Annotated in this window: 47 protein-coding genes and 1 pseudogene; 14 read left to right on the top strand and 34 right to left on the bottom strand. The window is 72.8% G+C overall.

The window, feature by feature from the left end:
* The first annotated feature begins 225 nt into the window (after positions 1-225).
* Together AB0F01_RS16440 and AB0F01_RS16435 are read left to right on the top strand one after the other, a co-directional pair.
* Positions 226-1,746 carry a xylan 1,4-beta-xylosidase gene (locus AB0F01_RS16440; protein WP_362095387.1) on the top strand — a complete coding sequence of 507 codons (1,521 nt, stop codon included), beginning with the start codon at positions 226-228 and terminating at the stop codon, positions 1,744-1,746.
* A 22-nt stretch (positions 1,747-1,768) separates the two neighbouring features.
* Positions 1,769-2,662 (top strand): fructosamine kinase family protein, encoded by an 894-nt coding sequence (locus tag AB0F01_RS16435; RefSeq protein WP_362095384.1) that lies wholly within the window; start codon positions 1,769-1,771, stop codon positions 2,660-2,662.
* 216 nt (positions 2,663-2,878) lie between these two features.
* On the opposite strand, the gene AB0F01_RS16430 is transcribed toward AB0F01_RS16435, so the two are convergent.
* The 3 genes and pseudogenes from AB0F01_RS16430 to AB0F01_RS16420 all read right to left on the bottom strand — a co-directional run.
* Positions 2,879-3,721, bottom strand: a complete 843-nt coding sequence (locus AB0F01_RS16430; RefSeq protein ID WP_362095381.1) for an alpha/beta hydrolase — start codon at positions 3,719-3,721, stop codon at positions 2,879-2,881.
* Between the two features lie 99 nt (positions 3,722-3,820).
* Complete coding sequence (locus AB0F01_RS16425) at positions 3,821-5,110, bottom strand: glutaminase (protein WP_362095378.1); 1,290 nt, start codon at positions 5,108-5,110, stop codon at positions 3,821-3,823.
* 163 nt (positions 5,111-5,273) lie between these two features.
* Positions 5,274-5,363, bottom strand: a pseudogene (locus AB0F01_RS16420) (MarR family transcriptional regulator); the annotation flags it as partial.
* Between the two features lie 564 nt (positions 5,364-5,927).
* Between AB0F01_RS16420 and AB0F01_RS16415 the strand changes: the two are divergent.
* The gene (locus AB0F01_RS16415; protein WP_362095375.1) at positions 5,928-7,445 is read left to right on the top strand and encodes a catalase; all 1,518 of its coding nucleotides are present in this window, start codon (positions 5,928-5,930) and stop codon (positions 7,443-7,445) included.
* 225 nt (positions 7,446-7,670) lie between these two features.
* On the opposite strand, the gene AB0F01_RS16410 is transcribed toward AB0F01_RS16415, so the two are convergent.
* The 6 genes from AB0F01_RS16410 to AB0F01_RS16385 form a co-directional block, all read right to left on the bottom strand.
* Positions 7,671-8,513: a class II fructose-bisphosphate aldolase gene (locus AB0F01_RS16410; RefSeq protein WP_362095372.1), complete on the bottom strand. Its 843-nt coding sequence runs from the start codon at positions 8,511-8,513 to the stop codon at positions 7,671-7,673.
* Complete coding sequence (locus AB0F01_RS16405; RefSeq protein WP_362095370.1) at positions 8,494-9,426, bottom strand: 1-phosphofructokinase family hexose kinase; 933 nt, start codon at positions 9,424-9,426, stop codon at positions 8,494-8,496. Before AB0F01_RS16405 ends, AB0F01_RS16410 begins: the two co-directional genes overlap by 20 nt.
* 222 nt (positions 9,427-9,648) lie before the next feature.
* Entirely contained in the window at positions 9,649-10,596 is a 948-nt protein-coding gene (locus AB0F01_RS16400) for a sugar isomerase (RefSeq protein ID WP_362095368.1), read from the bottom strand.
* A 69-nt stretch (positions 10,597-10,665) separates the two neighbouring features.
* Positions 10,666-11,574 (bottom strand): carbohydrate ABC transporter permease, encoded by a 909-nt coding sequence (locus AB0F01_RS16395; RefSeq protein WP_362095366.1) that lies wholly within the window; start codon positions 11,572-11,574, stop codon positions 10,666-10,668.
* Positions 11,574-12,509: a sugar ABC transporter permease gene (locus tag AB0F01_RS16390; RefSeq protein ID WP_362095363.1), complete on the bottom strand. Its 936-nt coding sequence runs from the start codon at positions 12,507-12,509 to the stop codon at positions 11,574-11,576. The genes AB0F01_RS16395 and AB0F01_RS16390 overlap by 1 nt, the downstream gene beginning before the upstream one ends.
* Positions 12,510-12,542: 33 nt before the next feature.
* Entirely contained in the window at positions 12,543-13,811 is a 1,269-nt protein-coding gene (locus AB0F01_RS16385) for an extracellular solute-binding protein (RefSeq protein ID WP_362095360.1), read from the bottom strand.
* Positions 13,812-14,098: 287 nt separating this feature from the next.
* Here AB0F01_RS16385 and AB0F01_RS16380 point away from each other — a divergent pair, with 287 nt between their 5' ends.
* On the top strand, positions 14,099-14,908 hold the full coding sequence (locus AB0F01_RS16380) for a DeoR/GlpR family DNA-binding transcription regulator (RefSeq protein ID WP_362095357.1): 810 nt from the start codon (positions 14,099-14,101) through the stop codon (positions 14,906-14,908).
* A gap of 178 nt (positions 14,909-15,086) precedes the next feature.
* On the opposite strand, the gene AB0F01_RS16375 is transcribed toward AB0F01_RS16380, so the two are convergent.
* The 20 genes from AB0F01_RS16375 to AB0F01_RS16280 form a co-directional block, all read right to left on the bottom strand.
* Entirely contained in the window at positions 15,087-16,130 is a 1,044-nt protein-coding gene (locus AB0F01_RS16375) for an amidohydrolase family protein (RefSeq protein WP_362095355.1), read from the bottom strand.
* A gap of 224 nt (positions 16,131-16,354) precedes the next feature.
* Positions 16,355-16,864: an ArsR family transcriptional regulator gene (locus tag AB0F01_RS16370; RefSeq protein WP_164333805.1), complete on the bottom strand. Its 510-nt coding sequence runs from the start codon at positions 16,862-16,864 to the stop codon at positions 16,355-16,357.
* 15 nt (positions 16,865-16,879) lie between these two features.
* Entirely contained in the window at positions 16,880-17,719 is an 840-nt protein-coding gene (locus tag AB0F01_RS16365) for an alpha/beta hydrolase (RefSeq protein ID WP_362095352.1), read from the bottom strand.
* A gap of 185 nt (positions 17,720-17,904) precedes the next feature.
* Entirely contained in the window at positions 17,905-18,798 is an 894-nt protein-coding gene (locus AB0F01_RS16360; protein ID WP_362095349.1) for an enoyl-CoA hydratase-related protein, read from the bottom strand.
* Positions 18,795-20,462, bottom strand: a complete 1,668-nt coding sequence (locus tag AB0F01_RS16355; protein WP_362095346.1) for an ATP-dependent acyl-CoA ligase — start codon at positions 20,460-20,462, stop codon at positions 18,795-18,797. The genes AB0F01_RS16360 and AB0F01_RS16355 overlap by 4 nt, the downstream gene beginning before the upstream one ends.
* Entirely contained in the window at positions 20,459-22,195 is a 1,737-nt protein-coding gene (locus AB0F01_RS16350; protein ID WP_362095343.1) for a CocE/NonD family hydrolase, read from the bottom strand. The genes AB0F01_RS16355 and AB0F01_RS16350 overlap by 4 nt, the downstream gene beginning before the upstream one ends.
* Positions 22,195-23,010, bottom strand: a complete 816-nt coding sequence (locus tag AB0F01_RS16345; protein WP_360598058.1) for an SDR family oxidoreductase — start codon at positions 23,008-23,010, stop codon at positions 22,195-22,197. The genes AB0F01_RS16350 and AB0F01_RS16345 overlap by 1 nt, the downstream gene beginning before the upstream one ends.
* Entirely contained in the window at positions 23,007-24,617 is a 1,611-nt protein-coding gene (locus tag AB0F01_RS16340) for an SDR family oxidoreductase (protein WP_362095340.1), read from the bottom strand. Before AB0F01_RS16340 ends, AB0F01_RS16345 begins: the two co-directional genes overlap by 4 nt.
* On the bottom strand, positions 24,614-25,894 hold the full coding sequence (locus AB0F01_RS16335) for a beta-ketoacyl synthase (protein ID WP_362095337.1): 1,281 nt from the start codon (positions 25,892-25,894) through the stop codon (positions 24,614-24,616). The genes AB0F01_RS16340 and AB0F01_RS16335 overlap by 4 nt, the downstream gene beginning before the upstream one ends.
* Positions 25,884-27,272, bottom strand: coding sequence for a beta-ketoacyl synthase N-terminal-like domain-containing protein (locus tag AB0F01_RS16330; RefSeq protein WP_362095334.1), 1,389 nt, complete (start codon positions 27,270-27,272; stop codon positions 25,884-25,886). The genes AB0F01_RS16335 and AB0F01_RS16330 overlap by 11 nt, the downstream gene beginning before the upstream one ends.
* On the bottom strand, positions 27,269-28,093 hold the full coding sequence (locus tag AB0F01_RS16325) for an SDR family NAD(P)-dependent oxidoreductase (protein WP_164333308.1): 825 nt from the start codon (positions 28,091-28,093) through the stop codon (positions 27,269-27,271). Before AB0F01_RS16325 ends, AB0F01_RS16330 begins: the two co-directional genes overlap by 4 nt.
* Positions 28,090-29,001 (bottom strand): SDR family oxidoreductase, encoded by a 912-nt coding sequence (locus AB0F01_RS16320; RefSeq protein WP_362095331.1) that lies wholly within the window; start codon positions 28,999-29,001, stop codon positions 28,090-28,092. Before AB0F01_RS16320 ends, AB0F01_RS16325 begins: the two co-directional genes overlap by 4 nt.
* Positions 28,994-29,962, bottom strand: coding sequence for a ketoacyl-ACP synthase III (locus tag AB0F01_RS16315; protein WP_362095328.1), 969 nt, complete (start codon positions 29,960-29,962; stop codon positions 28,994-28,996). Before AB0F01_RS16315 ends, AB0F01_RS16320 begins: the two co-directional genes overlap by 8 nt.
* A gap of 65 nt (positions 29,963-30,027) precedes the next feature.
* Positions 30,028-31,071 carry a ketoacyl-ACP synthase III gene (locus AB0F01_RS16310; RefSeq protein WP_362095326.1) on the bottom strand — a complete coding sequence of 348 codons (1,044 nt, stop codon included), beginning with the start codon at positions 31,069-31,071 and terminating at the stop codon, positions 30,028-30,030.
* Positions 31,068-32,855: a CoA-transferase gene (locus AB0F01_RS16305; RefSeq protein ID WP_362095323.1), complete on the bottom strand. Its 1,788-nt coding sequence runs from the start codon at positions 32,853-32,855 to the stop codon at positions 31,068-31,070. Before AB0F01_RS16305 ends, AB0F01_RS16310 begins: the two co-directional genes overlap by 4 nt.
* A complete protein-coding gene (locus AB0F01_RS16300; protein ID WP_362095320.1) occupies positions 32,852-34,144 on the bottom strand; it encodes a beta-ketoacyl-[acyl-carrier-protein] synthase family protein in 1,293 nt (430 codons plus the stop codon). Before AB0F01_RS16300 ends, AB0F01_RS16305 begins: the two co-directional genes overlap by 4 nt.
* Before the next feature lie 200 nt (positions 34,145-34,344).
* On the bottom strand, positions 34,345-35,151 hold the full coding sequence (locus AB0F01_RS16295; RefSeq protein WP_362095317.1) for an ABC transporter permease: 807 nt from the start codon (positions 35,149-35,151) through the stop codon (positions 34,345-34,347).
* Between the two features lie 70 nt (positions 35,152-35,221).
* A complete protein-coding gene (locus tag AB0F01_RS16290) occupies positions 35,222-36,178 on the bottom strand; it encodes an ABC transporter ATP-binding protein (protein WP_362095314.1) in 957 nt (318 codons plus the stop codon).
* 223 nt (positions 36,179-36,401) lie between these two features.
* Complete coding sequence (locus AB0F01_RS16285; RefSeq protein ID WP_362095311.1) at positions 36,402-37,193, bottom strand: enoyl-CoA hydratase/isomerase family protein; 792 nt, start codon at positions 37,191-37,193, stop codon at positions 36,402-36,404.
* Positions 37,190-37,804, bottom strand: a complete 615-nt coding sequence (locus tag AB0F01_RS16280) for a response regulator transcription factor (protein ID WP_205077754.1) — start codon at positions 37,802-37,804, stop codon at positions 37,190-37,192. The genes AB0F01_RS16285 and AB0F01_RS16280 overlap by 4 nt, the downstream gene beginning before the upstream one ends.
* Positions 37,805-39,682: 1,878 nt before the next feature.
* Here AB0F01_RS16280 and AB0F01_RS16275 point away from each other — a divergent pair.
* Positions 39,683-42,052, top strand: a complete 2,370-nt coding sequence (locus AB0F01_RS16275) for a BTAD domain-containing putative transcriptional regulator (RefSeq protein ID WP_362095308.1) — start codon at positions 39,683-39,685, stop codon at positions 42,050-42,052.
* Between the two features lie 262 nt (positions 42,053-42,314).
* Here AB0F01_RS16275 and AB0F01_RS16270 read toward each other — a convergent pair whose 3' ends face one another.
* Positions 42,315-43,529: a cytochrome P450 gene (locus tag AB0F01_RS16270; protein WP_362095305.1), complete on the bottom strand. Its 1,215-nt coding sequence runs from the start codon at positions 43,527-43,529 to the stop codon at positions 42,315-42,317.
* Between the two features lie 202 nt (positions 43,530-43,731).
* On the opposite strand from AB0F01_RS16270, the gene AB0F01_RS16265 reads away from it, so the two are divergent.
* Positions 43,732-44,946 carry a cytochrome P450 gene (locus AB0F01_RS16265; RefSeq protein WP_362096010.1) on the top strand — a complete coding sequence of 405 codons (1,215 nt, stop codon included), beginning with the start codon at positions 43,732-43,734 and terminating at the stop codon, positions 44,944-44,946.
* Here the strand turns inward: AB0F01_RS16265 and AB0F01_RS16260 are convergent.
* Complete coding sequence (locus tag AB0F01_RS16260; protein WP_362095303.1) at positions 44,901-45,656, bottom strand: 4'-phosphopantetheinyl transferase superfamily protein; 756 nt, start codon at positions 45,654-45,656, stop codon at positions 44,901-44,903. The genes AB0F01_RS16265 and AB0F01_RS16260 overlap by 46 nt on opposite strands.
* Positions 45,657-45,706: 50 nt before the next feature.
* Complete coding sequence (locus AB0F01_RS16255; protein WP_362095300.1) at positions 45,707-47,389, bottom strand: AMP-binding protein; 1,683 nt, start codon at positions 47,387-47,389, stop codon at positions 45,707-45,709.
* Between the two features lie 73 nt (positions 47,390-47,462).
* On the opposite strand from AB0F01_RS16255, the gene AB0F01_RS16250 reads away from it, so the two are divergent.
* From AB0F01_RS16250 to AB0F01_RS16220, 7 genes are read left to right on the top strand one after another with little or no spacing between them, the layout of a single operon-like run.
* Positions 47,463-49,130 carry an AMP-binding protein gene (locus AB0F01_RS16250; protein ID WP_362095297.1) on the top strand — a complete coding sequence of 556 codons (1,668 nt, stop codon included), beginning with the start codon at positions 47,463-47,465 and terminating at the stop codon, positions 49,128-49,130.
* A 48-nt stretch (positions 49,131-49,178) separates the two neighbouring features.
* A complete protein-coding gene (locus AB0F01_RS16245) occupies positions 49,179-49,448 on the top strand; it encodes a hypothetical protein (RefSeq protein ID WP_362095294.1) in 270 nt (89 codons plus the stop codon).
* 52 nt (positions 49,449-49,500) lie between these two features.
* A complete protein-coding gene (locus AB0F01_RS16240) occupies positions 49,501-50,436 on the top strand; it encodes an ATP-binding cassette domain-containing protein (RefSeq protein WP_362095291.1) in 936 nt (311 codons plus the stop codon).
* Positions 50,433-51,248: an ABC transporter permease gene (locus tag AB0F01_RS16235; RefSeq protein WP_362095288.1), complete on the top strand. Its 816-nt coding sequence runs from the start codon at positions 50,433-50,435 to the stop codon at positions 51,246-51,248. Before AB0F01_RS16240 ends, AB0F01_RS16235 begins: the two co-directional genes overlap by 4 nt.
* Positions 51,245-52,075 carry an ABC transporter permease gene (locus AB0F01_RS16230; RefSeq protein ID WP_362095285.1) on the top strand — a complete coding sequence of 277 codons (831 nt, stop codon included), beginning with the start codon at positions 51,245-51,247 and terminating at the stop codon, positions 52,073-52,075. Before AB0F01_RS16235 ends, AB0F01_RS16230 begins: the two co-directional genes overlap by 4 nt.
* A 1-nt stretch (position 52,076) precedes the next feature.
* Positions 52,077-53,441, top strand: a complete 1,365-nt coding sequence (locus AB0F01_RS16225) for an FAD-dependent oxidoreductase (RefSeq protein ID WP_362095282.1) — start codon at positions 52,077-52,079, stop codon at positions 53,439-53,441.
* 21 nt (positions 53,442-53,462) lie between these two features.
* Positions 53,463-54,347 (top strand): alpha/beta hydrolase, encoded by an 885-nt coding sequence (locus AB0F01_RS16220; protein WP_362095279.1) that lies wholly within the window; start codon positions 53,463-53,465, stop codon positions 54,345-54,347.
* Positions 54,348-54,407: 60 nt separating this feature from the next.
* Here the strand turns inward: AB0F01_RS16220 and AB0F01_RS16215 are convergent, their stop codons facing one another.
* Positions 54,408-55,583 (bottom strand): methyltransferase domain-containing protein, encoded by a 1,176-nt coding sequence (locus AB0F01_RS16215; protein ID WP_362095276.1) that lies wholly within the window; start codon positions 55,581-55,583, stop codon positions 54,408-54,410.
* A 5-nt stretch (positions 55,584-55,588) separates the two neighbouring features.
* Positions 55,589-55,939: a VOC family protein gene (locus AB0F01_RS16210; protein ID WP_362095274.1), complete on the bottom strand. Its 351-nt coding sequence runs from the start codon at positions 55,937-55,939 to the stop codon at positions 55,589-55,591.
* A 160-nt stretch (positions 55,940-56,099) separates the two neighbouring features.
* On the opposite strand from AB0F01_RS16210, the gene AB0F01_RS16205 reads away from it, so the two are divergent.
* On the top strand, positions 56,100-57,479 hold the full coding sequence (locus tag AB0F01_RS16205) for an FAD-binding oxidoreductase (protein WP_362095272.1): 1,380 nt from the start codon (positions 56,100-56,102) through the stop codon (positions 57,477-57,479).
* Positions 57,480-57,671 lie beyond the last annotated feature (192 nt).

Genomic DNA, 57,671 nt, shown 5'->3' with positions numbered 1-57,671 from the left:
GACGGACAGGCGGGGTGACAAGGTCGTACGCACACCGCCGCGCCCACCCCGGCCGCGCGGGCGCCGTACGCCCGACCGGCAGGCCGCGCGGGCGTCTTGACACCGTTTTCGGCGTCTCCCTACGGTGCGCAGCACGCCGAGCGAGAGCCGGGCCGGCCCACCCGCCGCCCGCCCCCCGGCGTTCCCCGCCCGTTCCCCGTTCCCCACCGCAGCGAAGGAACCCCCATGCGGATCGCCGTCCCCCGGCAGCCGACAACCCGGCTCTCCGACGCCTGGCGCCACTGCGTCGGCACCGGCCGGTTCGACCTCGCGCTGCGGCGCGACCACCACGCGTCGCTCGCCCTCGTCCAGCGCGAGATCGGCTTCCGCCACATCCGCGGCCACGGCCTGCTCAGCGACGGGGCGGGCGTGCACCAGCCCTACGAACACGCCGGCGAGCGGCACGTGCGCCACGCCTTCACCTACGTCGACCAGGTCATCGACACCTACCTGGAACTGGGCATCGCGCCCTTCCTCGAACTCGGCTTCATGCCCTCACAGCTCGCCTCCGGCGACGCCACCGTCTTCTGGTGGAAGGGCAACATCACCCCACCCCGCGACGAGAGGGAATGGGCGGCCCTCGTCCGCGCCGTCGTCGGGCACCTCGTCGACCGCTACGGCATCGACCAGGTGCGCCGCTGGCCGATCGAGGTGTGGAACGAACCCAACCTGGAGGCGTTCTGGTCCGCCGGCCAGGACGCCTACCACCGCCTCTACGAGGTCACCGCCCTGGCCGTCAAGGAGGTCGACGCCGAACTCCAGGTCGGCGGCCCCTCACTGGCGCCGGGCTACCAGGACGAGTGGATCCGGCGCTTCGCGGAATTCGTCGACACCCGCGGCCTGCCGATCGACTTCGTCAGCCGCCACGCCTACTCCTCCGGCCCCGTCCAGCCCGTGCCGTTCGGCGCCCACCAGACCCTCATGCCGGCGTCCGCCCTGCTGGAACAGTTCGGCGCCCCCCGGCGGCAGCTGGCGGGCACCGGTCTCGCCGGACTGCCGCTGCACATCACCGAGTTCAACTCCTCCTACCGCCCGGACAACCCCGTCCACGACACCGCGTTCCACGCCGCCTACCTCGCCCCCGTCCTGGCGAACGGCGGCGACCTCGCGGACTCGTTCGCCTACTGGACGTTCTGCGACGTGTTCGAGGAGGTGGGCGTCCCCACCACCCCGTTCCACGGCGGCTTCGGCCTGCTGGCCCACCGTCAGATCAAGAAGCCCACCTACCACCTGTACACCTTCATGGCCGCGATGGGGGAGCGGATCCTCGCCCGGGGCGAGGACCACCTGGTGACCCGCCACGACGACGGACGCGTGACCGTCCTGGCCTGGGCACCGGCGGACCCCGGCGGCGGCGAACCCGTCGACGGCCACACCGTCCGGCTGTCCCTGCCCCTCGGCACCCCGGACACGCGGGGCTCCGCCTTCGCCCTGCGCCGCTCCGTGAGCGAGGACGCCGGCAACCCCTGGGCCGCCTGGCGCGAGATGGGCCGGCCGCTCGCCCCCGACCACCGCCGGCTGGACGCCCTGCGCGAGGCCGCCGAACCCGCCCGCTCCCACCGGAGCGTGCCCGTCACCGGCGGGCGCGCCGACGTGGACCTCGTCCTGGCCCGCCACGAGGTGACACTGCTGGAACTCACCCCCGTCGTCGACGAGACACCGCCGTGGTGGAGCGACGACCGGCTGCTCGGACTGGGGGACGCGTGACATCCCGAAGAGGAGCACAGCCGTGACCGGAACGCCGTCCTTCCTGCTCGACCGCCTCCTCGAACGTCTCCGCACGGCCGGACCGGCCGACGTCGTCGCCGTCGAACCGGTCACCGGGGGCCTCGCCGCCACCGCGGGCCTCGCACACGTCGGCGACGGCACGACGGTGTTCGTCAAAGCCTTCGACGAGCCGCCGTCGGACGACGTCTTCGCCGCGGAGGCCGAAGGGCTCACCGTGCTGCGCGAGGCGGGCGGCATCACCACGCCCCGGATCGTCCACGCGGACCGCGACCTGCTCGTCCTGTCCGTGCTGAGCCCCCGACGGGACACCGCGGCCTTCTGGGAGCAGCTCGCGCACGCCCTCGCCCACCTGCACACCACCACCCGGCACCCCCGGTTCGGCTGGCACCGGGACAACTGGCTGGGCCGCCGCCGGCAGGTCAACACCTGGACCGACGACGGGTTCGAGTTCTTCGCCCGCCACCGTCTGCTGCGCTGGCTCGACGAGCCACGCGTCCGCGAGACGCTCGACGCCGCCGACCGGGCGGCCCTGGAACGGCTGTGCGACCGGCTGCCCGAGCTGCTGCCCGCCCGGCCCGCCTGCCTGACGCACGGCGACCTCTGGACGCAGAACGTCATGGCCGGGCCCGACGGGCGTCCCGCGCTCATCGACCCGGCCGTGTCGTACACGTGGGCCGAGACCGACCTCGCCCACCTGTGGACGACGGCGCCACCGCCCGAGGCACAGGCGTTCTTCGGCCTGTACGCCGAACTGACCGGGCTCGACGATGACTGGCGCACCCGGATGCCCCTCCTCCAGCTCCGTCAACACCTCGCCGTCATCGCCCAGTTCGACCCCGACTGGGGCGCCGCCGACCACGTCCGCGCCACCCTCGCCCCGTTCCGCCGGCCCTGAACCTCCGCCCCGAAGCCCCGCGGCCCGTAGCGGAACCGGCCACCACCGCCACCGCCACCGCCCCACGCACCCTCTCCCGGCGCCGGCCGCGGGCGCGGTGGCGCGCCCCTTCGCCGGTGCTTACGAAGGGACGCGCTTCCGCCGGTGGGACGCCGTCCGGGACGGCTCAGGCCGACCCGTGACGCGGGTGGCGCGGGTGCCGCACGCGATCCACCGTCACTTCGCGAGGAAGTCGCGCAGTGCGGCGTTGACCTCGTCCGCGTGGGTCCAGAGCAGGCCGTGCGGCGCCCCCTCGATCTCGACGTAGTCGGCCTCCGGGACGGCCCGGTGGAACCGGCGTCCGGTGACGTCGACCGGGAGGATGTTGTCCTTGGTGCCGTGCAGGATCAGCACCGGCCTGCCGCTCGCGCGGACCGCCTCGACATCGGCGCGGAAGTCCTCGATCCAGGCCGGCACCACGGCGTACGCGGCGACCGGCGCACTGCGGACCGCGACGTTCCAGCCACCGGAGACGGCCTCCTCGCTGATCCGTGTGCCGAGGTTCTCGTCGAGGTTGTAGAAGTTCGAGAAGAACTGCGTGAACCAGGCGTACCGGTCCCCCTTCGCGGACGCGACGATGTCGTCGAAGACCTCCTGCGGGACGCCGTCCGGGTTGTCGTCGCGGGCGACGAGGAACGGTTCGAGGGAGGCGAGGAACGCCAGTTTGGCGACCCGCTCGTGCCCGTGGCGGCTCACGTAGCGGGCGAGTTCCCCGGTGCCCATCGAGAAGCCGACGAGGACGACGTCCCGCAGGTCGAGCGTTTCGAGGACGGTGTTCAGGTCGTCGGCGAAGGTGTCGTAGTCGTAACCGGAGTTCACCTTCGACGACTGGCCGAAGCCCCGGCGGTCGTAGGTGATCACCCGGTGGCCCCGCGCGAGCAACTCGCGCGTCTGCCGTTCCCAGCTGTGCCCGTTCAACGGGTATCCGTGGATCAGGACGACCGGCTGCCCGGACCCGTGATCCTCGTAGTAGAGCTCGACCGGAGTGCTGTTCTCCTGGCCGACGGTGATGAATCCCATGGTGTCTGCTCCCTTCCGGGGCCGGCCCTGTGACGTCCGGCCTCCGTTCGTGTGCGCCCGGCCGTGTGGACCGCTGAGCAGCGCGTATGCCCTGGGGTGTCAGGGCGCGACCGGCGGTACGACGGCGTGATCGGCACCGGTCACGACGGTGACGCGGCCTCCGTCGCCGGGATCGGGGTCGGGCATGATCGTGTCGGGGTCGACGAGGAAGACCTCGTGACCGTCCAGCGTCAGCCGGCGCACGACCTCCAGCAGCATGCGCCGTGCCACGTCGTCGAGGGAGTGGACCCGGCTCAGGTCGAAAGCCACCCTGGATTCCGGAAAGGGAGCGTCCACGCACTCCCGGAGGACCTTCTCGGCACCCGCGAATCCGATACCCCCCTGCAGTTGCAGCACGCGGAGGGCGTTCGGTCCGGCGCCGACGACGTGGTGGGACCGCACGGTCGCACGCGCCGGGGCGGACACGTCCATCACGTGCATGCCCATGTCCGAGGAGAAGCGTTCGAACAACGACACCCCGCGCACGCTGTTCCCGTGGGAGTCCAGTCGCGGCGAGAACGTGGCGATGCCGACCTGCCCGGGAAGCGCGCCGATGAGGCCCCCCGCCACGCCGCTCTTCGCCGGGATGCCGACCTGCGTCGCCCAGTCACCGGCGGCGTCGTACATTCCGCAGCTGAACATGACGCTCAGCACCTGACGCACCACCGGTTCCGGCACCACCTGCTCACCGGAGAGCGGGTTCTTCCCGCGGTTGGCCAGCGTCGCGGCCATCACGGCCAGGTCCGTCGTGGTGACGCGCACGGAGCACTGGCGGACGTACCCGTCCGTCGTCGCCTGCGCGTCCGTGGAGAGGATGTCGTAGCTGCGGAGCATGTGGGCGATGGCGAGATTGCGGTGCGCGTGCTCCCTCTCCGACGCGTACACCGACTCGTCCACCGTCAGTCGCCGGCCGGCGAACGCCGACAGGCCCCGGATCACCCGCTCCACGCGTGCCGCCGGACTCAGACCCTCCGCGCCGGCCAGGGAATGAGCGGTGATGGCACCGGCGTTGATCATCGGATTGAGGGGGCGCCCGGTGCCGCTCTCCAGGGAGATCTCGTTGAACGCCTCACCGGACGGTTCGACACCGACTCGGCCGAGCACGGCCTCGAAGCCCCGGTCGGCCAGGGCCAGTGCGTACACGAACGGCTTGGAGACCGACTGGATCGTGAACGCGGTCCCGGTGTCACCGGCGCCGTAGGTCTCACCGTCGACGGTGACGAAGGCCGCCGCGAGGACATCGGGATCCGCCCGCGCGAGCTCGGGGATGTACCCCGCCTGCTCACCGGAGGTGTCCGCCTCCACATCGCCCAGTGCCTCGGCCAGGTAGTCGGGAATGATGGGACGCACTCGTCCTCCCTACGCGGTCGCCGTCTCCATGGTGGGACATCGACGCCGGGTCCGCAGCGGAACCAAGCCGCGCCCGGCCCCGCCCCCTCCGGCGCGTCACCGTCCCGGCCCCGGGGAGGACGGGACGGGCCGGGACGACACTGCGGGGCGGCGACGCCGGGCACAGCCGGGCGAGCGTGTCGGGCCGGCGGGGTGTCAGGGCGTCGACGAGCAGGCGGCGGACGTGCTCCACGTGCCGCGGAGCCGCCTCCTCGGTGGTCGAGCAGGCACGCGCCGACGTGCGCGCGTCCGGGACGTGCGTCGTCCCCAGTCCGCCCCTACGCCGCCCAGTTCCCCCAGCGGCACGACGAGTTCGCCGACATCACCGACCCGGTCAGCCCTCGGATCCCGCAGTGGCCGAAGCCGCAGATCGGCTGCGGGAGGCGCTCCGCCGACCGGGTCCGGACCGGCTCCCGGGCGGTGCGGCGAGGGCGTGGGCGGGTGCCGCCGTCCGCGGCGGCCGGCCCGCCGGTCACGCACCGTGTCCACGCGGCTCCCGCACCGGGCCCCTGACCGATGCGCGCTGCCCCCGCCGGGCGTGCGGGGGAGACGTTCCTGCCACATCATCGGTCGTGACGTGTTTGCCGCGGCGGTTCCGGGTGACGCGACGTGCGGACAGCGGGACGAGCCGCCGGGGAGCCGCCGAGGAGAGCTTCGCGGTGTGCGCCGTGGATCGGCGCGGACGGGCAGCCGCCCGCCCGGAGCCGGGCACGCGGCCGTCGTGCCGCCCGGCACCGGAGCAGCCCGCTCGTCGCGGCCACGAGAGGAAGGCAGAACCATGACGGAGGTCCCCCACACCACCACCGACTCGGGTGCCCCGGCCGAGAGCGACGAGCACTCGCTCACCATCGGCCCCGGTGGACCGATCCTGCTGCAGGACGCCTATCTGATCGAGCAGATGGCGCAGTTCAACCGGGAGCGGATCCCCGAACGCCAGCCGCACGCCAAGGGCAGCGGCGCCTTCGGTCACTTCGAGGTGACCCACGACGTCAGCGCCTACACCAGGGCGGCGCTCTTCCAGCCGGGCGTGACGACCGACCTGGTCATCCGCTTCTCGACGGTGGCCGGCGAACGCGGCAGCCCGGACACCTGGCGCGACCCGCGCGGCTTCGCGGTGAAGTTCTACACCAGCGAAGGCAACTACGACATGGTCGGCAACAACACGCCGGTGTTCTTCGTGAAGGACCCGATGAAGTTCCAGCACTTCATCCGCTCCCAGAAGCGCCGCGCGGACAACAACCTGCGCGACCACGACATGCAGTGGGACTTCTGGACCCTCTCACCGGAGTCCGCGCACCAGGTCACCTGGCTGATGGGCGACCGCGGCATCCCGCGGACCTGGCGCCACATGAACGGCTACACCTCCCACACCTACATGTGGATCAACGAGCGGGGTGAGCGGTTCTGGGTGAAGTACCACTTCAAGACCGACCAGGGCATCGAGTGCTTCACCCAGCACGAGGCGGACCAGATGGCCGCTGCCGACACGGACTACCACACCCGCGATCTGTTCGAGCACATCCGGGACGGCGACTTCCCCAGCTGGACCCTGTACGTGCAGGTCATGCCGTACGCGGAGGCGGCGGACTACCGCTTCAACCCGTTCGACCTCACCAAGGTGTGGCCGCACGGCGACTACCCGCTCATCCCGGTCGGCCGGATGACGCTCGACCGCAACCCCACCGACAACCACGCGGAGATCGAGCAGGCCGCCTTCCAGCCGAACAACTTCGTCCCCGGCATCGGACCGAGCCCGGACCGCATGCTCCTGGCCAGGCTGTTCTCCTACGCCGACGCCCACCGCTACCGCATCGGCGGAAACTACCAGCAGCTCCCGGTGAACGCCCCCGTCGTCGACGTCCACACGTACTCCAAGGACGGGGCGATGGCGTACCACAAGCGGAGGGACCCGGTCTACGCGCCGAACTCCAAGGGCGGCCCGGCGGCCGACACCGCCCGCTACGGCAGCCCGCCGAGCTGGCACGCCGACGGCGAGATCACCCGCGCCGCCTACGTCACCCACGCGGAGGACGACGACTGGGGCCAGCCCGGCACGCTGGTGCGCGAGGTCATGGACGACGCCGCCCGCGACCGCCTGGTCGACAACGTCGTGGGCCACCTGCTCAACGGCGTCACCGAGCCCGTGCTCGAACGGGCCTTCACCTACTGGTCCAACATCGACGCGAACATCGGCAAGCGCATCGCCGACGGCGTGCGGGCCAAGGCCCACGAGAAGGACCCCAAGGCCGCCGAGCAGGCCAACCCCGCGCGGAGCAGCATGCAGCACAAGGCGTGAGGTGACGGTCGGGCGGGCCGTGACGGCTCGCTGCGGCGACAGGGCGGCGGCACCGCGCGCACGGGGCACGACGCCGCCGCCCGTACGAGGCCCCCGCGAACCTCCGCCCCGGTCGTCCCCTCGCCCCTTCTCATCGGCGGGCCGAAGAAGCGCCACCGGCTCCGCCGGCACAGCTGTCCCGGGCCGCCCGTGGAGCGAGCGGCCCGGGGCGCGGGGGCGCCTTCGTCAGCCGAGCCCGCCGTGCAGCACCTTCAACAGGTGAGCCACTTCGCCCGCGACGGCGTCGCGGGCGGGGCCGACGTATTTGCGGGGGTCGACGGTTTCCGGGTGGGCGTCCAGGTGGGTACGGGCGGCCCGGGTGAACTCCTTGTTCAGGTGGGTGGAGACGTTGACCTTCGTCATGCCCGCCTCGACGGCGTGCGCGAGGTCGGCGTCGGCCACGCCGGACGAGCCGTGCAGGACCAGCGGGACGTCCAGCGAGGCACGCAGTTCGGCTATGAGGGCGAAGTCGAGGACGGCGTCCCGGGTGGTCATGGCGTGGGAGCTGCCCACCGCCACGGCCAGGGCGTCGACCCCGGTGGCGGCGACGAAGTCCCGTGCCTCCGCGGGATCCGTGCGCACGCCCGGAGCGTGCGCGCCGTCCTTGCCGCCGACCTCGCCGAGCTCCCCCTCGACCCACACGCCATGGGCACGGCAGTGGTCGGTGATCTCCCGGGTCGCCTTCAGGTTCTGCTCGTAGGGGAGCGTGGAGGCGTCGAACATGACGGAGGTGAAGCCGAGTCGCACGGCCTCGTGCACCAGATCCGTGGACTGCGCGTGGTCGAGGTGGACGGCGACCGGCACGCGCGCCGCGCGCGCGACGGCCAGCGTCGCGAGGCCGATCGGCGGGAGGGCGCCGTGGTAGCGGACGGTGTTCTCGCTGATCTGGAGGATCACGGGCCGCCCCGCGGCTTCGGCCCCGCTCACGATGGCTTCGGCGTGCTCGAGCAGCACCACGTTGAACGCCCCGACGCCGACGCCGGCTCGGGACGCGGGGCCGACGATGTCGTCAGTGGGGCTCAGGGGCATGGACGTCCTCCACGGTCACGGTGGTGCGGATGAGTTGATGGAGGCCGGTGTCGACGTCGCCGGCCAGGGGGCAGGGGACGGCGGCGGCCGACAGGGCCACGGCCTCGCGCAGGATGTCGGGCCAGCGTCCGCCGGCGGCCAGGCCCGCCGCGAGCGCGGCGACACACGCGTCGCCGGCCCCGGTGGGGTTGCCGGCGAGCCGTTCCGGCGGCGCGGCGCGCCAACTGCCGTCCGGCGTCACGGCGTGCAGGCCCTCGGGACCCGCCGACACCACGACGGCACGGGCTCCGAGGGCGCGCAGACGCGCCACGGCGGCCGGGACGTCCTCGTGTCCGGTGGCGGCGGAGAGCTCCGCGGTGTTGGGTTTGACGACGTCGGGACCGGCGCCCAGCGCGTCGAGCAGCGCGGGACCGCTGGTGTCCAGCACGGTGACCGCTCCGGCCCCGGCGGCGACGCGGATCAGGTGCGCGTACGCGTCGGACGGCAGCCCCGGCGGCAGGCTGCCGCAGAACGCGACCACCTTGAAGCCGCGCACCAGCGACGCGAAGCGGTCGGTGAAGGCACGCCACTCCTGCGCGGTCACCTGCGGACCGCGCTCGTTGAACACGGTGGCGTCGCCGTCCTCGTGGGACACCACGGTGACGGTCTGCCGCGAGTCGCCGGAGACGGGGACGAGCGCGTCGCGCAGTCCCGCGGCGCGCAGGTCGTCCCGCAGCAGCGCGCCGGTGGGGCCGCCCACGAGGCCGGTGACGGTGGCGTCGTGCCCGAGGGCGGCGAGGACGCGGGCGACGTTGACGCCCTTGCCCCCGGCGCGCCGGTGCGCGGTGCCGACGCGGTGGGAGGTGTTCGGGCGCAGGCTGTCGACGCCGTAGGTGACGTCGAGGGCGGCGTTGGGGGTGACGGTGAGGATCACGGGTACCGGGCCTCCGTCCGGTGCCCGGCCCCGGAGCGGGGGCCGGTGCCGCGCCCGCGGGCCACCCCGGACCCACCGCACCCGGGCGGGCCGCCGGAGGCCGGCCGGGCCGCCCCGGGCCGGCGCCGCCGGTGGCCGCACGGCAGGCCGCGGCCGGGGAGCGGACGCCGCCCCCCGGCCGCGGGGGGACCGCCGGCCGTGACCGGTGCCGGAGCGCGTCCCTCAGACATGGCCGTCCTGCAGGACGACGGACCGGGTGAGGTTGCGGGGCCGGTCGGGGTCGTACCCGCGGGCCTCGGCGCAGGCCACGGCGAGGCGCTGGGCGCGGACGAGGTCGGCGAGCGGGTCCAGGCCGGCGGGCGTGGCCGAGTCGGCGACCAGGGTGCCCCCGACCCGGTCGATGTCGTCGGCCAGTCCCTCCGGGAGCTCGCCGAAGACCCAGGCGATCCGTCCCGGGCCGGTGATGCTGATGGGCCCGTGGCGGTACTCCATCGCCGGGTACGCCTCGGTCCACGCGCCGGCGGCCTCCCGCATCTTCAGCGCGGCCTCCAGCGCCAGGCCGCAGGTCCAGCCGCTGCCCAGGAAGGTGAACTGTTCGGCTCCGCTCACTGCGGCGCCGAGGGGTTCGGTGAGGGCCCGCTCGGCGTCGCCGATCGCGTCGTCCAGGGGCCGTACCCCGGCGGGCAGGGCACCCTCCGACTCCAGGTGGGCGCGGAGCAGCGCGAGGTTGGCGGTGGCGAACCGGGTCTGGACGACCGACTCCTCGTCGGCGAAGTCCAGGACGGCGACGGCGTCGGCGGCCCGTGTCACGGGGGACGCGGGGTCGGCGGTGACGGCGCCGGTGGCCATGGTGCCCCGGACACGGTGCAGCAGGTCGAGCACCTCGGTGGTGGTGCCGGACCGGGTGATCGCCAGGATCCGGTCGTAGTGCCTGCCGTACGGGAACTCCGAGGCGGCGAAGGCGTCGGTCTCTCCGTGGCCGCCGCTCTCGCGCAGGACGGCGTAGGACTGGGCCATGAACCAGGAGGTGCCGCAGCCGACGACGGCGACGCGCTCGCCTCGTCGCGGCAGGGCCGCCGAGTGCTGGGGCAGCGACCGGGCGGCCCGGCGCCACACCGAGGGCTGGGAGGCGATCTCGGCCGAGGTGAGGGAGGAACTGGTGGCGGACAAGACGGCGTACTCCTTCGAGTGACGGGGTGGAACGGGCGGGGCGGGGTGGAACGGGGGGGACGGGGCGGCCTACTTGACCGAACCGGCGGTGAGTCCGGAGACCACGTGGCGTTCGATGAAGGCGAAGAGCACCACGACGGGCACGATCGCGATCACGGAGGCGGCGAACAGGTAGTTCCACTGGACGGTGTAGTTGCCGATGAAGCTGTTGATGCCGACCGTCAGGGGCTGGCTCTCCGGGACGGTGGACAGGGTCAGGCCCATGACGAACTCGTTCCACGCGGCGATGAAGGTGAAGATCACCGCGGTCACGACCCCGGGCAGGGCCAGGGGCAGGGTCACCCGGAGCAGCGCGCCGCCCCGGCCGAGTCCGTCGATCATGGCCGCCTCCTCCAACTGCACGGGTATGGCGGAGAAATAGGCGGTGAGGATCCAGATCGCGAACGCCAGGTTGAACGCGGCGTTGCACAGCACGAGGGTCCACACCGAGTTGAGCATGCCCAGTTGGTGGAACTCGCGGTAGAGGCCCACCAGCAGGGAGGTGGGCTGGAACATCTGGGTGACCAGGACGAGCAGCAGGAACAGCTTGCGCCCGCGGTACTTGATGCGGGCCGTGTAGTAGGCGGCCGGTATCGCGACGAGGAGGACCAGCAGCGTCGAACCGCCGGCCACCAGGAGGGTGACCCGGAGGTTGCTGCCGAGGTTCGACTCCCGCCAGACGTCGATGAAGTTGGACCAGGCGAACTCGGAGGGCAGGTAGGTGGCGTCGCGCAGTTCGCCGGCCGGGCGGAGCGCGGTGATCATCATCTGCACGTACGGCAGCAGGAACACGGCGGCGATCAGCCAGGCGACGGCGGCGACGACCATCGTGCGGGGCCGCAGCGCGCGCCGCGGCCGGACCGTGCCGGCGGGCCGCTCGGCGCCCGGTGAGGGCGCCTTCGGGGCGCCGAGAGCGGGCGGAACCGTCTGCTGGGCCATCACGCCTCCTCCTGGTTCCAGCGGCTGACCTTCAGGAAGGCCGCCACCATCACGACGACCAGGGCGAAGTTGACGACGGACATGGCCGCGGACTCGCCGATGTCGGAACTCTTGAGCTGGTACATGAACACGGTCGTGGTCGCGGTGTCGCTGTCCGGGCCGCCCCGGGTCATGCCCCAGATGACGGGGAACGAGTTGAAGACGTTGATCAGGTTGATGACGACGCCGACCAGGAACGCCGGGCGCAGCAGCGGCAGGGTGACACGGCGGTAGGTCTGCCAGACGCCGGCCCCGTCGACCCGTGCCGCCTCGTACACCTCGCCGGGGACGGTCTGCAGCCCGGCGAGGAGCGTGTACGTGGTGAAGGGCAGGGAGACGAAGACCGCGACGAACATCATCCAGGGCCAGGCGGTCGCGGGGTCGCCGAGCCAGTCCCGGGGTGAGTCGATGACGCCGAGGTCGGTCATCACGGTGTTCAGCACGCCCGCGGTCCGGTCGAGCATCCACTTGAAGCCGATGGCCGTCATCAGCACGGACGCCGCCCACGGGGCGATGAGCGCCCACCGGGTCACGCGACGGCCGGGGAACTGCTGGTTGAAGAGCTGGGCCAGGGCGAGGGAGAGCAGCATGGTCAGCGCGACCACGCCGACGGTCCACACGACGGTGGCGGTGATCACGGAGCCGAGGTCCGGTTCGTCGAACAACTGCCGGTACTTGTCCAGGCCGGCCCAGCCCCGGACGAAACCGCTGACGCTGATCTTCAGGAACGAGGTGCGGACCATCTCGTAGACGGGCCAGAGCACGACGAACACGATCAGCAGGACGGCGGGGCCGATCCAGGGCAGCGGCCCCAGCCGGCCGAGGCCGGAGCGACGGCCGCCGCCCCGGCCCGTACGGGGCGGCCGGCGGCCGCCGGAGGTGACATTGCTGGACACGGGGTGCCTTCCGTGTGTCGGTGCCTGGGGGATCTACTGGTCGGCGACGGCCTGTTCGGCCTTCTTCTGCAGATTGCCGAGCACCCCGGCCGGGTCCTTGCCGACAGCGGTGCCGCCGCTCTTCTTGATCTCCGCGGAGACGGCGTCCCAGGTGGTGTCGCCGAGCGGGTAGAAGGAGGCCTTGGGCAGCAGTTCGAAGAACGGTTCGAGGTCCTTGTGCTTGCCGCTGGACGTCATCTCCTGCAGCGTGTCCTCGGTGACGGGCATCAGGTTGTACATCTCGTCGAACTTCAGCGTGTTCTCCTTGGAGTACGCGAAGTCGAGGAACTTCCTGATCTGTTCCCGGTTGCCCCGGTCCTTGAAGGCCATCATCCAGTCGGCCACGCCCAGGGTGGAGTCGAGCACGCCGTCCTTGCCCGGGATGGGCGCGACGCCGTAGTCGACCTTGCCGTCCTTGGACATCTGGATCAGCGACGGGTGGCCGTTGAGCATCCCGGCCTTGCCGGCGGCGAAGTCGGCGAAGGCGGTCTTGCGGTCGGTGGCGGCGGGGTTCTTGTAGGTGAGTCCGGGTTCGACGAGGTTGGTGCGCAGCCACTCGAAGGTCTCGATGTTGGCGTCGCTGTCGAGGGTGTACTCGCCCTCGGCGTCGGTGTAGCCGCCACCGTTGCCGAGCTCCCAGATCAGGGTCTCGCCCTGCGCCTCCTCGGGGCCGAGCGGCAGCGCGTACGGGATGACACCGGGGCTCTTCTCCTTGATGCGCTCGGCGGCCTCTGCGATGTCGTCCCAGCTCTTCGGGGGTTCGGTGACACCGGCGTCGGCGAAGATCTTCTTGTTGTAGAACAGGGCGCGGGCCGAGGAGACGAAGGGGATGCCGTACTGCACGCCGTCCACCTCGCCGGCCTTGGCGAAGGAGTCGACGAAGTTGTCGCGGGTGGCCGGGGACAGCACCTCCTCCGCCTTGTAGAGGAGGTCGTCGGCGACCTTGTCGGCGTAGCCGCCGGTCTGCAGTAGGTCCGGCATGTTGCCGCTCTGGATCATCGTCTTGACCTGCGCGTCGATGTCGTTCCAGTTGACGACCTGTACGTCGACCTCGATCTTCGGGTTGGCGGCCTCGAAGCGCTCGGCCAGGTCCTCCCAGTAGAGGGTGGAACTGTTGGACGCCTTGTCGCCGTAGTCGGCCGCGACGAGCTTCAGGGTCGTGGTTCCGTCGGCGGACCCGCCGCCGTCACCGCTCCCGCACGCGGTCAGGGTCAGAGCGCCTGCCGTGCAGGCCGCCGCGAGGAGGACTGTTCTCTTCTTCACTGCCGTCTACCGCCTTGTCTCCTGAGAGATGAGCGAAGCTGCTCGAATAGTCAGCGCTTAGAGCATCTCCGAGCACTTATCGTGGACGGCAGTATTCAGGAGAGAGGGCCCCCGGTCTAGAGGGTTTGGCGTGAAAGTTGCACCGGGGTGGCCGGTGAGATGCACTTGCGTGCAAGAAACCGCATCGGATCGAACGCCTTCATGCGCGGTGCCTCCGTCGCTCAGCACCGGCCCGGTGTCCCTTAATGTGTCGAGAGCGCAGTACCGAGGCCGAGGGAGCCCGTCACATGTCCAAGCACGATCGGTGGAGCAAGCTGCTGGAACTGCTGGCCGCCGAGGGCAGACTCGACGTCGACGCAGCCGCCACCGCGCTCGACGTGTCGCCCGCGACCATCCGCCGGGACCTCGACGAACTGGCCGAGCAGCAGATGTTGGTCCGCACCCGCGGCGGAGCCGTCGCGCACGGGGTCTCCTACGAACTGCCCCTGCGCTACAAGTCCTCCCGCCACGCCTCGGAGAAGCAGCGCATCGCGGCGGCCGTGGCCGAGATGATCGCCGAAGGCGACGTGGTGGGGCTCAACGGCGGCACCACGACGACCGAGGTGGCACGGGCCCTGGCGCTGCGCACGGGCGGCGGCGGCGAACGGCGGCGCCGGGACCCGGCCGACGCCTCGGTGCCCCTGTTCACCGTCGTCACCAACGCGCTCAACATCGCCGGTGAGCTGGCGGTGCGTCCGCGGGTGAAGATCGTGGTCACCGGCGGGGTGGCCCGCCCCCAGACCTACGAACTCGTCGGACCGCTCACCGTGGGGGTGCTGAACGAGGTGGTGCTGGACGTGGCCGTCCTCGGGGTCGACGGCGTCGACCCGCAGCTGGGACTGATGACCCACCAGGAGGACGAGGCCAGCATCAGCCGCCTGTTCGCCGAGCGGGCGCGCCGCGTGATCGTGGTCACCGACTCCTCGAAGATGGGCCGGCGTGCCTTCGCGAGGATCTGCGGGCTGGACCGCGTCGACGTCCTGGTGACCGATTCCGCGCTGCCCACCGGGACGAGGGACCGGCTCACCGAGGCGGGGATCAAGGTCCACGCCGTCTGACACCATGGCCTGGCGACCCGCACGGGGCGGGCCGCAGGCGTGTCCGGGGGGTCGCCGATCCGGACGTTCAGGCGTTCAGGGGACGACGGCCATGTCGAAGACGTGGACGTTCCTGTTGGAGAAGGTCTCGAATCAGGGAGGAGTGACAAGGCGTCAGCGGTGACGGCCGACGGCTCGCTCAGTCCGGGTGCGCTCCGGCGGACCGGGCGACCAGCGCCCCGGCGTTGCCCGCGAGCCAGGCGGTGACCACGTCGTCCGGCAGCCCGAGCGCGGTCAGCTCGTCCGCCAGCGGCCCGGTCGGCCCGGGATTGACCCAGGTCGAGGTGCCGAACAGGACCCGGTCCCGGGCCAGCCCCCGGGCGTGGTGGAGCAGCGGCTCCCAGCCCGATCCGGGCTTGGGCATGTGCCGGGGCCGGTGCGAGGAGAACTCCAGGTAGACCCCCGGATGCCGGGCGGCGGTGAGCAGCGTCTCGCGCACGTCGGGCCAGCCCGCGTGCCCGGCGACGAGCAGCAGCTCGCGATGGCGGCCCGCCAGCGCTTCGACCGTACGCCAGCTGCCGAGACCGCTGGGGTGGCTCCGGGCGAAGTGGTGACCGGTGTGCAGCCAGACCGGCAGCCGCGCCGACGCCGCCGCGTCCCAGACCGGCGCGAACCGTGGATCGGCCGGATCGGTGCCGTCCAGGAAGGGGATCACGCACAGTCCGGTCGCCCCCGCCGCCAGCGACCGCTCCAGTTCCCGCAGTGCGGCGGCCGGGTCGCGCAGGGAGATCCCGGCCCAGACGTGGATCCGGTCGCGTACGTCCCGGACGGTCTCCAGCAGCCACTCGTTGACGGTCCGGCCGTCCGGCAGCCGCTCGGCCGAGCCCATGGCGAACTCCGCCGTCACGCCCTGCCGTCGCCGGTCCGCGAGGTGCGCGGCCAGGTCGAAGGGCGGCCGGCCCGGGGGCAGGAGTACGTCCACCGCGTCCTGCCAGCACACGGCCAGCGCGTCGCGGTACGCGGGGTGCGGGGCGTCGAAGTACCGGCAGAAGGAAGCGGAGAACACGTCCAGGTACTCGGGGGCGTTCTCGCCCAGCCGGTTCAGGTACACCCGCCAGGCCGCGTCGTCGTACACCAGCGAGCAGGCGTCCACGACCGGCGGGCGACTCGGGGCGGCGGGGCCCGCCACGGCGCCGGCCGCCGCTGTTCCGTTGCTCGGCACGAGGCCGCACGACACGTTCACGAGCACTCCGTCGAGAGTCGAAAGTCGGGAGTCGGGAGTCGGGAGGAAGTCGGAAGTCGGGAGGAAGGGGGGGGCGGGAGGAGGGAGTGGGGCGTCGGAAGCAGGGAGCCGGGAGTCAGGGGCGGAGCCCGCACGCCGCGAGGGGGGCGAGCGGGAGCCGGAGGAGGGTTCGGTCACGTTCACGTCGGCGGCGCGCCGTCCGCCCGTGGACGGCCGTCCCGGACTCAGGGGGCGGCGCGGCGGGCCTCCCATTCGGCCACCAGCGCCTCGGTCTGCTCCACGTACCCGTTGAACAGCTCGGCCAGCGACGCCAGCCGGTCCCGCGCCTCGCCGCGCGCCACCGGGATGCCCGAGCTCAGCGTCTCGGCGAACTTGCGCATGTGGGCGTTGTTCACCAGCAGCAGGTGGTGGAGGTCGCCCACCGCCTCGTAGTCGATCCGCCGGCTGCCGGGACGGGTGGAGCGCCGTACCAGAGCCCACGCCTCCAACTGGCGGGCGGCCACGCTCAGTCCGCTCTTGGCCTGGCCCAGTTCGCGGGTCATGGTGTCGAGGTCCACCGGCTTGTTGCGCAGCAGGAGGTAGCCGAACAGGCGGCCGGTGGCCTGCGGGAGGCCCCAGCGCTCCATCAGCGAGCCCATCTCGCTGATGAGGGACGCCTCGGCGTCCCCGACCCCCTCGGAGCCGGAGGCGCCGAGGGGACTCGCGTCGGGAGTGATGTCGTCGTGGTCAGTCATGGTCTCGTTGGGTTCTCAGGCCTTCAGGAAGGCGACGGTCAGCCGGTTGACCTCGTCGGGACGGTCCAGATTGGCGACGTGTCCGGCACCGGGGATCACATGGAACTCGCTGTGGGGATCGCGTTCGCTCCACCGTTCCATCGCCGAGCGGATGTTACCGGTGCCGTCGTGCTCACCGCAGAGCAGCAGCTCGGGCTTCTCCACGCGGTAGCCCGGGGAAGGGTCGATCGCGCGGGTCATGCCGTCCCAGGTGGTGAGGAAGGAACGCCGCCCGTTCGCCGCGAACGCCTCGTGCAGATACTCCCGGGCCCGCGGACTCTCCGCCGACGCCCGCGCCATCGACCGGGTCAGCCGGCCGAAGGGGACCAGCCGCAGGAGGAGGCGCGAGAGGGCCAGTGTGCGCTGTTCGCGCCGGGTGATGGGCAGGGTGCTGGACGTGGAGCCGATCACCACCAGCGCGGAGACCTCCTCGGGTCGCCGGCGCAGGTACTCCTGGGCGATGTTGCCGCCCATGGACTGGCCCAGCAGCACCACGGGCCGCGGCATCCCGGCCGCGTCCAGCAGCGCCGCCAGGTCGTCCGCCGCGTGGACCGTGCGGAACCTGCCGGTGCGGGAGGCGGACGCCCCGTGGTAGCGCACGTCCCAGCGCAGGGTGCGGTAGCCCGCGTTCACCAGGGCCGGGATCTGCGGGTCGAACATGCGGTGGTCGGCCCCGGCGCCGTGGGTGAGGGCGATGCCCGGGCGGTCCGCCGCGCCGGCCGTCCAGTAGTGCAGCCGCGCACCGGAGGTGTCGAGGCTGTGCGCCGTCTCCTCGACCCCGGACCCGGCGACCGTCCGGCGCGCGGGGCCGGTCATCGTCCGGGTCCCTCGTCGCGGCCGGCGGCCGACGCGGGCAGGGCGGGGTGAGGGGGCGGCGAGGCCGCCCGGCGGGGGTGCCGCAGCGCTTCGTTCATCAGAATCAGAATACTCTATCCGTCGCGGCCGCAAAGGCGGACGGCCGCACCGGCCGGCCGGCGGTCCCGGCGGGGACACCGGAGCCCTCAGCCGCCGGTGAAACGGGGCTGCCGCTTCTCCGCGAAGGCGGCCATCCCCTCGCGGGCGTCGGCCACCGTGGCGTGCGTCCTGAGGTGGTACGCGTCCTGGAGCCGCAGCCCGTACTCCGCCGGCTGGCCCCAGCTGCGCTCCCGCAGTTCCTTGAACAGCCCCACCGACGCGGTCGGAAGCGCGGCGAACCGGCCGGCCAGCTTCGCCAGTTCGCGGTCGAAATCCTCCGGTGCGCAGAGCCGGTCGAACAGGCCCAGGTGCACCGCCTCGTCCCCCGACACCATCCGCCCGGTGAGGTAGATCTCCGTCGCCCGCGCCGGACCGGTCAGCCGGGACATCAGCACCACGTTCCCCACATGGCCGACCCCGGCCAGGCAACTGCCGATCGAGGCACGGGTGTCCGCCAGCCGGAAGTCGGCGGCGCAGGCGATCTCCGCCCCGGCGCCCGCCGCCGCGCCGGTCAGCCCCGCGATCACCGGCTTCGGCAGGTGCAGGATCGCCTCGCAGACCCGCAGGTAGTGCGCGTCCGAGGTGATCGGGTCGAAGGGGGTGTCCACCCGGTCGCCCAGCCGCCACCGCCGTACGCTCTCCACGTCGTCGCCCGCGCAGAACGCCCCGCCGCTCCCGGTGAGCACGACCGTGCGCACCCGGCGGTCGTCCCCCGCGCACATCAGGCCGAGCAGGAGATGGCGGGAGAGCGCCAGATCGAGACTGTTGCGGCGGTGCGGCCGGTCCAGAGTCAGCGTGGCGACCCCGTCCACCAGCGAGGCGCGCAGCGGCACGTCCTCCTTGCCGTCCACCCGGTCGGCGAAGTCCGCGAACGACTCGGTCGCCGCCCCCGCCCACTCGGCCGCGGACCCCGTGCCCGCGTCGGTCACTCCCTGGCTCATACGATCCTCTCCCTGCGTACGCGGATCCCGGCGGCCTCGCGGTCCCACGTCCCCGCCACCACGCCCTCGGCGCGCAGCGTGTGCTTGGTGGGCTTGCCGGTCGGGGTCTTGGGCAGCTCCGGCAGCACCCGGACGTAGCGCGGCAGCATGAAGTGGGCCAGCCGCTCCCGGAGGAACTCCAGCAGCGCCGCCGGGTCGACCGGCGCCGCCGGGTCGCGGTCCGCCACCACCAGCAGCACCTCGTCCTCGCCCTCGTCGCCGGGGACCGCCACCGCCGCCGCCTCCAGCACCCCCGGGTGGGCCACCGCCTGGGCCTCGACCTCGAAGGACGAGATGTTCTCGCCGCGTCGGCGGATGGCGTCCTTCTTGCGGTCCACGAAGACCAGCCCGCCGTCCGGCGCGCGCCGGAAGGTGTCCCCGGTGTGGAACCAGCCGTTGCGCCACACCGCGGCCGTCTCGGCCGGCCGCCCCAGATAGCCGCTCAGGAACGACCACGGCCGGTCCGCCCGCAGCACCAGTTCGCCCGCCTCGCCGTCCGGCACCTCCCGGTCGTGGTCGTCGACCACCCGGGCGGTGATGCCCGGCCGGGGGCGCCCGCAGTGCATCGGGACCCCCGGGCGATGGTCGGGCGCGGACAGCACCGGACAAGACACCTCGGTCATGTTGAACAGCGCGCGGACCGACACCCCGAACCGCCGGGAGAACTCCTCGGCCCCCTCGGTGAACGGGATGACGTAGGCGGCCCGCAGCGGATGCGCGGTGTCCTGCGGCAGCGGCGGCTGCTTGAGCAGATAGGTCGCCATCACGCCGAGCAGCGTGCAGAGGGTCGTCCCCGTACGCCGGATCAGCGGCCAGAACTCACCGGTGCTGAAGGCGGGCACGACCGTCACCGAACCGCCGTGCACCAGCATCCCGTACGCCCCGATCGTGCCGCCCGCGTGGAACAGCGGCAGCTGGAGCAGATAGCGGTCCTGCGGTCCGGCCATGCCGTGGAAGGCGGCGGTGCAACTGCTGTACAGGTGCGCGTAGGAGGAGACGACCCCTTTGGAGGGGCCGGTCGTCCCGGAGGTGTAGACGACGGTCTGCGGGTCCCACGGCTGCGGCGCGGGCACCGGCTCGGTGAACTCCGCCCGGTCCGCCCGCAGTCCCGTCTCCACCCGGTAGCGCGCGGAGAGCCGCCCGGCGAGCGCCGCCACCTCCTGTGGCGTGTCGTCGGGACCGGGCAGCAGCACCACCGTGCGCACCGACCCGGCCCGCTCGTCCCCTTGCGCCAGCCGGGCCGCCAGCGACGGCCGGCAGACCAGCACCGCGGCCCCGCTGTCGGCGATCACCTGGCGCAGGATCGCGCCCCGGTAGGCGATGTTCAGCGGCACCAGCACCGCGCCCGCCAGGTTGACCCCGTACCAGACGCGCAGCGCGTCCGCCCCGTTGGGCAGCCAGCTCAGCACCAGCTCCCCGGGGGCGACGCCCAGCGCCTGGAGCGCGGCGGCCGTCTCCTCGGTCTCCCGAAGGGTGCGCGCGTACGACCAGGTGTCGCCGTCCGGCATCAGCGCGTACGGCGCCGTCGGCGTGGCGGCGGCGCGGCGGCGGAGCAGGGGTCCGAGGACGCACTGCTCGGCCGTCGGCACGTCGGCGGACGCCGGATCGAGTATGTCCTCGCTCACGCGGTCTCCCCGGCCCCTGGGGCGGGCAGCACCTGCAACCGCAGCACACTGTGGTAGGGGCCCCCGTGCCAGACCGTCTGCCGTGCGGGCCGGCAGTGGTCCGCCTCGCCGACCGGACCGGGAAGGTTGGGATGCCGGTCCAGGTGGGGGAAGTTGCTGCTGGTGACGTGGACGCGCAGCCGGTGCCCGGGGGCGAAGCGCCACGCGGTGTCACCGAGCAGCAGATCGGCGTCGTACGGCTCCTCCTGCGGGGCGCCTCCCGGGCCCTCCAGCCGGAGACTGGCCTCGGCCACGAGCAGTGAACGCCCGTCCGGGCACACGTCGGTGAGCTTGGCGACCACGGCGGTGGCGGGCGCGTCCGAGCCGAAGCGGAGCCGCAGCCGCTGCCGGCCCACGACGTCCAGCGGCTCGGTGAGCGGCTCGGAGGTGTACAGGAGCACGTCCGGCCTGCTCTCCAGGTGCGCCTGGTTGAGCGGACCCGCCGCCAGCCGGCCCAGCTGGAGCACCCGCCCGCCGTGCGAGGGCACCGGGTCCTCCGGGTCGTAGGTGAACGCGTCCCGCCCCACGCCCCCAGGGGGCGGTGCGGACAGGAGCCGGCCGCCCTTCCCGTCGCCCTCCGGACCCGCCAGGTACCAGGAGGCGTCCACGGCCTCGGGTGGCGGCCAGCTCTCGGCCCGGTGCCAGGTGTCGTCACCGAAGAGGAAGTACCGGACGTCACCGCCCGCGGCCTTTCCGGCGCCGTCACCGCCCGCGGCCTGCTCCGTGTCGGGTCCGGCCGGCCGCAGATGGCGGTCGAAGAAGTCCAGGTGCAGATCGGCCAGCCGCGCGCCCTGCGCCGAACCGTACGGGCCCGTGTTCACCTCGCCCTGCACCTGCGGCAGCTGACCGGAGTGCACCCAGGGCCCGACGACCAGCTCGTGCCGCCCGGCCACCGGGTCCTGGGCGCGCACCGCACGGTGCAGCTCGATCGTGCCGTAGGAGAACACGTCGTACCAGCCGCCTACCGAGAAGGTGGGCACGCCGACGTCGCCGATGCGGTAGTCGGCCACCGTCGCCGTCTTCCCCGCGAAGACGTCCCGGAGCCGGCCGGGGAACCCCTCGAAGTCGAGGACGGCCGACAACGGCAGGCGGCGCAGCGGCACGTCGGGCGTGGTGAGGAGCTGGACGACCTCGGCGACGACCGCCGCGTCCACCGGATCGCCCGCCGCGGCCCGGCGCTGCACCCACTCCAGCGCCGTCAGACCGAGCCAGCTCGTGAGGTGGTCCAGCCGCAGGCAACCACCCAGCTGCTCGGCGTCGAAGGCCGCGGAGGTCGACATCGCGGGCGCGATGGCCCGCAGGTGCGGCGGCTTCTCCATGGCGGCCAGCCACTGGACGATCGCCTGGTACGAGGTGCCCGCCATGGCCACGTTCCCGTCGCACCACGGCTGCCGCGCGGCCCACTCGACCGTGTCGTAGCCGTCCGGGCCCTCCTGCGCCCAGTCCAGCGGGGCCCACTCGCCCTCCGAGGCGAACCGGCCACGGGTGTCCTGCACCACCGCCGCGTACCCCCGGTCCACGCACTGGGACGGGGTCAGGGTGGCCAGTCCCAGGGCGGACTTGCCGTACGGCGTGCGGAAGAGGACGGCGGGCGAGGGCGCCGCGTCGGCGGGCCGCCAGACATCGGCCCGCAGCACCGTTCCGTCGCGCATCTCCACCGGCACGTCGTGCTCGATGAGGGTGGTCCTGCCCATCAGCGGTTCTCCTCGGGGGCCGGTCCGGCGCTCCCGGCGCGGGAGCGGTTCAGATGGCGGGTCATGGCGTCACCGGCGGCGGCCCGGCTCGCCGAGGGCTCGACGCGGACCAGCGGGCCCACGCTCATCCGGGCCGGCCGGTCCAGCAGCCACGCGACGGTGTCCGCGACGTCCTCCGCGTCCAGGACCTCCTCCTCGGGGACGCCGAGGTCGCCGGGCCGGGCCGCGAGCCGGGTGGAGACCCAGCCCGGGGCGACGGCGACCGCGCGGACACCGAAGTCGCGGTTCTCCTCATGGATCAGTTCGGTGAGCCGGTGCACGGCGTGCTTGCTGACGCCGTAGGCACCACTGCCCGGCACCACCTCCGAGCCGACGCCCGAGCCGATGTTCACGACCCAGCCGTGGCCGCGTTCCCGCATCCCCGGCAGCACCGCGCGGGCCAGCAGGAACGGCACGGTGAGGTTCACCCGCACCTGCCGCTCCCAGTGCCGCTCCTCGGTCTCGTGGACGGCGGCCAGCCGGATGGCGCCGGCGCTGCACACCAGCAGCCCCACCGGCCCCAGCGCGGCGGCGGTCGCGGCGACCGCCTCGGCGGGGGCGCCGGGCTCGGCAAGGTCCAGGGCGACCGGCAGCGCGGTCCCCCCGGCCTCGCGGATCGACTCCGCGACCTCCTTCAGCTCGGCCTCCCGCCGGCCGACCAGCGCCACGGCGCTGCCGCGGGCGGCCAGGCGGCGGGCGACCGCGGCCCCGATGCCGGAGGAGGCGCCGGCGACGAGGGCGACCGGAGGGCCGCCCGCCACTCCCGCGGCGCTCACCGCTGCTCTCCCGGCGCCGCGTCCGCCGACGCGGCCTGGGCGGACGCCGGTTCCGGGTAGCCCGGCCGCAGCGGCGCCACGTCGCCGAGGCCGAAGCCGCCGTCCGCGCGCAGCACCGCACCGGTCGTCCGGGCGGCCGAACCGCTGAGCAGATGGCCGAGGACGGCCGCGACCTCACGCGGGTCGCCGACCCGTCCGGCCGGTATCCGGCTGATCCAGCCGCGCCGGTGCTCGGGGCCCGCCGCGTCACCCATCGGCGTCTCGATGATGCCGGGGGCCACGCAGTTGGCGCGGATGCCGTGGCGGGCCAGCGAGACCGCGAGGCACCGGATGTACTGCGCCATCGCCGCCTTGCTCGCCCCGTAGTACTCCAGCCCCGCGACCGGGCTGAGCGTGGAGCTGACCGAGGAGACCCCGACCACCGCGCCGGCCGTCCCCTCGTCCCGCCAGCGGGCCGTCAGGTACTCGGTGACCGCGACGAAGCCGTGCAGGTTCACGGCGAAGGTCCGGGCGGCGGAGGCGGGGTCGCCGCCGACCGCGCTGAAGCCCAGGTGCCCGGCCGCGTACAGCAGTGAGGTGACGCCGCCGGCCGTCCGCCAGGCGCGCTCGCCGAGCGAGGCCGCGTCCTCGGCGTCGGAGAGGTCGCAGCGCAGCGCCCACGCCCGGCGGCCGCGGTCCTCGACGCCGGCGGCGACCTCCTCCAGCGCCGAGGTCCGGCGCGCCGCCAGCACCACGTCCGCCCCGCGCCCCGCGAGATGGAGGGCGGCGGCCCGGCCGATGCCGCTGCTGGCCCCCGCCACCAGGACCGTACGTCCCAGGAGGTCCTGGCCGGTGACCGGCTCCGGGGCCGGATGCGAGGCCGCGGCGCCGCGGCGCGGCGCGGGGACGGCGGGCGGCCCGGCGGGCAGCGACGGGATGTGGCCCAGCCCCGCGCCTCCGTCGGCCGGCAGTGTCTCCCCGACCAGGTACGAGCATCCCTCGGAGACCAGGAAGGCCACACCGGCGGCCACATCGGCGGCCGTGGTGGTCCGGCGCTGCACGAGATAGCGCAGCAGGCCGGCCTCGGCGGCGGGGGAGAGGCGGTGGCCCAGGCCGGGGGAGTAGCCGGTGACCACGGTGTTGCCGACGACGCCGCGCCCGGCGACCTCGGTGACCAGGTGCTGCCACCAGGCCCGGTCGGCGGCGAGCCGGGCGTGCCGGCCGGGGTCGGTCCCGGCGTGCGGCTCGCCCGTCGCGTCGGTCACCAGGACCAGGCGGCCCCGGCCCGCGGACGCCATCGCCAGGGCGGCCGACCGGATGCGTGCCCGGTCCAGCCCCGGCGAGCGCTCCGCGCCGTACGCCTCCTCGCCGAGCAGTAGCGCGCAGTAGGCGGCCGGGGCGGGTTCCGCGGTGCCGGTCCGGCCGGTGCCGGGGGTTTCGGGGGCTTCGAGGGCCTCTGGGGCTTCGGGGGAGAGCCCCAGGGCGCCGAGCGCGTCGGTGAGCGCGTCGACCGGAGTGCCCGGCGCCCCGGTGGCGTCGACGACCAGGCGGGCGTCGACCGGCGCCCGCAGCGGGTCCCCCGCCACGGCCGTCCCGGGCCGCGCCGCCGTGCTGTGTACGTGGGTCATGGCAAGTCGCCGCCTTCGTATTCGATGAGCATGCTGGTGGCGTCACCGCCCGCCCCGGAGGCGAGCACCAGCGCGCTGTCGCCCCCGGTCGCCAGGCCGCCCGCGAGCACCGGATCGCCCGGCAGCGCCGCGTACGGCGTCAGGGTGTTGGCGCTGGGCGCGATCCGGCCGTGACGCAGCATCAGGAGGCTGCCGAGGAGTTTGACCAGGCCGCCGGTCCCGGCGACGTGTCCGAAGACCGCCTCCTGGTTGGTCAGCCGCAGCTCGCCCTCGTACCCCGTCGCCTTCCGGATGCCGGCCAGCGCCTGGCACAGGTGGTCCTCGACGAACCGGTTGCCGTCCGCGTAGTCGTTGACGAACGCCAGATCACCCGGCCCGCGCGCGGCCGACGCGAGCGTGGCCAGCACGTCGCCCACCACGTTGTCGGGCGGGCCGGTGGCGACGGTGGAGGGGCCGTTGGAGCGCGAGGTGCGCAGATGCGCGCGGTACCGCAGCCCGGGCCGGTCCCCGGTCGCCGCCGGGTCCTCCAGGACGACGGCGAGGGCGCCCTCCCCGGTGGCGTTGCCGGTCTGGATCTCGTCGTGCGGCCGGACGTCGGAGGGGTCGTCGGACAGCGAGGAGGCGCGGTAGCCGCTGCGCCCGGTGTGGCTGGTGCCGGCCACGAACACCGGGTCCACGGTGGTGTCCACACCGACGACGACGGCCCGGTCGATGTCCCCGCAGCGGAACATCTGCTGGACCAGGTGGAGCGTACGCAGCGCCACGTTGCAGGAGCCCGCCACGCTGAGCGTCTGGCAGGGGAGCCGCAGTCCGGAGGCGACGGTGCCGATCACGCTGGGCGGGGTCCCGTTGAGCCAGTACTCCATGCCGAGGGCGGCGACGCCCTTGTCCCGGGCCAGCTCGTAGTAGCGCTCGGTCTCGGGGAAGGCGAACTGGAGCGAGCAGGCGACCAGCGCGGTGCGCTCGGCGTCGAGGTCCGCGGCGGTCAGCCCGGCCTGCTCCAGGGCCCGGGCGACCGCGCCCGTGGCCATCAGCCCGGCACGCGACGAACGGCGTATCTGCCGCTGGGAAAGCGGTAGTTCCTTCTCCGGGTCCCACTGGCCGACCGTTCCGGCGATCCGGAGGGGGAGGCCGGGACGGTCGTACGGGGAGAGGCAGCTCGTCCCGTCGCGCACCACCCGCCAGAAGGTGTCCAGGTCGGTGCAGGCACCGCCGTCCGGCCCCGGCAGCACGAACCCGGCGCCGGAGAGCCGCAGCAGGGGTGTCTCAGCAGGCATCGCCACCTCCCAGCAGCAGCGCGCTGTTGACCCCGCCCACCTGGTAGTTGAAGCTCAGCGCCCGGTCGAACTCCAGGGCACGCGTCGTGGTTCCCGGCACCGGGTCGAAGGAGCAGACCGGTGACGGGTCCGTGCAGTTGGCGGTGGGGCAGACCGCCCCTTCCCGCATCATCATCAGCGTCAGCGCCGTGCCCAGCGCGCCGAGCGGCGCACCGCTGTGCCCGAAGCACGCCTCCTGCGAACTCACCAGCACCTGCGGGGACCTGTCACCCCACAGGGACCGGACGGCGTTGGACTCGATCCGGGTGAACAGCGCGTCGCCCTCGCCGCCCCCGTTGACGTACGGGATCCGCGCCAGCGAGGTGTGGTCGCCCAGGGCGCGGCGGGCCGCCTCGGCCAGCGCGGTGCCGCCGGTGTCGATGGCCACCGCGCTGTTGAGCCCGGAGCGTGTGGTGGCCTGGCCGAGGACCGCCCCGTGCGCGCGGGCGCCGCGAGCGGCGGCGTGCTCCCGGCTCTCCAGGATCAGGGTGACCGAGCCGTCGCCGTAGTTCATGCAGTCGCCCGCCGCGTCGTAGGGGCGCATCGGCCGGTCGTGGCGCGGCGCGGCCGGCGGATCGTCGTTGTGCCGCACGGTGACGGCCTCGCGCTCGACGACCTCCCGCAACCGGTGGCCGTGCAGCACCCGTTCGGTGTCGAAGCGGTCCACCCCGGTGACGACGACGAGGTCGCTCTGCCCGGCGGCGATCATCGTGCGGGCGATGCCGAGCAGCACCGAGGAGGAGGCGCAGCCGCAGCTCACCGTGTAGTTGGCGCCGGTGGAGCCGAGCAACGCGGCCTGGACCGGACCGACGTCGCTGGAGGTGCCCGCCACCAGGAGCCGTACGAAGAGGGACTTGGCCTCCCTCGGGCCGACCGTCGACGGATCGGCGTCGTGCCAGGCGCGGTAGCTGTCGTAGTTGCTGTCCACCCCCGCCCGCGCGGTCAGCACGTCCGCACCGCGCAGCTCGCCCGCCGTGTGGTCGAGGCCGGCGTCCCGGCAGGCTTCGACCAACGAGACCATCCCGTAGAGGTGGACGTCGGCGTAGCTGCGCAGATAGCGGGAGGGGACGTCCGGCAGCAGTTCCTCGAACGCCTCCCGGGCCCCGCGCACGGTGCCGTGGTGGAAGCCGTCGCGTTCGACATGACTGGCCCCGGTGGCGGCCGTCGCCCAGACCTGCCCGGCCGTGCGCACCGGCTCGTCCGCCGCGCCGGGCAGACAGAAGCCCATGCCGGTGACCAGCGCGTCCCGGGGGCCGGGGGCCCAGGGGCGCGCCGCCGGGGCGAACGGGTCCTCGGGCGGTGCCGGTTCGCCCCGCGCCCGGCCGTACTCCTCGCTCACAGAGCCCCCGCGTCCACGTTGACGGCCTGCCCGGTCATCCCGCCGGACAGGTCGGAGAGCAGGAACAGCACCTGCGCCGCGATCTCCTCCGGGCGCACCAGACGGCGCAGGATGGTGCTGTTGACCGCCCGCTTCAGATACCGCTCCCAGGTCAGGTCAGCCGGACCGTGGTGCTTGGCGATGGCTGCCATGAACGGGTCGCCGTACCGCTCGCCGTCCGTGGCGGCCGGGCTGTCGGTGAGCCCGGGGCAGACCGCGTTGACCCGCACGCCGAAGGCGCCCAGCTCGGCGGCGAGCGCCTGCGTCAGGCCGTTCAGTCCGAACTTCGACGCGCAGTACGAGGTGTTGGCGGGCAGCCCGCGCTTCCCGGCGATGGAGGAGACCATCACGATGTTGCCCTCGCGCCGCTCCATCATCCCCGGCACGATCGCACGGGCGACCCGGAAGGCCCCCAGCAGATTGATGTCGAGGGTGGCCATCCACTGGTCCTCGTCCTGGTCGCACAGGAACGCCTGGTTGCGGGCCTCGCCCGCGCAGTGCACCAGCCGGTCGACCGGGCCGAGCCGCTCCTCGGCCTCGCGGACGCAGGCGCGCACGCTGTCGGGGTCGGTGAGGTCGCCGGGGACCGCCACCGCCCGTCCGCCGTCCGCCTCGATCCGCTCGGCCAGCAGCCGCAGCTCCTTCTCGCTGCGTGCCATGAGCGCCACCCGGGAGCCGTGGGCGGCGAGCATCGTCGCCAGGACGGCGCCGATGCCGCTGCTGGCGCCGGTCAGGAAGGTGGTCCTGCCCTGGAGCAGGGTGGGTGCGAAGCCGCTGGTCATGCTGTGTTCTCCGCTTTCTCGGGGAGGTCCGCCGTCGCGGCTGCCGTGCTGGTTACGGGGATCCGGTCGGCCGGGGGCAGGACGCGAGGCGGCAGCCCGCCCGCGTCGACCTCCAGCACCGTGCCGGTCACCGAGGGGTTGTCGGCGGCGAAGACGACCGCCTCCGCCACGTCCTTCTCTTCGCACCAGCGGCGCAGCGGCACATGGCGCCGCAGATCGGCCATGTAGGCCGCGTGCCGCTCGTTCGCCGCCGACCGGCGGCGCAGTGCCTCACCGTCGACGACTCCGGGCGCCACCGCGCTGACCCGGATGCCGTACTCGCCCAGCTCGGTCGCCCAGGTGCGGGTCAGCGCCTCCACCCCGGACTTGGCGGCGCAGTACGCCGACTGCCCGTACGCGCCCCTGCGCACGGTGGAGGAGATGTTGACGATGGCTCCGGGCGTGCCGGCGGCCAGCATCGTCTGCGCCGCGTGCCGGCCGACCAGGAAGGTGCCGGTGAGCAGGGAGGTCAACACCTGTTCGAAGTCCTCCAGCGGGTGCGGGGAGAGCAGGGGAGGCCCGTCGGGCCGTTCCCTGACGCTCACCAGGCGGCGGGAGAAGTTGCTGCCCGCGTTGTTGACGCAGAGCCCGAGCGGCGGTGCGTCCTCGGCCAGCCGCTCGAACAGGTCGGCCACGGAGCGCTCGTCGGTGACGTCCGCCCGCACGGCGTGCAGGACGAGCCCGTCGTCGGCCGCCGCCTTCACGGCCGCGTCCAGGCTCTGGGGGTCGCGCCCGCAGATCACGGTGTGCCGGCCCGCCGCGGCCAGACGCCGGGCGATGGCCGCGCCCAGGCCCCGGCTGCCGCCGGTGACCAGGGCGGTCCCGTGGACGGCGTCGTGCCGCCCGGAAAGTGATGGCTGATCAGACACGGAAGAGCAGCCCCCCGTAGTACCAGCCGGAGCCCACCGTGGGCGTGTAGCAGAGGTCACCGGCTTTCAGCCGGCCGTCGCGCGCCATCTCGGACAGCACGATCGGCACCGAGGCGCTGCCGGTGTTCGCCCGGATCTCGTAGTTGGTGACGAAGCGCTCCTGCGGGATGGAGAGCCGCTCGCGCACCGCGGCGTGCAGCTGACCCGTGCCGGGATGCGGTACGACCCAGTCGATCTCGTCCATCGTGACGCCCGAGCGGGCCAGCATCCGGGCGGCCAGGTCGGCGTGCGAGGCGGCGGCGATGGAGACCAGCTCGCGGCTGCTCTTGATCCACCCGTTGGGCGGGTGGGCGGTGACCGTCTCCCGGCCGGAGCCGTCGCTGATCAGCAGCGAGTCCCACAGCCCCGCGTCCGGCTCGGCGCCGCGCGAGAGCACGGCCGCGCCGGCCGCGTCGCCCACGATCAGCTCGCCCTTGCTGCCGGGGCGCACCCGGCGCGAGAACCGCTCGCTGGAGACGACCAGCGCGTGCCGCCAGGTGCTGTGCGTGCCGAAGTACGCCGCCGCCGTCTGCACGCCGTGCACGAACCCCGTGCAGGCACCGCACACGTCGAAGGCCAGGGCCCGGTCGGCGCCCAGCAGATGGGCGGTGTGCGGGGCCCACTCGGGGACGAACTGGCGGTCCGTCCAGTTGCTGACGATCACCAGGTCCAGCTCGTCGGGCGTGACGCCGGCCTGCTCCAGCGCCGAGTGGGCGGCGCGCACCGCCATGTACGCGGGGGTCTCGTCCTCGTCCGCCACATGGCGGCTGCGGACGTCGAGCCGGCCGATGACGGCCTCGTCCACCGCGTTGCCCGCGGGGTCGTCGGCGCTGCCGTTCTCGAGGAGAAGGCGTGGGTAGTAGTGCCCGAACCCGGACAGGCGCAGTCCGCTCTCGCGCCACAGGGAGGTCTCGTCGTGCATCTCTCGTCTTCCCGTACTGTGCGGTGGTGCCGGCCACGGCCCGGCGGAGGGGGATGAGGCCGGGCTCACGGGATGCGCAGGAGCATCGCGCCCCAGCTGAAGCCGCGGCCGATGCCGATGGCCGCGACGAGATCGCCGGAGCGGATCCTCCCGGCGCTCAGGTTCTCCGAGAGGCAGCTCGGGATGGAGACGCTGGAGGTGTTGCCCCGCTCCTGGATGTTCGTCATGAGCTTGTCTCCCGGGATCTCCAGCGCCCGGCTCACCTGGTTGATCATGTTGAGGTTGCCCTGGTGCGGCACGAACCAGTCGATGTCGTCCACCGTCAGGCCGTTGCGCTCCAGGATCTCCCGGCCCACGTGGGTGAGCAGCTTCGGGCCGACCGCGCCGACCTCACGGCCGCGCATCAGCATCTTGTCGTTCTCGTCGATGTCGAAGGCGTCGAAGTACGAGCCGTCCGCGTGCAGCGCCACGTCCAGCAGTCCGCGTTCCGCGGTGTCCGCCGACCAGACCGCGGCGGCGGCGCCCGCCCCGAACAGCGCCGAGTAGCGGTAGTCGAAGTTCAGGATCGGGCGGGGGTTCTCCGCGCAGACGACCAGCGCGTTGCGCATGCCGAGCGCCGGGAGCATCGCGGCGGCGGTCGCGGTGCCGTACATGAAGCCGGCGCAGGCCACCGAGGTGACGTCGAAGCAGGTGGCGTGCCGCAGCCCGGCCTGCTTCTGCAGCGGCAGCGAGATGTCCATGTAGTTGTTGGTGGCGCTGGAGGGGTTGGTGCGCGGGCGGGTCGTCGAGGTCGTGCCGATGACGAGGTCGATGTCGTCGGGTCCCAGACCGGCGGCGCTCAGCGCGTCGTCCACCGCCCTGGCCGCCATCTCCACCGCGCGCTCCTTGTCGTCGGCCGGCCAGTGCCGGCTGACGATCCCGGTGTTCTCGCGGATCCAGGCGTCGTCGATGCCCAGCGCGTCGAGCTGCTCGAAGTGGGCGTTGGTGATCGGCTCGCCGGGGAAGTAGTGGCCGATCCCGGCGAGCCGCACGGGGGCGATCGCGGTGGGCGGCAGGGGGCGCAGATGGGCTGTCGCCGGGTCGGGGACGGTCTCGGCGGTGGTGGTCATCGGTAGCAGCCTTCCGGGTCCATGGTGCGCAGGAGCGCGAGTTCTTCGGTGGTGACGGCCTTCTCGTCGTGCAGGAACGCGCTGACTCCCGTGGATCCGTCGGGGAAGTCCCACCCGGTCAGGTCGCGGACCGCCGCCTCGGGACCGTCGGGCAGGTCCGCCTCGGTGCGGCCCCGGCCGGGCACCGGCGGCAGCCAGCTCGTCAGCTCGAACGCGTCGCCGGCTCCGGTGCGGGTGAAGCGCCCGAACTGGCTGACCACGTCCCGGACCCGCCGGCCCGGACTGGTGAGGTGGGCCAGCCGCGGCACGTAGCGGCGGGCCGAGGCGGCCGCGACCACCACGCAGTCCACGGTCGAGGCGATGTCGTTGGCCCCGCCGGAGCCGGTGATCCAGCGGCCGTTCGGCAGCAGCGTCGTGTTGATGTTGGCGTCCGGGTCGATCTCCGCCGCCGACAGCACGCCCAGGCAGCGGGGGTTGGCGGCGACCGCGCCGCCCAGCGTCTCCGCGACGCCCGCGAGCATCTGCGAACGCTCGGCGTGACGCTGGCTGAAGAGGAAGACGTCGCCGGGCTCGGGGTCCATCGACTGCAGGCCCAGTTCGGCGGCGACCCGCACCTGGATGCCGTCGTCCGCCAGCAGCCGGGCCGCCAGCCACGCCGCCATGTGCGAGGTGCCGATCCCGGCGAGCAGCGTGTCGTAGCCGCGCTCCCGGACCAGGTCGGCGACGGCGCGGGCACCGAGCACGATGAGCTGCTCCTGCTCGGTGGGCGCGGCGGACGCGTCCACCGGCGGGGCGGCCTGCTCCGCGACGGCGCTGCCGCCCGGGGGAGCCGGGAAGAGCAGTCCGGAGCGGCGCCGCTCGCCCAGCTTCTCCAGGTACTCGGCGTGGCCCGACACCCCGCCGACCCACTCCTCGTACCAGGCGGCGGCGGTCTCCGGGGTCGTGCAGGCGCCGACGATGTCGGTGAGGAAGTCGTAGTCGTCCAGGTAGCCGTCGACCCCGGCGAGACGGCCGGTACGCAGCGACTGCGGGTGGGCGCCGAGCGGAGCCTCGCACAGGCCGAGGACACGGGCGGCGGGGATCACCACCCGGTCCGGCATCGCCGCGACCACCTCGTCGTCGACGATCGCCTCCACGGAGGCGAGGACGCCGTCGGTGGCTGCGTACGCGGCCCAGGGGCCCTCGCCCAGCGGGGGGCAGGCCACGACGTTGCCCCGGCTGTCCGCGACGACGCCGTGGAAGAGGGCGAAGCGGGGGCGCAGCGGGCTGAGCAGGGTGACGGTGCGCTCCGGGTCCTCCGGGTGCGGCACCAGGTGGAGGCTGCCCTCCTTGCCGTGCCGGAGGTCGGTCTCGGCGAGCCTCGAGCCGGTGGTGGCGAACGGCTGGCCGAGTGCCGCGGCCATCAGCCGCTGGGTGTAGGTCAGCAGCGACCACATCTCGATCTCGAACGGCCGGCCCTCGGCCAGTTCGCGGTAGAGGCGGTTGGGGCGCGGCGAGGGGTAGGTGTCCCCGACGAAGCCGGTGATCACCTTGCGCACGGCGCCGGAGAGGGCGAGCGCGTGGGCGCTGGAGTGCACGGCGGTGGTGCTCACGGTCAGGCTGCGGCTGCCGGCGAAGGTCCGGCAGACCGCGTTGAGCAGGGCGTTGGGCCGCGACATCGTCGCCGCCGCGTGCAGGTGGTCGCCCTCGCGGACGAAGCGGCGTATCAGGTCGTCGGGGTCGGCGGCCAGGTAGGGGCCGCTCCGGTGGCCCGTGGCGGCAGGGTGGTCGGGCGTTGTGGTCATGCGTGCTCCAGGGCCATGACGGAGGTCTGCGAGCCGAAGGCGAAGGACAGCGAGACCGCCAGGTCGAACTCGGTGTCGCGGGGTCCCTCGGCGACGTGGTCGTGGTCGCACTCGGGGTCCGGCGTGCGGTGGTTGGCGGTCGGGGCCAGCCGCTGGTGGTGGAGCATCAGCGAGGTGGCGGCGACGTTGATGATTCCGGCCATGCCGAAGGTGTGGCCGTAGATGGGCTTGTTGGAGCCGTGCGGCGGCAGGTCGGCGTCGTCGCGGTGCGGCAGCAGCCGGCGCAGGGCCCGGCTCTCGGCGAGGTCGTTGTACCGGGTGGCGGTGCCGTGGCCGCAGACGTACCCCACCTCGTCGGGCTTGCGCCCGGCGTCGTCGAGCACGGCCGCGACGACGGAGGCGGTGACGTCTCCGGTCAGATCCATGCTGGTGGCGTGGTCGGCCTCGTTGAGCGCGCGGTGGCCCAGGATCCGCGCGTAGATCCGGGCGCCGCGCTCGCGGGCGGAGGACTCGCGCTCCAGGCAGAGCGTCATCGCGCCCTCGCCCAGGGCGAATCCGCGCCGGTCGCGGTCGTAGGGGCGGACGGCGGAGGCGGGGTCCTCCTCCTCCGGGGAGAGCACCCCGTCCCCGAGGCCCAGGTAGCAGCGGGCGACCTCCGGGGTGATCGGGAACTCGTGGCCCCCGGCCAGCACCACGTCGGCGCTGCCCGAGCGCAGCTCGCGCAGCGCGAGGCCGATCGCGTGGTGGCCGCCGACGCAGGCGCTGCTGACCGTGGTGACCAGGCCCTTGGCCCCGACGGCGATGGCGGCCAGCGTGGCCGGGCAGCCGGCGAGACCGCGGAACATGGCCGTCGCCTTGCCGGCGTACGGGTCCTGGTCGGGGCCGGCCGTCATGGTCTCGGCCCACCAGGACAGCGGGCCGCGGGAGGAGGACTGGACGATGCTCAGCCGCTCCGGGGCGACCTGGCCCCGGGCGATCCCGGCGTCCGCGAGCGCGTCGCCGACGGCCGCCATGGTGGCCAGGATGTCGCGGTTGTACTTGGCGGCGTGCGCCGGATCGAGGTCCGGCAGCCGGACCGCGGTGTCGAACGCACCCAGCTGCGCGGCCGCGTGGACCGGCAGCCCGGCAGCGGCGAACGCCGGCTTCTCCAGCCGGCTCACCTGGGGGGTTCCGGTGGAGACATGCCTCCAGAAGGCGTGGACATCGGGGGTGCCGGGCAGCACGCACCCGATGCCGGTCAGCACGACGGGATCGGAGAGGTCCGGGGAGAGGTCTCGGCTGCTGTCCATGGAGCGAAGCTAACCGCTCCTACACGAGCCTCGATATGGCCGTCAAGTACTCATACTCGGCCGGTTCGATGACTCCCGGTACTCGATTTTCCGCCGGATCCGTCAACCCCGTGCGGTAGACGCGCCTACGCACGAAAGCGGCCCGGGCACCTCCGCGAGGGGAGGGACCGGGCCGCTTCGGGCGCGGAAGGGCTGGCTTTTCAGGCGTTCTTGACGTCCCGTCGGCCGACCGCGTGCGTACCGGCGGCGACGACCAGGACCGAGAGGACCAGCAGCAGCGCGACCCCGCCCCACGGAACGCCGTCGACCAGCGGGTCGTTGCCCAGCGCCCACTCCCACGGGGAGATGTTCGACAGCGGCTCCAGAGCGTCGGACATCGGCGCGATGGCGTGCAGCAGATAGCCGACGACGAGCACACCGGCCGCCACGCCCAGCGCGGGACCGCGTCCGAAACCGAATCCGACGACGGCGTAGGCGACCCCGGCGTGCAGGACGGCCAGCAGGCCGACCGTCAGCGTCACGGCGGCGACCCCGCCCCCGGAGACGTCCATGTCGAAGGCGACGACCGAGCCGTAGACCGACAGCCAGACCAGGAGACTGGTGACGACCAGGCCGAAGGCCACGCAGAGGAAGCGCACCAGGAAGACCGTGCGGCGGGCCACCGGCAGCGCCAGCAGCAGTTCGAGCCGCCCGGCCTCCTCGTCGCCGCCGGTCAGGGCGGCGGTCGCGGTCACGGCCATCAGGCCGAGGAGCAGCGGCAGCAGGACCGCGTACAGGTTGCCCTTGAGGTAGCCGCTGGCGCTGCTGATCTGGTCGATCCCGAAGGCCGTGGCCACCTCCGGCGAGACGCCGGAGGCGAAGTCCTCCAGCGCGCCGGACTTCTCCATCGAGGGCCAGGCCCCGGCGACGGAGAGCGCGAGCAGGACCAGCGCGGCCGACCAGGCGATCAGGGTGCGTTTCTGGATCTGTACTCCGCGCCGGAAGATCTCCGAGCTGGGCGACGACATGTGTTTCCCTTCCGGCCGGCCCGGGGGAGCGGCCTTGGTGACTGAAGACCCGTGACGGTGACTGCGGCGGTCACCGCACGGGGGCGGAGCCCGGGGACGGCTCGTCGGCCGCGGTGCCCCGGCTGCCCGGGACGTCGCTCTGGTAGTACTCCAGGAACGCCTCCTCCAGGTCCGGTTCGGGCGCCGTGAGCGTGGTGATCCGGTGCCCGGCCAGGAGCTTCAGGAGCGGGTCGGGCGATCCGGTCCAGGCCAGGCTGACCTCCTGGCCCCCGGGCCTGCGCCGTTCCACGTCCGACGCCCCGTCCAGGGAGCCCAGCGCGGCGAGCGGGACGTCCTCGTCCTCCGCGAAGGTGATGTGGAAGCGCTGCGCGGCCCGGCGGCGCAGCTCGTGCGTCGGTCCGGAGGCGGCGAGTCTGCCGCCCTGGAGCACCGCCACCTGGTCCGCGACCCGCTCGACCTCGGAGAGGATGTGCGAGGAGAGCAGCACGCTCTGCCCGTTGTCCCGGGCCTCCTCGACCGTGCCGAGGAACACCTGCTGCATCAACGGGTCGAGCCCGTTGGTCGGTTCGTCCAGGACCAGCAGTTCCGGCCTGGCCATGAAGGCGCCGACCAGGCCGACCTTGCGGCGATTGCCCGTGGACAGTCCCCGGACCTTGCGTGACGGGTCGATGCCGAACCGCTGGACCAGCTCGTCCCGGTAGGCGGTGTCGGTCATCCCGCGAAGCCGTCCCCAGGATGCCAGGGTCTGCCCGATGGTCAGCCGTTCGTCCAGCCGCAGTTCGCCGGGCAGGTAGCCGATACGCCCCCGCACCTCGGGCCGGTCCGGGTCCTGGCCGAGGACCCGGACCACGCCGGACGTGGGCCGGGACAGGCCCATGAGCATGCGGATCGTGGTGCTCTTGCCCGCTCCGTTGGGGCCCAGATATCCGTAGACCACGCCCTGGGGGACCGTCAGGTTCAGCCGGCTCAGCGCGGTGAAGTCACCGAACTTCTTGGTGACGTCCGTACATTCGATGAGAGGGGTCACGTCTCTTCTGCTCTCCTCTTGCGCCCACGGCTCGTGCGTCCACGGCCGGCCGGTGTGGCGGGCGACGGGGGTGAAGGGCGGGGGGGTCGGTATCCGCCGTACGGCACGGCACGTACAGCATATTCAGTGTTTACTGAATCTGATCAACAGGCTATCGGGGCGGCCCACATGCCGCAACGAAACGCCTGGCCCCGTGGCGCGAAACGTTCACGCCGCGGCGGCGTCAGGAGCGGCGCTCCGAGGGCGGGGAGGGCTCCCGGTTCGCGGCGGAGGCCGCCTGCCACCAGTAGCCGTTCTCCACCCCGAGCGCCGCCGTGCGGTCCAGGTGCCCGGAGTCCCGCAACAGCCGGACTCCCGCAGCCAGGAGGGCCGGATCACCGGCGGCCACCGACGCCGCCAGCGCCTGCGCCTCGGCGAGCGCGTCGCCGTCGGGAACGGTGCGCTCCACCGCGCCCAGCCGGGCGAGTTCGTCCGCCCGCAGGCGCTCACCGGGGATCAGCAGCATCCGGGCGGCCACTCCGCGTCCGGCCCGGCGCAGCAGCGAGTGGACCGCGCCGCCGCCGGGGACCGCGCCCACCCCCAACTCCGGCAGGCCGAACAGCGCACCCTCGCCGGCCACCACCAGGTCGCAGGCCAGGGCGAGTTCGAGGCCGCCCCCGAGGGCGTACCCCTCGACGGCGGCGACCAGGGGGAAGGGGGCCTCGTGCAACGCCGCGAACACCGTGCGGAAGTGGGCCCGCCGCACCGCGCGGCGCGACAGGTCGTGCCAGTCGGGTTCACCGGTGTCGGCGCCGCTGGAGAAGGTCCCACCGGCCCCCGTGAGCACCAGCGCACCGGGGGTCGGACCTCGTCGGCCCGTCAAGTCGCTCAATCGCGCCGCCAGTTGCTCCAGCATCGCGGTGGACATCGCATTGCGGCGGTGCGGCCGATGGAGCGTCAGCGTGACCACCCGCCCGCTCCGCTCGACGAGCAGGGGGTCCTGCTCCGCTGCGGGTGCCGTCTCGGAGAGGTTCATCCGCAGGGCCTCAGCATTCTGAACAGCTCCTTGCGCCCGGACACGCCCACCTTGTGGAAGACCCGGCTCGCGTAGTTCTTGACGGTCTGCTGCGTGAGGCACAGCTCCTGGGCGATCTCCTCGTTGGAGCGGCGGCGTAGTAAGAGGCCGAGGATCTCCTCCTCGCGTCCGCTCAGCTTCCATGTACGGCACACGCCGATGTCCCGGGCCGGCTGCGGGGGCTCGTCGGTGCCCAGATGCCAGAAGCTGCGCCCGCTCAGCACGTCGTGCAGTCCCTTGACGATGGACTCGGGCGGGCACGACTCGTGCACGAACCCCGCGGCCCCGCCCCTGATGCACTCCACCACGCTGCGGGGCGCGTTGTCCCTGCTGTAGAGGATGACCCGGGTTCCGCTCCAGTAGGACCGGTTGCCACGGACCTCCGGCCACTGCTCGTACTCCACGAGCGCCACGTCGGGCCGGCCGCCGGGGAGGGTGTCGACAGCGGTCGGGTGGGGGCAGCCGCCCAGCACGGTGACGTTCGGATCGCCCCGGAACAGGTCGAGGATCGCTTTGCGTATCAAAGGTGACGAGTGCAGGACGATCAGCCCGCGTCCGCCCGTCTCGGCCATACCAGAACCCCTCGTACTCCAACGGCGCCGGTCGGGCGCCCTGTCGTTCGGCATATTGCGAATGTGTTGAACCGTACTGGCGAGATGATGCCCACCCCGCCGATGGCAAGACCGCACCGGTGCGGTGTCGGAGCGGCGTGGAAGTGGAGCCGCTGAGGCTCGCGGGCACGCGACGTCTTGTCTCGGGGGATACTGCCGGGTAATAAGGTGGGTAGAAATTCCGGCCCGGCAGTTATTACTGGCGCGTAGACAGTCTGCGTGCGAATAAGAATCCCTATGGGAGACGCTTCCGCGCCGTGTTCGGTTCCACTTTCAAGGACTTTCGATTCCAGTTTTCGGTGGGGATGTTAAGGCTCTGTGACATCCTCGGGAACAGTGGACCGACGTGTGTGCGTGGCGGTGCGGCAGGCGCAACCTGCCCGGATGACGGTGGTCCGGCGTGACGACCCGCCTCGTCACGCGGATAAAGCCTGACCGCGAAGGGTCATGTGGCTGAAGCACGACTTCCCCCTGATGGCGCATTGCGACCCGGTGGTCGCTGAAGGCCGCACGGGGCAAACCGCTGCGAGAGTTCGGGCCCCGAATCCGGGTCGATAGTAACCTCCGGATCCTCCACTGTCACGCAGCGGATTATTGCCCGGCAGTCAAGAATGCCCGCCGGGAATTGACGTATCCTTTGATCGACTTCGCACTTTCCGCATGTTTTCGGTTGTCGAGAGATATTTCTGGCATGTCCGCTTTTGCTGGTGAGGTGTGGTCGGCCGTCCGTGGACCTCGGCGGTCGAGGCTTGCCCGAGGCTCTGTGATTCGGCCAGCCCGAGCAGACGCCTGCGGGCCGCACCGGCCGCGGGGCCGGCCGTTGTCCGTGGTCGCGTGAGGGACCTTGGTGCGCGCGCCAGGGGCGTCGGCTTCTTCGCGGGTGCCGGTGGGGATGTCGTAGGCCCAGGTCGGGCCTTCTGCATGGTGGCCAGGGTCAGTACGGGCCGTACTCGTCGCCAGGAGCGTGCGTGCCTTCCGGGCCGGGTGGCGCTCCCCGCGTCGTCGTCCTCGTCGCCGGGCGACCGCCACCCTGTGGGTGGACTGCACGCTTTCGGCCCGATTCGGCACCGGTGGCGGGCGAAGAATGGATGATTCCGCCCGTCGGGGCCAGTGAATCGCGCATTAATAGCCATGTTTATCCCCGGCGCGCAGCGGGGCTGATTCGAGTACGTTTGCGGCTTGTGTTCGCGGGTACGGCCTGATCGTCTGTGCGCTTCTTGTGACAGATTGCGACGACTTGGTGGCCCACGGGGGGCCGCCTCCTCTGTCTGGCCTTGGGTCCCCCTCTTCGAGCCAAGAGGCGGGGCAGACCTTCGGTCGTAGTTCAGGCGGTTTGGGGGATGGCGTGGTGCTGGGAGAAGGCGCGTGTCGCGACGAGCACGTGGGCGCGTTGGGTGGTGAGACACATCGGGGCCTGCTGGTGCCGGCTCCCCTCGGACTCCTCCCCTTCGCAGCGCTCGCAGCGGGTCCTGGATGCCGGATCGCACAGCGAGGCGGACGCGGTGGGCAGGAAGGTCCGCGCGGGGTGTCGACCGCCTTGCCGGGAGGGGCTCTCGCCGAGGCGCGAAGAACAGGATCCCAGGAAGAGTCCGGAAAGGCAGGATCAGCGGAAGAGGTCGGAAAGACCGGATCCGCGAAGGATCTCGGAAGGCGGGGAGACCCCGGGCATCTCCCGGGCGCACGAGGCGGAGAGGGTCTCGGTCGGCTGCTCGGCCGTCCTGGGCGTCCTCGGCCTCGGCAGTGCGGCCGAGCGCCATCGGCTCACCATCGATGTCCGTGGTCCGTCACCACGGCAGGGGCACGCCGGACGGCACGGCCCGTGCTCTGCGAGCCGAGCGTATGACCGTGCCGGAAGGGGGACTGCGCTTCCAGGTGCTGGGGCCGGCCGGCGTGCGTTGCGGGGACGCCCCCGTCCGTCTGCCCGGCACCGTGGCACGTCGTGTGCTCACCGTGCTGATGCTGTCCCCCGGCGAAGTGCTCAGCACCCCCCGCCTCGCCAAGGGGGTCTGGGGCTTGTGCTGCCCGGCGACCGCTTCCAACCAGGTGCGCAAGGCGGTCGCCCAACTCCGCCAGTGCATACCGGGCGCGGGCGCGCACCTGCTCACTGACGGCCCGAACTACCGGCTGAACGTCAGCGCGGTCGAGTCCGACCTGGTGGAGTTCAACCAACGCCGCCTGCGGGTCCGTAGACTCGCGGAGAGCGGAGCGGGCGAGGCCCAGCTCATCCAGGAACTGCAGACGATCCTGTCCCTCTTCCGCGGACAGGTGGCGGCAGACATCGTCGACGGCGACGAGTTGGAGAACGGCCCGATCCGCGCGGCCGCCCGGGTGGTGGAAGAGCGGCGGCTCGCCGTCCAGAAGGAACTGATCTCGCTGAGGCTGCGCTCGTCGCCACCGGCGCTGGTGATAGAGGACCTCCGGGACCTCGTGGCGCAGCACCCGCTCGCGGAGGATCTGCGCGCACAGCTCATGCTCGCGCTGTCCCTCTCCGGCAGGCAGGCCGACGCGCTCGCCGAGTACGCCGAGATACGCACCCTGCTCCGCGACGAACTGGGCATCGACCCCGATCACTCGCTGGCCCAGGTGCACGAAGCGGTGCTGTGCGGTGACGCGCTCACCTACCTGCGGGCCGGAGCTCCGCTCCGCGATCATCACCAGTCCGGCGCCACCGAACTCGACGCGGGTAGACAGCACGTGGCGCCACGGACCCACAAGGCACCCGTGCGGGGCACCTGCACCCTGCCGCACGGACCGACCGACTTCGTCGGCCGCCGGGAGGAGGTCGACACCCTGCTGCGGACCGCCAGAGCGGGCTCCCGGGGCCCGGGGCCGCTGCTCGTCTGCATCGACGGCATGGGCGGCGTCGGCAAGACGGCTCTCGCCCTGCACGCGGCCCGTCGGCTGGCCCAGGACTGTCCGGACGGCCAGTTCTACGTCGACCTGCACGCGTTCAGTCCGTGCGAGCGGCCCCGCGAACCCGCCGAGGTGCTTCAGGTGCTCCTCGGCTCACTGGGGGTCGAAGCGCAGCACATCCCGTCGGACCTGGACAGCCAGGTGGCCATGTGGCGGGCCCGGCTGGCCGACTCCAAGGTGCTGTTGCTGCTCGACAACGCCGCGAGCGAGGCGCAGATCGTGCCGCTGCTGCCGCCGGGCCACGGTTCCCTCGTACTGATCACCAGCCGCCGTCGCCTCTACGGCCTCGACGGCACCGAGCCCTGCCCGGTCTCCCGGATGAGCGCGGGGGACTCCCGAGAGCTCCTCGAGCAGCTGCTCGGGGGCGGGCTGGAGCCCCGGGCGGCACAACTGCTCGTCACGTACTGTGAGGGACTCCCGCTGGCACTGCGCCTGGCCGCCGCCAAGCTGCGCAGCCGCCCCGCCTGGACGCTGTCCCATCTGGTGCAGCGCCTGGGCAACACGCGACGCCGGGCCGCCGAACTCCAGGTGGGCGACCGGAGCGTCCGGTCGGTGCTTCAGCTGTCCTTCGACGCGCTGACCGAGGCGCAGCGCCACGCCCTGTGCGTGCTGGCCCTGGTGCCGGACGCGAGTCTGGGCGTGCACGAGGCGGCGGCCCTGCTCGGCACCGATCCGGCCGAAGCCGAGCTGCTGCTGGAGGGCCTGCTCGACGTGAACCTCCTCGAACAATCCCACATCGGCCGCTACGCCCTGCATGGGCTCATGGCCGGTGTCACGACGGGCACGTGCGAGTTCGAGAGGCTCCTGTGCGGCGGGGAACGGCGCTCCGCGCTTCGTCGGCTGCTCGCCCACCACCTGGCGGTCACCTCGCGTAGCTGCCTCCTCCTCGGGCGGCCGGACGACGGCTCCGTTGCCGGATCCGGCGCCGTACCCCACCTCCCCGAGATCAACAGCCGAAAGGAGGCGATGGAGGTCTGCGAGCGGGAGCTGCCTGCGATGGTGGAGACGCTGCGTGCTTCCGGACAGGAGGGGTTCTTCGCCCCGGCCGCGCAGCTCGCGCGCAACCTGCGGTTCGTCCTGGCACCGGAGGGCGGCGGGCGGGAGGAGGAGAGGCACGGGGAGGAGGACGGCGGGGCCGCCGGCTGCCGGGAGAGCGAGGCGTACCGCGGGGCACTGCTCGGGCTGGCAGCCACGTGCCGGGGCGTCGGTCTGCTGGAGCACGGCGCGACGCTGGCCGCCACGGCGACGAGCTCGGCCGGGGCCCGGGGCATCAGCCCCGGGGAGCGCGTGCCGTAGCCGGGTCTGTCCGGTCCGCGCGAAGGGTGGTGCGGCGACTTCCAGGGCCCGGCGACTTCCACGGCCCGCGCGGGCCGTCCTTCCTCCGGGGCCGGTGCCGCGCGGGCGATCCCCCCTCCGGGCCCGCCGCGCGGGCACGGTGAGGTCGGAGGAGCAGCGGTGCGGTCGGAGGCGGCAGGGGACGAAAGCGGCCGGGGCCGGTGCGTCGCCCCACCCCGCGGACGGGGGACGGGCGGGGTCAGGGCGCGGATGCCACCGGTGGTCACTCGGCGGGCTCGAACCTGACCGGAATGCTGCGGTAGGCCCGGAAGGTGACGCTGGGCCGCCGCTCCACGGCGCCCGCCGCGGTCGGCGTGTCCGGTGAGTGCGCCAGCCACCGCAGCACGGCGCGCCCCTCCACCTGCGCCAGGGCCGCGCCCAGGCAGTGGTGCACACCGCCACCGAAACTCACGTGCGGATTGGGGTCACGGGTGATGTCGAGCCGCTCGGGGTCGGCGAACCGGGCCGGATCATGGTTGGCGGACCCCAACAGCAGCACCAGGATGCGGCCCGCGCGCACGGTGCGGCCATCGATCTCCACCGCCTCCTTCACATAGCGCGCGGTGGCCTGGATCGGCGCGTCATAGCGCAGGAACTCCTCGACGGCCGGAACCGCCAGCTCCGGCCGGCCCCGCAGCAGGGCCAACTGCCCCGGGTGCCGCAGCAGCGCGGAGAAGATCGTGGAGATCAGGTTCGTGGTGGTCTCGAAGCCCGCGAAGAACAGGAACACCACGTTGTCGACCAGCGTCTCCCGGTCGAAGCCGGGATGCGTGCGCTGCGCCGCCAGCAGGTTGCTGACCAGGTCGTCGGCGGGTTCTTTCGACCGCTCGTCGACCAGCGCCGAGACGTACTCGCGCAGCCAGGTCACCGCGGCGTGCGCCGCCGCCCGCTCCTCCACGGGCACGTACAGGGCGAACGCCTTGGCCAGCTCCACCGCGTGCGGCCGCACCGCCTCCCGGTCCACGTCCGGAATGCCGATCAGCTCGCAGACCACGGTGACCGGCAACGGGAACGCCAGGTCGCCGACCACGTCCAGGACCCCGCCCCGGCCCGCCCGGTCCTGGGCCTCGGCCATCAGCCGGTCCACCTGGACGGCGACGTAGTCCTCCAGCCTGCGCATCAGCCGCGGGCTGAACGAACGCTGCATGATGCCCCGCAGGAAGGTGTGCGCGGGCGCGTCCTGGTCCAGCACGATCCGCTTCAGGAACTCGTTCGCGGGCCCGGGCCCGGTGGAGAACTCGTGGTACTCCGGCGGGTACTCGTGACCGAGCCGACGGTCCTTGAGCAGCCGGCTGACGTCCTGGTGGTGCGAGACCACCCACTGGCCGGCCGCGCCTCGGGCCAGGCGGCCGGACGCGCGGAGAGCGGCATACACCGGGTAGGGGTCCGCGACCACGGAGGGGTCGCGGGAGTCGAACTTGACGGGCAGTTCTCGCATACGGCCCGGCACCTCCTGTTGCTTGCGCGTGGTGTCCGGTGTGGAGCCTGACAGCCCGGGAGCGGGGTGGGGGGAACCTGTCGCCAGTCCTTCACCGCCGTCCGGCGCCCCGCACCGGGCTCGCAGACTGGGCGGGCCAGGCAACCACCGGACCCGAGCCGGGCACCCGAGGGTGCCGGGAGGTGACGCAGCGTTGAACACCGTGCTGAACATGCCGCGCTTCCTGCTGGACGACGCGCGTGCCATGCGCGACCCCTACCCGGTCTACCGCCGCCTGCGCGCGTACGGCCCGGTCTGCCGGGGCGGCCCGGGACAGTGGGTCTTCCCGCGGCACGAGGAGGTCTCCGCGCTGCTCCGCGACCCCCGGCTGGGCCGGGAGTTTCCCGAGGAGTACCAGGCGGTGTCGGTGGGGGAGGGGCCGGCCAACGACTACCTGCGGCGCATCGTCGTCGACCGCGACCCGCCCGGCCACACCCGGCTGCGCCGACTGCTCGTCAAGTCGCTCAGTCCGGCGATGGTGCGCGCGCTCCGCGAACCCATCGCCCGGCTCGTCGACGGCATGCTGGACCGGTTCGCAGACGAGCGCCGCTTCGACCTCGTCGCCGACCTGGCCGTGCCTGTACCGATGACGGTGATGAGCGAGCTGCTGGACATCCCCGGCTCCGACCGGGCCGACATCGCCCGCCTCTCCACCTCGCTCGCCCAGGCCTTCGCGGTGTTCATCCCGCCGGAGAAACAACGCGAGGCGCACAGGGCCGTGGTCGAGCTGCGCGACTACATGGCCCAGTTGGTCCGCGAGCGCAGACGCCGCCCCGGCGAGGACCTGCTGTCACGGATGCTCGCCGCGGTCAAGGACGGCGAGGAGCCACTGACCGACGAGGAGATCATCGACAACGCGCTGTTCGTCTACTACGCGGGCTTCGAGACGACCACCAACGCCATCGCCACCGGTGGCGACCTCCTTGTGCGGCAGCCGCACACCCAGCGGCAGTTGCGGGAGGACCCGGGCATCGTCGGCAGCGCGCTGGAGGAGTTCATGCGCTACGACGCGCCCATCCATGCCACGACCCGGATGGCTCTGGAACCGATCGACATCGCGGGACTGACGGTCCGCAGGGGACGGGTGGTGGTGCTGCTGCTCGCCTCCGCCAATCACGACGAGCGGGTGTTCCACGACCCGCACCGGGCCGACCTGACCAGGTCGCCCAACCCGCACCTGAGTTTCGGCGGGGGAGTGCACCACTGCCTCGGCGCGGCGCTGGCCAGAGTGGAGGGGGCGGTGGTCTTCGAGCGGCTGGTCACCCGGTTCGCGGACATCGAGTCGGCGGGCGAGGGCGCATGGGAGCCCAGCGCGGGCGGCTTCCGGTTCCCCTACTGGGCGCACCGCAGCGTGCCGGTGGCGGTGCGGCCCGCCTGAGCCCGGCGCGGGAGGGATCCCGCCGGTGCCGTGATCGCGGTCAGGACGAGGCCCGCGCCGGTGGTCCATCGTCCGTGCAGGGCCGGGAAGCCGGTGGCGACGGGGTCGAAGGCGGCGTCCGCGCGGTGGGCCCGGCGGGCCCCGTCCGAGACCGGCCGCACCGTGAACGTGCCCCGGCCACGGCCGGGTTCGAGGACGACCTCGGCGTCGTCGAAGCCCAGCCAGGATCCCATCGCGGGATACCAGACCTTGTAGTACGCCTCCTTGGCGCTGAAGAGAACCCGGCACCACGGCACGTCGCGCCGGACCGCACCCAGTTCGGCGAGGTGGGCCCGCTCGGCCGCCGAGGTCACTCCCGCCAGCACCCGGGCGGGCAGCGGCGCGCACGGTTCGGCGTCGATGCCCACACCGTCGGCGTCCCGGGACCGCGCCACCGCAGCCGCCCGGTAACCCCGGCAGTGGGTCAGGGAGCCGACCGTCCCGGCCGGCCACCGGGGCGCCCCGTCGGTGCCGCGCACCAGGGCGGCGGGCCGGACGCCCAGTTCGGCCAGGCAGGCGCGCGCCACCCGCCGGACGGTGGCGTACTCAGCGCGGCGCGCGGGCAGCACACCGGCCACCTGCCGCCGTTCCGCCTCGAAGAGCGCGGGGCCCGGCAGCTCCCGGGTGCTCTCCAGGGCCGCCGCATACGCGGGCAGCAGCGTCCGGATCACACCGGGGACGGCCGTCGCGCGGCCCCCTCCGGAGGGGGCCGTCCCGTGCGTCAACCGAGTGCCGCCGTCGCCCGCAGCGCCACCTTGTCGATCTTGCCGACCGGGGTGCGCGGCAGCACCGGCAGCTCGCGCACCTCGTCGGGCAGCTTGAACGCGGCCAGTCCCCTGCCCGCCAGGTACCGCTTGATCTCCACCAGAGAAGGCGCCTGCCCCGGCCCCCCGCTCGGGACCACGAACGCGAGGACGCCCTCGCCGAGCCCGGCGTCCGGCCGGGCCACCACGGCGGCGTCGTCGATGGCCTCGTGGCCGCGCAGGTGCCCCTCGATCTCGTCGGCCGACACCTTCTCGCCGCCCCGGTTGATCACGTCCTTGGCTCGGCCGACGATCACCAGGTTGCCCTCGGGCGTGAGCCGGGCCAGGTCGCCGGTGCGGAAGAAGCCGTCGGGGGTGAACGAGGTGCGGTTCGCCTCCGGCGCGTTCCAGTAGCCGTTGATCGTGTACGGGCCGCGGGTGACCAGCTCCCCCACGGCGCCTGTCGGAACCTCACGCAACTCCTCGTCGACGAGGCGCAGTTCGTCGAACTCGGACAGGGGGCGGCCCTCGGTTCCGTGCACCACCTCCTCCGGGTCGTCCAGACGCGTGTACGTGAGCAGGCCCTCGCCGATGCCGAACCAGTTCGTGATGCGGCAGCCGAGCGCGGCCTGCGTGCGCCCGGCGGCCTGCTCGTCGAACTTGGAGCTGCCCACCTGGAGGACGACGCCCTTCATGCCCACCGACCGCTGCGCGGCGACCTTGGACCACAGCGCCGCCAGGGCGGGCACCACGGTGGTGTGGGTGACGCCCTCGCGCTCGATCAGCGGGAACACCTCGTCGGGGGAGGGGCTCGCGGCCAGGACCGCCTTGCCGCCCACCAGCAGCGCGCCGAGCACCCCCGGGCATCCCAGGGCGGCGTTGTGGGCCGCCGGGTTCGCCGCCAGGTACACGCTGTCCGCGTCGAACTCCAGGGCCTGCGCGCAGGCGGCGATGTTGTAGAGGTAGTCGTCGTGTGTCCGGGGTATCAGCTTCGGCTTGCCGGTGCTGCCGCCGCTGAGCAGCAGGAACGCCACGCCGGAGGGATCGACCTCGGGCAGCGGCCCGCCGTCCGCGCCCTGGGCGCGGACCCGGGACAACGGGGTCAGGTCCTCGCTGTCGCCCGCCACGATCACCGTACGGACGCCGGGGAGGGATGCGGCGTGCCGGGCGAGGGTGCGGTAGTCGAAGCCCTGGAAACGGCCGGTGGTGACGTAACCGACCGCCCCGGAGGCCTCGATCAGGTGCCGTACCTCGCTCTCCCGGTGTCCCGGCAGCGCGAACACCGGGATGACGCCGGCCCGGAACAGTCCCACCGTGACGGTGAGGAACTCGACGACGTTCGGCAGCTGGACCATGACCCGGTCCCCGGGGTTCACGCCCCGGGCCAGCAGCCCGCGCGCGATGTCGTCGGCCTCGGCCCGCACCTCGCCGTGCGTGACACGGCGCTCGCGGTCCACGGCCGCGGTCCGGTCGGGGAAGGCCAGTGCCGTCTCCGTCAGCGCGTCCCCCAGCGGCACCCCTCGCCAGATCCCTGCGGCCCGGTAGCGGGCGGTGTCCTCGTCGCTCCACGGCGTGAACTCGTCCATGACGGCCAGTGTCCCGGCCCGCCGGGCCGCGCCGACCGGGACGAACAGAGCCGTGAAAGAGACGAAGGGCGCCACCGCGATCGCTCCTATCGTCACCAGCGTCGCCGACGAGTTCCCGGCCCCGGGACACGCCGCCTAGGAGTGATGGATGAGTCGCCCCCGTACGCTGAACTGGCTCGACGCACCTCGCGACGACAGCGGTGTGGAGATGTTCGACGAAGGCGCCCACACCTACCGGCCCTATACCGAACTCGCCGACGCCGCGCTCCGGATCTCGGGCGGGCTGATCGCCCGGGGCGTCCCTCGCGGGGCGGTGGTGCCGCTGCTGTCCTCGACCGGCCCCGACCTCGTCGCCGCCTTCTACGGGGTGCAGGCCGCCGGATGCGTGGTGAGTGTGCTGGCGCCTCCCACCCGGATGTCGGGCGAGGCCGCCCGCGCCCACGCCCGCGCCGTCGTCGCCGCGGTGGACGCGGACACCGTGCTGGTCGACGCCGCCCACCACGACTACGCCGTCGACGCCCTCGCCGAGTCCGGACCGGGCGTCCGCGTCCTGCTGCTGGAGGAGCTCGCCGCGGGTGATCCCGGCCGGCGTGACCTCGTCGAACAGGCCCTCGTCCAGTTCACCTCCGGCAGCTCGGGCCGCCCGCGCGGCGTGCGGATCAGCCATGCCGCACTCGACGCCAACACCTTGGCGATCCGCCGCTGGGAGCGTGCGGGACGCGACGACTCCTGGTGCTCCTGGCTGCCGATGCACCACGACATGGGGCTCATCGGCTGCCTGGTGGTGCCCGTCTCCGGCAACAACCGGCTGGCGGTGTGCAGGCCCGAGACCTTCCTGCGCCATCCGCTGTCGTACCTCACCCGCTTCGACGCCAACCGGGTCGCGCGGCCCGCCACCATCACAGCCACCCCGGCGTTCGGCCTGCAACGCATCGTCGACAAGGTCGGCCACGCCCACCTGGAGGGCGCCGACTTCTCCCGCACCCGGGCGGTGATCGTCGGGGCCGAACGCATAGACCCCGCACTGGTGACCCGCTTCACGGAACTGATGCGCCCGCACGGCCTGTCCCCGCACACCCTCACCCCCGCCTACGGGCTGGCCGAGAGCACCCTCGCCGTCACCGGAGTGCCCGTCGAGGAGGTCCCGCGCGCCGTCCTCGTGCACCGGGACGAGCTGCGGGTCGGAGCGGAGGTGAGCCTCGCGGACGGGGCCACGGACCGGGCGACGGTCCAGGTGATGAGCTGCGGCCGGGCACTGGACGGACTGACCGTACAGGTCGTCGGCGAGGACGGGGAGCCGCTGCCCGAGGGTCACGTCGGCGAACTGGCCGTCTCCGGCTCCTCGTTGGCCGACGGTTATCTCGCGGACGGCTCCGCCGAGGGCACCTCCTTCGTGGACGAGCGGCTTCTCACCCGCGACGTCGCCTTCCGACTGGCCGGTGAGTTCTACGTGCTGGGCAGGCTCGGCGACAGCGTCAAGGTCCACGCCCGCTCGCTCTTCGCCGAGGACGTCGAGCTGATGCTCGGCAGGGCCGGACTCAACCTGAGCAGGGTCTGCGTCGTGCTCGGCGAGGCAGACGGACGGCCGCACGCCGTAGCCGTGCTGGAGGGACTCGACACCCGTGCCGCCGAGGTGGCGGAGGACGTGCTGGCCACGGCCTGCCCCGGCGCCCGCCGGCACGTGGCCCTGGTGCCGCGCGGCGCGATCCCCCGTACCAGCAGCGGCAAGAGCCGCCGCCGTCAACTGTGGCAGCACCTCAGCCGGGAACACGTCCTCGACGCAGTGCCTGCCGCCGCGACCGACGGCCCCGCCTGACCGGCCTCCGCACACCACAGCCCGACCTGCCCCAGAACAGGAGACCACATGTCCTACTCCGGTGAAGAGGTGCGCGAGACCGTGCTCGCGATCATCGAGCAACTCGCCCCCGAACGGGAGCGGTTCGAGGCAGACAAAGACTTGCGTCTGGTCGAGGACCTGGGGTTCCACTCCCTGGCCCTGCTGGAGATGGCGTTCGCGATCGAGGACGACTTCGATCTGCCGCCGATCGACGAGCAGACCGGACGTGCCATCCAGACCACCGAACAGGTCGTCAGCTACGTCCTGAGCCAGGTCGAGATCCGGACGCCGTCCTGATCGGCACACCGGCCCGGTCACGACGACGTCATGAAGGATTGAAGGAGCCACGATGACCGAGGCGATCCTCCTCTCGGACCTCACCAAGCGATTCGGTGAGCAGACCGCACTCGACCGCGTGTCCCTGGGGATACCGGCCGGGACCGTGGTGGGCCTGCTCGGCCCCAACGGAGCGGGCAAGACCACCCTGATCAACTGCCTGACCACACTGCTGCAACCCGACGGCGGCACCCTCCGCGTCCTGGGCCACGACCCCGGGACGGACCCGTCCATGGTGCGCGCCAACATCGCCGTCACCGGGCAGTTCGCCGCCCTCGACGAACAGATCAGCCCGCGCGAGAACCTGGTGTTCTTCGGCCGGCTCCTCGGCCTGCGCAAGGGCCAGGCCCAGCAGCGGGCGGAGGAGATGCTGGAGCGGTTCGAGCTCGGCGAAGCGGCTTACACCCCGGTCGGATACCTCTCCGGCGGCATGCGCCGTCGCCTCGACCTCGCGGTGAGCCTGGTGGTCCCGCGGCCGGTGCTGGTGCTGGACGAACCGACCACCGGCCTCGACCCACGCAGCCGCAAACTCCTGTGGGACATGGTCAGGGCCGAGGCCGCGCGGGGCGTCGCCGTCCTGCTCACCACGCAGTACCTGGAGGAGGCCGACCAGCTCGCCGACCGCATCGTCGTCATCGACAAGGGCCGGGTCCTCGCGGACGGCTCCTCGGACGAGCTCAAGCTCGACGTGGGCGGCCTCATGTGCCGCCTCACCCTGACCGCCGCCGACACCGCGGCGGCCCGCCAGGCCCTCGGCGACCTCCCCGGTGTGACGGCCGAGGGCGACAAGGTGGCCGTGCCCATGGCGCGCCCCGAGGACGTCGGCGCCGTGCTCGGCCGACTGGACGGCAAGGGGCTGCGGATCGCCGATATCGAGGTGACCAAGCCGACGCTCGACGAGGTCTTCTTCACCCTCACCGAGCCGATGGTGAAGGAGACCACCCGATGAGCGTCACGCCCGCTGTCGCCGCGCCCGGCGGCCCGGTGTCCCCGGGCCGCCCGGCCGGCTGGCAGCACGACTTCCAGGTGCTCTTCGACCGGTTGCGGGCGCGTTCCTTCTCCCGGGGCGGCCTGGTGGCCACCGTGGGGCAGCCGTTGGTCTTCTTCGTCATCTTCTACTGCACCTTCGCCGGCATGCTGGACGAGCGGGGCATCGAGTTCGGCCGCTTCGTCACTCCCACCGTCCTGGTCCAGGCCCTGATGTTCGTGGCCATCGCCGGCGCCACCGACCTGGCCGCCGACCGCTCCAGCGGCGTCTTCTCCCGCCTGCTGACCAGCCCGGTCGACATGCGCGCGATGAGCCTGGCGCATCTGGCCGTGGTGGCGCTGCAAGGTCTCCTGTCCAGTGTCGCCATCGTGCTCGCCGGGCATCTGGCGGGCTTCCGCTTCGACCACGGAGTGCTCGCCGCACTCGGTTTCGTGCTGTTCGCCGTGGCGTTCACCGTGGCCCTGTCCCTGGCGACGGCCACCATCGCGCTGCGTCTGAGCAACCTGGAGGCGCTCAGCGCGGTGCTCCACCTGCCCTACCTGCCCCTGCTGGTGCTCTCCACCGGCTTCGTCGAGGCGGACCTCTTCCCCGGCTGGCTCCAGCCGGTCGTCACGGCCTCCCCGGTGTCCGGAGTGATCGACACGCTGCGCGCCCTGTCGACCACCGAACTCACCTGGAGCGCGACGCTGCCCGGCCTCGCATGGGTGGCGGGCCTCCTCGTCCTCTTCTCCTGGACCACGACCGTCGCCTTCAGGAAGGTGGCCATCCGATGACCGTTCAGTCGCCGGACACGGCGGCACCGTCGGTGTCGCCGGCCTTCTCGCCCGCCCCGGCCACGCCGGCCACCGCGTCCGTCGTCATCGCCGGACGGGTGCTCCGCCAGTTCGTCCGGAACCGGATGATGATCATCGTCACCATCGCCTTCCCGCTGCTTCAGCTCTTCATGCTGCTGGCCGCCTTCACCGTGCTGGTGCGCGACACCCAGGACATCGACTACGTACGGCGGCTCGCCCCGCTGATCGTGCTCACCACGGCGTTCTCCTCGGTCCTCACCACGGCGATCGCCCTGTGGAGCGACATCCGCAGCGGGGTGTTCAACCGGCTGCGGGCGATGCCGCTGGACATGCGGGCGTACGTCATCGGACGGATCGGCGGCGACTTCGTACGGATCATGGGCGTGGCCGTCCTGGTCACGCTCGTCGCCCACACGGTCGGCTTCCGGTTCTCCCGGGGGCCGCTGGCGGCACTCGGCTTCTTCGGGATCGTGGCGCTGTTCGGGATGATGTGCAGTGCGCTGGCCGTCGCCGTCGCCCTCGTCGCCCAGCACCCCGGCATCATCGTGCGCTACGTCCAGATGCCCACGCTCGTACTGACGTTGATGTCAAGCGGTTACGTGCCACTGGAGGCGTTCCCGGGCTGGATGCAGCCGGTGGTGAGCGTCAACCCCGTCTCGCTGGCGGTCGACGCGCTGGCCGGCCTCTCCCACCAGGGCGCGCTGACCGTACCGGTGCTCGGGACCGCCGCGTGGACCGTGGGCGTCACGGCGGTGTGCATGGCCGTCGTCACGCGCCGCTTCGCACTGCTCGTGAAGCGCGGCTGACGTGGCGGACATCGTCGTACTGGGCGCGGGAGTGGCCGGTCTCGGGCTCGCGGTCCTCGCCGCCCGCCGTGGACACCGGGTGACGCTCGTCGAACGGGACGGCCCGCCCCCCGAGGGCGGGGCCCATACCGAGGTGGCCGACTGGGAGCGGCGCGGCGTGCCGCACGCCCGCCAGGGGCACGCCCTGCTGGGCCTGGGCATCGCGGTGCTGCGCGAGGAGTGCGCCGAGGTGCTGGCGGAGCTGACCGGCCGCGGGGCGGTCACCGTACCGCTGGAGACGGGCGGTGACGAGCTCGGCCTGCTCAGCCGCCGGCTGGTCTTCGAGGCCGCGCTGCGCCGCCGTGCCGTCGCCGACCCCTCGGTCACGCTGCTGCACGACAGGGTGGTGGGCCTGCTGGCCGCCGGGACGCCGCACGGCCGTCCCCACGTGCACGGAGTGCGCCTCGCGGAGGGCGGCGACCTGACCGCCGACGTGGTGCTCGACGCCACCGGCCGCAGGTCCTCGGTGGCCGCCTGGCTCACCGCGATCGGTGGCGTCCCGCCCCACGAGTCGGTCCAGTCGTGCGGGTTCTCCTACATCGCCCAGGAGTTCGCCCTGCGCCCGGGCGGTCGCTTCCCGTCCCTGCGGGCCCCGGTGGTGCACGAACTCGATTTCGCCACCGTGCTGGCCTTCCCCGGCGACAACGGCCGCTTCCACCTGTCGACCGCCATCTCCTCCCGCGACCCCGTACGGACCCGGCTGCTGGCACGCCCTGTCCTCCTGCGGTTCCTGGCCAGCGTGGACCGGTTGCGCGACTGGCTCGACACGGCGACGCCGGTCGGCGACCCGATGCCGATGGCCGGCCTGGAGAACCGCCGCCGGTCACTGGCCGCGGACGGAGCACCGCTGGTCACCGGCTACGCGCTGGTGGGCGACGCCTGCGTACAGACCAATCCCACCTTCGGACGTGGTGTGTCCCTCGCCCTGGCGCACGCCAGGGTCGTCGCCGACCAGCTCGGCCGTCTCGACCGGGACCCGTGCGACTGGGCCCTGGAGACGCACGAGGCCACCGAACGGTGCCTGGGGCCGTGGTTCGAGCAGCAGGTCGCCACCGACGCCGCCCGGCTCGCCGAACTCGCGGGCGGAGCGCACGACGACTCGCTGACCGCCCGCGTCCTCACCGCCCTCGCCGTGCTGCGCGAGGAGGACGCGCACGTGCGCGTCGCCGCCGAGCGCGTCTACCACATGCTGCTCACCCCGGCCGAGCTGATGCGGGACCGCAAGGTGGCCCGCCGGGTGCTCGCGTTCCTGCGCGAGCACCCGGACGTCCGGCGCGAGCACGTCGGTCCCAACCGTCAGGACTTCGAGCGCCTGGTCACCGGCTGAGCGCCCACAGAAGGGAACACCATGAAGATCACCCTGCCCACGGACGTCACGCTGAGCTACGACATCTACGGCGCGGAGGACGGCCCCGTGGTCGTGCTCGTGCCCGGACAGCACCAGGCATCCCTGTTCGAGACCATGCAGGTGCCGCAGCTGACGAAGGCCGGATACCGCGTCGTCACCTTCGACCTGCGGGGGGTGCACCCCTCGGAGGAGACCCCTCCGCCGTACACGGTGGAACTGCTCGGGCAGGACCTGGCCGCACTCAACGAGGCGCTGGAGCTGGGCCCTTGCACCTACATCGGCTACTCGGTGGGCGCGATGATCCTGCTCGAACTGGCGATGAAGCGTCCCGAGCTGATCGAGCGCGCCGCGCTCATCGGGGTCCCGTGGAAGCCCGGCAAGTTGCAGCAGGCCATCCAGGCCGAGGCGGTGGACCGGCTCAAGAACGGGCACAAGGTGCCGGCCCTGCTGGAGGGGGCCTTCCGGGCGATGTACCTGTTCGGGCCGCGGGCGCTCAACCGCGACCAGTTCATCGCGCCCTACCTGGACGGGCTGGCGGGCCTCGCGGAGTCGGGAGGGCACGGCGCCATCGGGCACGCCGAGGCGAGCACCGCCTTCCGGCCCAGCGACGAGGAGGTGGCCGCGGTGCGGGTGCCGCTGCTCGTCGTGGGCATGGAGCACGACATCGTCGCGCCCCGGCACCTGTCGCGGGAGCTGGCGGACCTGATCCCCACCGCCGAGTACACCGAGATACGCAACTGCGGGCATGCCTCCCTGCTGGAGAAGCCCACCGAGGTCAACGCGTTGGTCGCCGACTACCTGCGCTCGGGCAAGGTCGGCACCCCGCGCGGCTCGCGCCGGCCCGCCGAGGACCGTACGCGGGAGGGCCGTACGGAAGAGGGCTGACCCCCGCGACGCGACGGCTCCCGGCCTCCGCGAGAGGCCGGGAGCCGTCGTCGTACCGCCCTACGGCCGGGCCGTGAGCCGGTACAGCCGGTGGAACGGGTGCCCGACGTCGATCACCCGGGTGTCCAGGCCCGCCTCGGCGGCGTACCGGCGCACGGTGTCCGGGCGCATCACCGTGCCCGTCCCCGCGCTCGGCGTCCGGCTCATCCCGACCGGCAGACAGTGCAGCACGCTGACCGCGTAGTGGAAGCGTTCGCTGTCCGGCGCCGCCGGGGTGAACCGCTCGCCGACGGACGGCTCCATCAGCAGCACCGCACCCCCGGGCGCCAGCAGCCGGCGGCAGGCCCGGAGCACGTCCACCGGCGCCGACATGTCGTGCAGGGCGTCGAACACGCACACCAGGGTGTGTCCCGCCGACCCGTCCCCGGCCTCGGCGGCGTCCCCGGCGCGGAAGCGGACCCGTTCGCCGAGCCCTTCCGCGGGATCGGCGGCGGCGAGGTTCGCCTCGGCGTCCCTGATCGACGCCTCGTCCAGGTCCAGCCCGTGCACCTCGGCGTCGGGGAACATCCGGGCCAGTGCCAGCGTTGAGTGGCCGGAACCGCACGCCACGTCGGCGATGCTGCTCCCCGGCACCCGCAGCCGGGCGTCGATGTCGGGCAGGTGGCGGCTGATCCAGTCGGGAAGGTGGTGCACGAAGACACCGTGGTTCAGGCCCGCCTGCCCCCCGCGCAGGGCCTCGCCGTAGGCCGCGTACGGAAGGCCCCGGCGACCGCGGTAGGCGTCCACCAGTTGCGGCAGCACGGCCGCCATGCCGCCGATGGGCATCACGACCAGCGGGGCCATCCAGTTGGCGCTGCCGGAGTCGAGCAGCGCTTCCGCGTGGGCGGGCGGCAGTGTGAAACGCCGGTCCTCCGGCTGCGCTGCGGGCGCGTCGACGGTCAGCACACCGGCACAGGTCTGCTGTTCCAGCCACTCCCGCACCATGCGGGCGTCGAGGTCGCTCTCCTCCGCCACCTGTGTGGCCGTGGCGGGGCCGGTGCGGCGCAGGGCTTCGTACAGGCCTAGTTCCAGGCCCAGGTAACAGGTCATCAGCTCGGCCGAGGCGAGTCCGGCTGCGAAGAGACGCAGGGAGAACTTCTGCGTGGAGTCCGCGGGGGACGCGGCCGGCTTCCCCCGCGCGGGCGGCACGCCGAGCCCGGCACGGGCGGGGAAGGGGTTGCGGAAGGCGGGCGCCACGGCGGTCAGAGGTGGGCGAGGACGTTGACGACGTTGCCGTCGTGGTCCCGGTAGAAGAAGCGTCGTACGCCCCATTCCTCGTCCTCGGGCCCGTAGAGGATCTCCAGACCGGCGGCGCGCGCCCCCTCGAGAGCCGCGTCGAGGTCCTCCACCTCGATGGAGGCCACGGGGTTCACCGGCCCGGTGGGGTCCTTGGTGATCAGGCTGACCTGCACGGAGTGGTCGGTCGGCGGAGCGAGGGTGGCGATCCAGCCGTGATTCATGATCACTTCCATTCCGGTGACCCGGATGTGGGCTTCCACTGCGGAATCGAGATCGCTCACCGTGAGCAGCGGCATCGCGCGGAGTGCAGACATGTGCGCCAGCGTAGCCAGCGCACCCCACGGCCCGAGGGGCCTTTCCGCCCTCTTTCACTCCCGTGTCGCGGGCCCTCCGGCGGCCGTACGTTCTCCTCGCATCGGCCTCCTTGCGCGCGGGCGCGCGGGCCGAATTCGCCAACCCCGAAGGAGGACTGACGTGGGACTCGTCACCGCGACCGGTACGGCCATCCCGGAATCCAGGCTCGCGGAGCTGGGTGAGGCGATCCGGGGCCGGATCATCACCGCGCAGGACGCCGACTACGACGAGCGCAGGCAGATCTGGAACGGCTACTTCCAGAAGAGCCCCGGGGCGATCGTCCAGGCGGACGGCGCGTCCGACGTCGTCAAGGCCGTCGACTTCGCGCGGGAGAACGACATCGAGCTGGCAGTCAAGGGCGGCGGCCACTGCTTCGCCGGCACCGGCACCGTCGAGGGGGGATTGCTGCTCGACACCTCCCGGCTGCGCGGCATACGGGTCGACCCGGCCAAGCGCCGTCTGGTCGTCCAGCCCGGCCTGGAGCAGGGCGACGTCGACGCCGAGACCACCAGCTTCGGGCTCGCCGTCACCGGCTCCCAGGAGTCGTACATCGGCATCGGCGGCCTCACCCTGGGCGGCGGCCTCGGCTGGCTCGCCCGCTACCGGGGCCTGCTCGTGGACAACCTGGTCTCCGCCGACATCGTGCTCGCGAGCGGCGAGCTGGTGACCACCACCGCGCAGGACCACCCGGACCTGTTCTGGGCGATCCGGGGTGGCGGCGGCAACTTCGGCGTGGCCACCCGCTTCGAGTTCGACCTGCACCCGCAGGGCGACTGCATGGCAGGGCTGCTCGCCTTCCCCATCGACCAGACGGTGGACGTGGCCCGGCGGCTCGACGAGTTCAACCGGACCGCCCCCGACGAGCTGACCACCTCCTTCGCCTTCCTCACCGCCCCGGGCGGCGAACCGGCGATCGGCCTGGGCTTCGTGCACGCGGCCCCCGACGACTCCACGGAGGACCTCATCGGCCGGATGCGGGGCCTCGGCACCGGCGCGCTCCTCGACCACTGCGGCCTGATGCCGTACGTGGCCGTGCAGCGGATGCTCGACGAGAACACCGTCGCCGGGCACCGGTACTACCCGCGCTCGTTCCTGCTGCCCGAACTGCGCGACGAGCCGCTGCAGATCCTCGCCGACGGGTTCGTCAACGCGCCGTCCGAACGGAGCCTGGTCGGCGGCGGTCTGATGGGCGGTGTCATGTCGAACGTACCGGCGTCCGAGACCCCCTTCCTGCACCGCGAGGGCTACCTGACCAGCATCCTCACCTCCTGGACCGACCCGGCCAAGGACGAGGAGGCCGTCGAGTGGACCGAGAAGGTGTACGCCGAACTCCTGCCGTACACCACCGGCGCGGTGTACGCCAACCACCTCGGCGCGGACTCCGCCGAGCGGATCGAGGATGCCTACGGCTCCAACTACGAGCGGCTGACCCGGATCAAGGCGGTCTACGACCCGGAGAACTTCTTCCACACGAACAACAACATCAGGCCGGCGAGCTGAGCCCGCCGGGCCCGCCCGCGGTCCGCGGGCGGGCCCGGCGCCTACGAGACGGCGCCCGGACCACCGCACGAGGTGCGGGCGCCGGCGCGTGCGCGCGGGGCCGGGGCGCCGGCCAGATCGGAAGAGCGGGGTGGAGGGGAAGAGGGTGTATGGGGTTGTGGAGATAGCGGGGGGGGGCGGATGAGTTAAAAA

Source organism: Streptomyces sp. NPDC029526, from assembly GCF_040637405.1.
GTDB lineage: Bacteria > Actinomycetota > Actinomycetes > Streptomycetales > Streptomycetaceae > Streptomyces.
This window is presented reverse-complemented; position numbering and strand designations above follow the sequence as displayed.

Coding starts and splice junctions, on each gene's coding strand:
- AB0F01_RS16270 (WP_362095305.1), bottom strand. CDS start 43,529: ATGCGAGAACTGCCCGTCAAGTTCGACTCCCGCGACCCCTCCGTGGTC.
- AB0F01_RS16295 (WP_362095317.1), bottom strand. CDS start 35,151: ATGTCGTCGCCCAGCTCGGAGATCTTCCGGCGCGGAGTACAGATCCAG.
- AB0F01_RS16430 (WP_362095381.1), bottom strand. CDS start 3,721: ATGGGATTCATCACCGTCGGCCAGGAGAACAGCACTCCGGTCGAGCTC.
- AB0F01_RS16370 (WP_164333805.1), bottom strand. CDS start 16,864: ATGACTGACCACGACGACATCACTCCCGACGCGAGTCCCCTCGGCGCC.
- AB0F01_RS16365 (WP_362095352.1), bottom strand. CDS start 17,719: ATGACCGGCCCCGCGCGCCGGACGGTCGCCGGGTCCGGGGTCGAGGAG.
- AB0F01_RS16230 (WP_362095285.1), top strand. CDS start 51,245: ATGACCGTTCAGTCGCCGGACACGGCGGCACCGTCGGTGTCGCCGGCC.
- AB0F01_RS16395 (WP_362095366.1), bottom strand. CDS start 11,574: ATGGCCCAGCAGACGGTTCCGCCCGCTCTCGGCGCCCCGAAGGCGCCC.
- AB0F01_RS16325 (WP_164333308.1), bottom strand. CDS start 28,093: ATGACCAGCGGCTTCGCACCCACCCTGCTCCAGGGCAGGACCACCTTC.
- AB0F01_RS16210 (WP_362095274.1), bottom strand. CDS start 55,939: ATGTCTGCACTCCGCGCGATGCCGCTGCTCACGGTGAGCGATCTCGAT.
- AB0F01_RS16310 (WP_362095326.1), bottom strand. CDS start 31,071: ATGACCACCACCGCCGAGACCGTCCCCGACCCGGCGACAGCCCATCTG.
- AB0F01_RS16275 (WP_362095308.1), top strand. CDS start 39,683: ATGACCGTGCCGGAAGGGGGACTGCGCTTCCAGGTGCTGGGGCCGGCC.
- AB0F01_RS16300 (WP_362095320.1), bottom strand. CDS start 34,144: ATGGACAGCAGCCGAGACCTCTCCCCGGACCTCTCCGATCCCGTCGTG.
- AB0F01_RS16360 (WP_362095349.1), bottom strand. CDS start 18,798: ATGAGCCAGGGAGTGACCGACGCGGGCACGGGGTCCGCGGCCGAGTGG.
- AB0F01_RS16235 (WP_362095288.1), top strand. CDS start 50,433: ATGAGCGTCACGCCCGCTGTCGCCGCGCCCGGCGGCCCGGTGTCCCCG.
- AB0F01_RS16240 (WP_362095291.1), top strand. CDS start 49,501: ATGACCGAGGCGATCCTCCTCTCGGACCTCACCAAGCGATTCGGTGAG.
- AB0F01_RS16315 (WP_362095328.1), bottom strand. CDS start 29,962: ATGCACGACGAGACCTCCCTGTGGCGCGAGAGCGGACTGCGCCTGTCC.
- AB0F01_RS16245 (WP_362095294.1), top strand. CDS start 49,179: ATGTCCTACTCCGGTGAAGAGGTGCGCGAGACCGTGCTCGCGATCATC.
- AB0F01_RS16415 (WP_362095375.1), top strand. CDS start 5,928: ATGACGGAGGTCCCCCACACCACCACCGACTCGGGTGCCCCGGCCGAG.
- AB0F01_RS16440 (WP_362095387.1), top strand. CDS start 226: ATGCGGATCGCCGTCCCCCGGCAGCCGACAACCCGGCTCTCCGACGCC.
- AB0F01_RS16350 (WP_362095343.1), bottom strand. CDS start 22,195: ATGGGCAGGACCACCCTCATCGAGCACGACGTGCCGGTGGAGATGCGC.
- AB0F01_RS16340 (WP_362095340.1), bottom strand. CDS start 24,617: ATGACCCACGTACACAGCACGGCGGCGCGGCCCGGGACGGCCGTGGCG.
- AB0F01_RS16305 (WP_362095323.1), bottom strand. CDS start 32,855: ATGACCACAACGCCCGACCACCCTGCCGCCACGGGCCACCGGAGCGGC.
- AB0F01_RS16285 (WP_362095311.1), bottom strand. CDS start 37,193: ATGAACCTCTCCGAGACGGCACCCGCAGCGGAGCAGGACCCCCTGCTC.
- AB0F01_RS16280 (WP_205077754.1), bottom strand. CDS start 37,804: ATGGCCGAGACGGGCGGACGCGGGCTGATCGTCCTGCACTCGTCACCT.
- AB0F01_RS16250 (WP_362095297.1), top strand. CDS start 47,463: ATGAGTCGCCCCCGTACGCTGAACTGGCTCGACGCACCTCGCGACGAC.
- AB0F01_RS16220 (WP_362095279.1), top strand. CDS start 53,463: ATGAAGATCACCCTGCCCACGGACGTCACGCTGAGCTACGACATCTAC.
- AB0F01_RS16410 (WP_362095372.1), bottom strand. CDS start 8,513: ATGCCCCTGAGCCCCACTGACGACATCGTCGGCCCCGCGTCCCGAGCC.
- AB0F01_RS16335 (WP_362095337.1), bottom strand. CDS start 25,894: ATGCCTGCTGAGACACCCCTGCTGCGGCTCTCCGGCGCCGGGTTCGTG.
- AB0F01_RS16380 (WP_362095357.1), top strand. CDS start 14,099: ATGTCCAAGCACGATCGGTGGAGCAAGCTGCTGGAACTGCTGGCCGCC.